This is a genomic window from Nocardia sp. SYP-A9097, assembly GCF_009649815.1.
In the GTDB taxonomy this organism is placed as follows: Bacteria; Actinomycetota; Actinomycetes; order Mycobacteriales; family Mycobacteriaceae; genus Nocardia.
The window spans coordinates 1-57671 of record NZ_WJIC01000001.1 but is presented as its reverse complement, the minus strand read 5'-3'; the positions used below and the strand labels follow the sequence as shown (position 1 = coordinate 57671).

Here is a 57671-nt window from a genome sequence, read left to right as displayed (position 1 = left end):
TACTGCTCAACCACTTCTGGTGGGGTTCGGTCTTCCTGCTGAATGTTCCGATCGCCGCGGTCGCCATTATTGCCGCGCTGGCGCTCATGCCGGAGTCGAAGGGCCCGTGGACCACGCCGGATCTGTCGGGCATGGTGCTGTCCATCGTCGGCACCACCGCGCTGGTCTGGACCATTATCGAATTCCCGGCCAAGGGCATCGAGGGTGTCTGGCCGTCACTGATCCTGGCCGTGATCGGCTTCTCCGCCTTCATTATTCGTGAGCTGAAGGCCGAGCACCCGATGGTGCCGATGCACCTGTTCCGCAATCGCGTCTTCACCGGTTCCAGCTTCTCCCTGGTGCTGGTGGTCTTCGCCAATGCCGGTCTGCTGCTGGTGCTTACGCAGTATCTACAGTTCGTGCTCGGCTACTCGCCGATCAAGACCGCGGTGGCCTTCACTCCGATGGCCCTGGCCGCGCTGGTCTGCCAGGGTGTCGGTGCCGGACTGGTCGGCAAGCTGGGCGTGCGCACCATGACCATCGGTGGCCTGCTGGTGCTGGCGGCCGGTACCGGGGTGCTCACCACGCTGACCGTCGACTCCGGTTTCTGGATGCCCGCCGTGGCCATGGCCTTGGTCGGTGGCGGCGCGGGTCTGGCCATGCCCGCCGCGATCGGTGCGCTCATGGGTGCGGTGCCGCCGGAGCAGGCCGGTGTCGGTTCGGCGCTGAACGACACGATTCAGCAGACCGGCGGCGCGCTGGGCGTGGCGATTCTCGGTGCGATCCTGGCGAATTCGTACACCGATGGCATGCCGGAGTCGGCTCCGGACACGGTCCGCGAGAATCTCGCCCCGGCCATCAACAGCGGTGACGCCACGATTGTCGCGGCGGCCCGGGAGGCGTTCACGAGCGCCATGTCCATCACCTTCACGGCGGGTGCGATCAGCGTGCTGGCCGCCTGTGTGGTCGCCTTCTTCCTGATGCGGGGCGCGAAAGCCGCAGCGCCGGAGAGTGTTCCGGCGCAGGATCTGGTCGAATCCCACTAGCCGGAACAAAGAACTCCGCCCCCGGTGCCAGTCCCGGGGGCGGAGTCCTTTTGCGAAGCAGCCGCTAGGGCAGCAGCTGCTCGATTCGGGTGGTGCAGAAGCCGGTGATATTCATCTCCGGCGGGAGTTGGATCCGATTCGCCATGCGCAGCAACGGAACCGACAGCAGTACGGCCGCCAGGATCTCGTTGTAGACCAGGTTGCGCACCTGCATTCCGGTGCGCTTCTCGTAGTAGGCGATGGTCTCCTCGCGGGTCGGCGTACCGGGCAGCGGGTCGTGGCCTTCGAAGGTGGAGCTGGCCCAGTCCATGAACAGCATCCAGGCCAGATCCGCCTCGTGGTCCCCGAGGTACGCGATCTCCCAGTCGAGCACGCCGGTGACTCGGAAGTCCTCGTCGTACAGGATGTTCGACATACGCGAGTCACCCCAGCAGAGGGTGAGATGCTCGGGTTCGTAGAGGTTGTCCCGCAGGTACGTGATGGCCTTGGCGTAGGTCTCCGGAAGGTCGCCTTCGGTTGCCCAGCGCAAGGTCGCGTCCAGGTAGTTGACGACCTGTTCCACCGGCTGATCGCCATGTTTCGGCAGCGCCAGGAAGTCCAGATTCAGTGCCCGCCAATCCAACTGGTGGATATCGGCGATGGTGTCGATACACCCCCACCACATGCGGGCGCGCTGCTCGGGCGTGGCCTCGAAATAGGTGCCCGTGACGTGATATGACGGATAGTCGCCGGGCGCGGTGCCCGGCAGTCTGCTCATCACGAAGTACGGGCTGCCCAGTTGCTCGTCCGTCCGGTCCAGCCAGATCGGGGTCGCCACCGGAAGATCGGTGGTGGCCAGCCGCTGCATGACCAGCACCTGCCGCAGCAGGTCGTAGTCCGGGAACAGTGACATCTCCGGTGGCCGCCGGAAAACCAGTGGCAGCGTACCGCTTTCGTCCTCGAGCTCGAAAAGGTATGTCTCGGTGGCGAAACCGCGTTCGGTGCGATTGAAGCTACGGACCTGGGCGGCGCCGGATACCGGGAAGTTCTGGTGTAGATGCGGTTCCAGGGCCGCTGCCAGCCGCTCTGCGGGCAGTCGTTCGGTGCTCAAGCTCAGTACCCCTCGTACCCGTACTTTTCATTGCGGCCCATGAAGACCATTTCGACCAGGCCGTAGCCGACCTTGCCCTCGGTCTCGATGCGGCAGAAGGTCTCGCTCAGCATGCTGACCTGCTTGAGGTCGGCGGTGTCGGTGAGGTCGGCGACGAAGCTGTCGCTCCACTCCTCGCCCTTCCAGACGCCCGAGGAGTAGCCGCGGTAGTTGTCGTAGCCGGCCAGGCCGGGCCAGAAGTCACCGACCGGGGTGATGGTGAATTCGCGGGTCTTGCCCGCCGCGTCGACGATGCTGAAGGTGCCGCCGCTGACAATCCGGAAGTCGTCGCGGAAGGTCAGTTCGTGGCTCGCGTCGCGCACCGGCTGCGGTGAGGCGTCCGAGCCGAGCGGGGGCAGTACGTTGCCCTCGAAGTGCCAGCGGTGGCCATCGGGGGTCTCGCGCTGCGCGAAATGCACCAGCTCGTCATCGAATTGGAAGATGCCCATGTAGTAGAGGACGCCGTCCGGGATCTCGCCGGGCTGCAGGATGCCGCCGCCCTCGTTGATCGCGCCGCCGCCACCGCCGTGCCGGGTGCCCCAGGAGTGGTCGCGCCCGAACCACCAGTTCGAGGGATCGATCTCGATGCGCTCGCCCTCGACCTCCAGGAATCCGGAGACGATTCCGTTCTGGTAGAACCGCCGAGCATCCTCGCGCACGCGGCCGCGGGTGCGGAAGAACGCGGGCTCCTGCTCGTAAGCCGCGAACTGCCCGTCGAGTTCGAGCTGCAGCTTGATGCCGTGCTCATTGTCGACGAGGGTCGCGCGCACCTTCTTCAGGGGCTCGATGATCTCGTAGGTGAACGGCCCGACCGTCCAGGAGCCGAGGCCGTCGTAGCGGGTGTCGATCTGCCGCGACATGCGGATGGTGTGTGCCTTGTCGCCGATGGTGATCATGGCGTAGGCGTCGATGAGGTTGCGGTTGGGGTACCGCGCCATACCGGTCATCACGCTGACCCGCTTGGTCTTGTCGAAGCCGTACATCACCACGCGCTCGGTCCAGCGCAGGTCACTCTGCTGGACGTGGTCGAAAGTGGTCGGCAGCTGGTGGCAGAGCAGTTCGTCCTGGGGCGTCAACATCGACGAGTACCTCTCATTGGAATGTGGCCGCGGCCACACAATTCGAATACGAGGCACAGCGTATTTGAAACACGTTCTAGATGTAACCTCAAACCCGGAAATTTTTTCGAGAAGTTTTGGGAGGACCCGGTGAGCGCACCCCAGCCGATACGCTCCGGCCCGGGACGTCCCCGCGATCCGCAGCTGGATGAACAGCTATTGACCGCGACGCAGGAATTGCTGGTCAGCGATGGGTACCAGGCCACCACCATTGCCGCGGTGGCGCGTCGCGCGGGTGTGGTCACCACCTCTATCTACCGCCGCTGGTCCAGTAAGCGGGCGCTGGTGGAAGACGCGATCTTCGCTCTGGACGAGTTCGCGCACCCCGAGCCGAGTGGTGATCTGCGGGCGGATCTGCTGGCCTGGACTCGCCTGTTCCTGGCCGCATCGGCCCATCCGGCGGCCCGCTCGGCCATTCCCGGTCTGCTCTCGGAGTATCACGACGACCACGACAGCTACCGCCGCCTGCTGGACCGCGGCGAGCTCCCGACCCGCGAGGTGCTCCGGGAGCTGTTGACCGGTGCGGCGGAATTGGGCCAGGCCGCACCGGACTGCGATGCCGACGCCGTCTTCGAACTATTGCGCGGTGCGACGCTCTTCCGGGCTCTCACCCACGGCACCGATGACGCTGACGTCTTCTGCGCCCAGATCGCCGATGCCCTGGTGGCGGTGGCAGCGACTCCGGCCGGTCAGCGTATGAGGCCGAACCAGTAGATCGCGCAAGCCAGTAAAAAGACGATCACTGTTTCCATCGTCGGATCCAATCTCCTTGGCGCACTTGCCTCAACGATACCCGTGAACAAGATCACCGGGCGCAACCCGCGTATTACAGGAATTCGCCGATCCGGCCCCTGGGGCACGACCCGACACCCCTCGTGGACGGGTCGTGCCCCAGCGCTCCCCCGGCCGGGTGCGACGCCGGGCGGACCCGGCGTCGTAGACAACGATGTGTCGCGGCCCTTGGCACGGCCTTAAGAAGATCTTGCAGCTCCGTCGAAACGCCGTAGACCAGCAGACACGCCGGTCAAAAGGACTAAATTCGGCCAATCCGGCGCGCCTGGTCGGCGCTGCGCGAGTCGCCCGCACTATGGCTGCTGTCAAGTTGCGGAACTCTCAGGAGGCGCATGTGAAGTTGTGGCGATCCCGCTGGTGCCGGGCGGCGGTGCTGCCCACGCTGGTGGGTGCTACCGCGGTGGCCGGGCCACTTGCCAGGGCCGATATCACCGAACTACCGCTGATCATCGATGTCAGCACCCCCGCCGCCGGACAGTGCGACGGTGCGCTACACGGCACCACGGCCGTGTACTTCCCGCCGGGCGTACCCGCGCACGCCGATGTGGAGTGGCGCATTCTCGGTGGCGGACAACCGATTCGCACCGGCATCACCCCGGTCAACAATGATGTGATGACGGTCGGATTCGATATCCGCCAGGATGAGCTACCCGCCGACGGCCGACTACGGGTGGACGCCCGCGCCAGAGTCCCCGGCGGCGAGGTCGGCGGCTACGGCAAGCCGTGGAATCTGCGGGTGAGCCGCGAATGCAGCCCGCTGCATGTGGTTTCGGCGGGCGACTCGGTCACCTGGGGGCAGGGTCTGGACCTGGATCGCACCTTCGCCGATCTCACCGCGGAGACCCTCGGCACGCAGACCGGCCGCACCGCCCGGCTACACGACTACTCGGTCTCCGGCGCGGCGCTGGACGCGCCCGGCCTGCACACCGCCGCGGACGATACGAACTGCCCGGTCGACGCCGGTACCGCCGACGAATCCGGCACCGACGAACTCCCCGATGTGTTCTGCCAACTGGACCGGGCCGGAGCCGAAGCCCGCGCCGGCGGTTACCCGGTGGACCTGGTGCTCCTGGACGGCTGCATCAACGACCTGGATCCGCTGTACGGCATTCCGGTCGGCGTCACCCCCGGCACCAAGGATCTGACCGCCGCGGTCACCCGCGAATGCGGGGGCGTCGGAGCGGACGCGGTGAATCCGGCCGCGCATGTGCCCTACTTCAGCGGCGCGAAACTCGGCTACGGCGGGCGGGGTATGCAGGCCGCCATCGAGAAGGCGCACGCCCTGCCCGGTAAGCCGAAGGTGTTGGTATCCAACTACTTCCACGGCCGGGACACACCCGGCACTCCGGAGGGTCTGCGCGCCCGATGGTCCGAGTTCATCCGGGTCTCGGCCGAAACGTTCCGGCAGGCGGCGGACCGGGCCAATACCGCTGCGGGCGAGGTGTACGCGGTCGCCGCCGACGGTCTGGTCGGTCAGGACGGTGGTGGGCACGGTCCGTGGATGAATCCCCTGGGCGATGAGGAGATTTCACTGCGCCTACTGGCCTGTCCGCATATCGAAGCGCCACCGCAGTGCCGGACCACGGTCGGCGGGCACGCGGACGTGGATGGTGCGCGCGAGTACGCCAAGACCTTCCTGCTGAATCCGGCCGTGCGCGAATGGTTCGGCGGCGGTGGGCCTTTGGACAATGGGTTCACCGTGTCACACACCGCCGGTCCCACCGGAACGATGGTGGACTTCGACGGAGAACCGGCGGGCGGCGCGATTCGCCAGTACGACTGGTACTTCGGCGATGGCGCGCACGCGGTCACGACCGGTCCGGTGGTGTCGCACGAGTACCGGGATCCGGGGCCGAATCTGCCGCGGCTGGTGGTCACCGATATGACCGGGCGGCGGTCCATGTACGAATTGGAGGAACCGATCGTCATCGGCTGACCGCCGGCACCGCCCTGCGTGCGGCATCAGTCATGCAGGGCGGCAGCCAATTCCGCGATGGCCGAATCGGCCACCGTATACCCGGGAAAGTAGCAGCACACGCGGGAAATGCTGTCCCCGTAGCGATCCCGGATCTGTCGCGCGCAGTCGGCGGGCGTCCCGCTCACGGTCAGCGCATCCACCATCGGATCATCGATCAGCCCGGTCATCTCCTGCCACCGCCCCTGCTTGGACAGCAGATTGAGCTCCGGTTGCAGCTCCGCCCAGCCTTCGACCTCCAGCACCGGGCGATAGGACGGCGTCGAACCGTAGAACGCCAGCAGCGCGCGCACCGCCTGCCGTGCCTCGGCGATCTCGCGCTCCGAATTACCCATGGCCACAATGGCTTCGGCAATGATCTCGAACGGCCGATCCGATCCGGCCAGCCCCTTGTCGACGGCGGGCAGCGTCCGCTCGCGGAAGTGCCGCTCGGTATTGAACGGCATGACCAGCAGCCCGTCCGCCACCCGCGCCGCCATCTCGGTCATGCGCGGTCCGAGCGCGCCGACCAGGACCGGGGGCGCGCCGAAGGGGTTCGGTCCCGGATCGAAATTCGGTGGCATCAGCGTGTGCTGCCAGAACTCCCCGCGGTAGTCCAGCCGGGCGCCGGTCTGCCACGCGCGCAGGATCTCCCGTACCGCGGTGACGGTATCGGCCATCCGCTCCACCGGCCGGGACCAGGTGCTGCCGTACCGTTTTTCGATATGCGGCCGGATCTGTGATCCCAGTCCGAGCCGAAATCGCCCGCCGGACAACGATTGCAGGTCATAGGCGGCATGCGCCAGGTGAATCGGGCTGCGCGGGAACGCGATAGCGACATTGGTCATGACGCCGATTCCGGTCCCCGCCGCCAGGAAGAGCGGCGCGAACACATCATTCGCCCCCTCGAAGGTGAACACTCCGTCCACCCCCAGCGCGCGCAATTCACCGGCCCGAGAAGCGGATTCGCCGAGCGGGGCGTTGAGCCACACATCCAGCGGCAGCGGTGCCATAGCTTCCTCTCGATAGCAGAACTCCGCCCCGGGCACTGATGATTCAGGCCCGGGGCGGAGGGTGGTCACCGAAGGTAGTGTTCCGGCGACCGGCGGTCACGGAGCCGTAAGGGAAGTGACAGCACTCCGAAACCGCCGTCTGGATCGGCGTTTACACGTCGATGAACTCGGCGCACTTCTCGCCGATCAGGTAGCTCGGCGCATTGGTATTGCCGCCGGTGATGCTGGGCATGATCGAGGCATCGGCCACGCGCAGGCCCTCGATGCCGTGCACCTTCAGCGTCGGGTCGACCACGGCGCGCTCGTCCACGCCCATGCGGCAGGTGCCGACCGGGTGGTAGATGGAGTGCACGCGGTTGGGGAGTTCGCGGCGCAGCGCGGACTCGTCGGCCCATTCGTTGCCGGGGAAGAAGTTCTCCTCGATGTCGCCGGCAATGCTCTTGTGCGCCATCACTTCCCGGATCATCTTGATGCTCTCGACCAGGAATTCGGTATCCCACGGATCGGTCAGGTAGCCCGGGTCGATGAGCGGCGCGGCGAACGGGTCGTTGGAGGCCAGGCGCAGTTCGCCGCGGCTCTTCGGGTAGATGAGGCTGGGCATGACGGTGAACGCGGCGCGCCGGTCCACCATGTGCATCTTGTCCTCGTCCTGGTTGGGAGTCGGGTAGCTCCACGGCAGGGTGTGGATCTGCAGGTCCGGGTGGTCGCCCTCGGCGAACTTGGTCTTGACGAAGCCGGCCGCCTCGAAGACGGTGCGGCCCATCCAGGAGCTGCCCGGGTTCCGCATCTCGCGCATCATGCCGCGCGCGAAGTAGGTCGGAATGCCGCGGTGCAGGGCCTTCTTGGAGACGAAGGTCATCGGCACGAACAGGTGGTCGTGCAGGTTCTGGCCGACCGCCAGGTCCGCGTGCACGGTGATGCCGTGCTCGCGCAGCTGCGCGGCCGGGCCGATGCCCGAGAGCATCAGGATCTGCGCGGAGCCCATGACGCCACCGGAGACGATGACCTCCTTGGCGGCCTTGATGATGCGGCGCCCGCCGGACTTGTCGGCGACCTCGACGCCGGTGGCCCGGCCGTTCTCGATCACGACGCGGGTGACGTGCACGCCGGTCTGCACGATCAGCCCGGAGTCCGGACGGTTGGTGATGAAGGCGCGAGAAGAGCTGTACCGCAGGCCGTTTCGCACGCTCTGCTGGAAGATCGAGATGCCTTCCTGTGACTCACCGTTGTAGTCGTCGATGACCGGCGTGCCGAGGGTCTCGGAGGCGGCGGTCATCCACTCCTTGGCGATCGGGGTCAGCTGGCTCTGGCGGGTCACCTCGACCGGGCCGCCCGCGCCGCGCACATCGCTGGCGCCGCCTTCCCAGTTCTCCAGTCGCTTGTAGGCGGGCAGCACATCCTCGTAGGACCAGCCGGTATTACCCTCGGCGGCCCAGGAGTCGAAGTTGGCCTTGTTGCCGCGCACGTAGAGCATGCCGTTGATGGAGCTGGAACCGCCGAGCACCTTGCCGCGGGTCATGGGGATCTTGCGATCGTTGGCGTGCTTCTGCGGAACGGAGTACTGGCTCCAGGTGACGCGGTGCTTCAGCGGCGGCATGGTGTGGACCATGGTGATCATGCCGGGGCTGGTGACCAGTCGGCTGTTGTCCTTGCGGCCGGCCTCGAGCAGGATCACGCTGGCGCCGCGCTCGGCCAGGCGGCCCGCGACCACCGCGCCGGCGCTACCAGCGCCCACAACGACGTAATCGGCCTCGGTTGCGGAGTCCCCGGAGCGCGGAGAAGCGGTCATTTCTTCGTTACCTCATCCTTGAGTGTGCCTGCGGTCACTGTAGAACAAGTTCTAGTCTGCGCACAGAGTGGACATGATGTCCAGCCACAAGGTCGACTTCAGGGGGCTGGGCGCTGCTCCATCGGGCGCAACCGATCTGTTCTAGAGATGCTTCCGGTTTGCTGGCTCAACCCGGTTGTCGGTGTGGACGAAACTCGGTTCGCCGCACCCTTCCACGTGGTTCAATCGATGTGAAACACGTTTCAGTTTCGCGATCATAGCGGCAATATGCGCGAGGAGGAACAGTGTCTGTTCCGTCGCTACCGGCAGGCTTCGATTTCACCGATCCGGCCCTGTGGGCCGATCACAGTCCAGCCCAGGAGTTCGCCGCGCTCCGGCGCACCGCACCGGTCTGGTGGAATGCGCAAACACCCGAACAGGCGGCACCGTTCACCGACGCGGGTTTCTGGGCGATCACCCGATACGAGGATGTCAAGGAGATATCCCGGAGACCGGACATCTGGTCCTCGAATGAAAAAGGCTCCATCATTCGGATGCCTGCGGATTCGCTACCGGAACAGTTGGAACTGTCACGCAGTGCGCTGCTGATCAATATGGATCCGCCGAAACACACCAAGATTCGGCGCATCGTCTCGCAGGGCTTCACCCCACGCGCGGTGGAGGGGCTGCGCAAGGCACTCACCGAACGCGCCGCCGCCATTGTCGCCGAGGCAAAGGCAAGCGGCGGTGGCGATTTCGTCGAACAGGTGGCGTGCGAACTTCCGCTGCAGGCCATCGCCGAACTGCTCGGGGTACCGCAGAACGATCGGCACAAGCTCTTCACCTGGTCCAATCAGCTGCTGAACTTCGATGACCCGGAGTTCGCCGGGGCCAATATGACCGCCAATGCCGAACTGCTCGGCTACGCCTACAACCTGGCCGAACAGCGCCGCGCCTGCCCCGCCGACGATATCGTCACCAAACTGGTGACCGCCGATATCGACGGGGAGGCGCTGGGTTCGGACGAATTCGGATTCTTCGTCATCCTGCTGTCGGTGGCGGGCAATGAAACCACCCGCAATGCGATTACGCACGGGATGAAGGCGTTCGTCGACAATCCGGAGCAGTGGGCACTGTATCGGGCACAGCGCCCCCGCACCGCCCCCGATGAGATCGTGCGCTGGGCCACCCCGGTCACCTCATTCCAGCGAACGGCGTTGTGCGACACCGAAATCGGCGGGCAGGCGGTCCGCGCGGGCGATCGGGTGGGACTGTTCTACAGTTCGGCGAACTTCGACGAGGACGTGTTCGACAAGCCGTTCGAGTTCAACGTCCTGCGCGATCCGAATCCGCATGTCGGTTTCGGCGGTACCGGTGCGCACTTCTGTGTCGGTGCGAATCTGGCGCGGCTGGAGATCGACCTCATGTTCAATGCCATCGCCGATGTCATGCCGGATCTCACCGAGGTCGCGCCGCCGCAGCGATTGCGCGCGGGCTGGATCAACGGCATCAAGCATTGGCAGGTCCACTACGGGTGAACCGGCCGCTCCGGCGAACCCGTTCTATATTCGTGGACGTGACCTCACTTCGCGAAATTCCATTGCAGACCCTGACCGATAAGCCCACCACCCTGGCCGAACTGGCCGGGGACAAGGTGGTGCTGCTGGTCAACGTCGCCTCCAAATGCGGCCTCACCCCCCAGTACACCGGCCTGGTCGAGCTGCAGCAGACCTACGGTCCGCGCGGCTTCAGTGTGATCGGCGCACCCTGCAACCAGTTCATGGGCCAGGAGCCCGGCACCTCCGAGGAGATCGCCGAATTCTGTTCCACCACTTACGGAGTCGACTTCCCGCTGCTGGAGAAGCTGGAGGTGAACGGCGAGGGCGCGCACCCGCTTTTCCGGGAGCTGACCCAGGTTGCCGATGCCGACGGCACCGCCGGTGACGTGCAGTGGAACTTCGAGAAGTTCCTCATCGGCCGCGACGGCACCGTGCTCGCGCGAATCCGCCCGCGCACCGAGCCCACCGATCCGTCGGTCGTCTCCGCCATCGAGGGCGCGCTCTAGCGGCGTCGCCGATACCGCACCGCGCAGGGCTGCTCCAGCTGCACGACCATCTTCGAATGGTCGTTGCGGTAGCTGTCCGAAGGCTGGGCGAGCTCGAACTCCCAGTCGCGCAACAGGATCGAGAAGATCGCCTTCAACTGCATGAGGGCGAAGGCGGCGCCGACGCAGCGATGACGTCCGGCGCCGAACGGGATCCAGGTCCAGCGATTGAGCAGATCCTCCTGGTTCGGGTCGATATAGCGGCCCGGGTCGAAGGTGTCGGGATTCGGGAAGTCCGCCGGAATCCGGTTGGAGACAGCGGGTGTCGCCGCCACCAGATCCCCCGGCGCGATGCGATGACCGCAGACCTCGAACTCCTCGCGCGCCACCCGCATGAGAATGATCAGTGGCGGATGCATGCGCAGCACCTCTTTGAGCACCGCCTCCAACCGCGGAATCTGCCGCAGCGCATGGAAACTCACATCCGCGCCGTCCGCGAAGAGCTCATCCAGTTCGGCGACGACACCGGCCAGTACGGCCGGATTCCGCAGCAATTCGATAATCGTCCAGGCCGCGGTCCCCGAAGTCGTATGGTGCCCCGCGAACATCATCGAAATGAAGATCCCGGTAATCTCACTCGCCGAGAACCGCGGCCGCCCGTGCTCGTCCGGCACCGATACCAGGACATCGAGCATGTCCCGATCTTCTTTGCCCACAGGCGGATTCGCGAGCCGCCCCGCCATGATGTGCCGCACCAGCTTCACCAGTTGCTGCCGCGCCTCATCGCGGCGGCGGAAACTCTCGATCGGCGCGTTCGGATCGACGTAGCAGTAGGCGTCGGTGCCCTGCTCCAGTTCGTGATAGAGATGCGCGAACCGCTCATCGAGCTCCTCGCGGAACTTGGTGCCGATGAGACAGGCCGAAGACGTATAAATGGTGAGTTCGGCAAAGAATTCGAGCAGATCGATCTCGCCCGCATCACCCCAGGACGCCAGCATCCGATCCACTTCACGGGCGATCGTGGTGGCGTGCCCGCGCATCTGATCCCCGCGCAACGCGGTGTTGTGCAGCATCTCCTTGCGCCGCTCCGGCGGTGCGTCGAAGACCACGCCCTCACCGAAGATCGGCTTCATGAACGGGTAGGCGGCGGCCTGATCCAGCTCCTCATCACCCGCCCGGAAGAAGAACTCATTGGCCTGCGCGCCGGACAGCAGGATGACATCCCGCGTGGCCAGCCGGAATGCCCCGATATCACCGCATTCGGCGCGCACCCGCGCCATCAGCGCAATGGGGTCGGTCCGGAACTCCTCGAGATGGCCGTGCTCATGCTCGCCGCCCGAGACCTGTCGTGGCTTGACCAAGGTCATCGGAAATACCTCCCGCAGTGGAGTAGACACCTGTCTGGACGGTACTACGGGAGCGATTGCACAGCAAGGATTTTCAATTACCGGAGCGCGCGCAGCGCGGATTTCTCCAACAGGTCCGCAATTTCCGCATACGAGGCATAACCCATACCCGCGCGCAGCAATGCGCCCGCATACAACATTTCCAGGGTGTCCACGACTTCCGGATCGGCATCCGCGCCCAGCGCGTCGATCAGCCGCTGCCGAATCTCCGCCCCGATCCGCAACCGCAGATGCGCCACATCGGGATCGGTACCCAGCAGCGCGCTCGTCACCGCACCCGCCAGCGCCGGCTCATCGGCCATCAGCATGGCGATCTGCCGCAGGGCCGCGACGACCCGCACCGTACTGTCGGCATCCTCCAGCTGCGGTAGGGGAGTGGACGCCAGTCGCCGCCAGAACATCTCCGCGACCAGGTGTTCCTTGGAGGAGAAGTAGGTGTACGCGGTAGCCGTACCGACCCCCGCCGAGGCGGCGACCATGCGCACGGTGAGGCCCGCGAAACCCTCCCGCGAGAGCACCTCCATCGCCGCCCGGGTGAGCCGGTCGACGGTCTCGGCCTGCTTCTCGGTGAGACGGCGGCGGGTGGCCTCCAGGCTCACCACGGGGCGGTCGGAGAGAGAATCAGACACGTGTCCGGATGCTACTATGGGCCAGCTCTCCGGGCAACTCGCCGATACGTAATCCGTATCAATGCGCGCACCCCAGAAAGGTTTTCGTATGACACGGGCTGACATTTCCCCCGACGCCGTTGAATTATTCGCATTGGCCGAACAAATCACCGGATTCATGCCGCCGGAAGAGGGCCGCGCACTCTATGAAGCCGCCCGCACGTACGCGGGTGACGGGACCATCCTGGAAATAGGCACTTACTGCGGTAAGTCCGCCATCTACCTGGGTGCGGCCGCTCGTGAAACCGGCGCGACCGTGTTCACCGTCGACCATCACGGCGGCTCGGAGGAGCATCAGCCGGGCTGGGAGTATCACGACACCAGTTTGGTGGATCCCGAGACCGGTGTCTTCGACACGGTTACCGCGTTCCGGCGCAACATCATTCGCGCGGGACTGGCCGAGACGGTGATCGGCATTATCGGGTCTTCCGTTGCCGCGGCACGGATTTGGCGGACGCCGCTCCGGCTGCTGTTCATCGACGGGGGCCACACCGAAGAGGCCGCACAGCGGGATTACGACAATTGGGCGCATTGGGTGGCGGGTGGCGGGCTGCTGGCGATTCACGATGTGTTTCCCGATCCCGCGGATGGTGGGCAGGCGCCTTACAACATCTACCGGCGAGCCCTGGACTCCGGGAAGTTTCGTGAGCTGTCGGTCACCGGGTCGCTTCGGATTCTGCAGCGGAATGCCGCCTGTAACTAGCGAAACTTGTTGATTGCCAAGAGTTTACGCGGCGTGTCTCTGCTGGGGTGATCGCGTGTCTCTGGCGGGGCGAATGGAATCGAATGCATGAGCGAAATCGCTGTTGAGGAGCTTACCAGCTATGAGCTGGTGGAGCGACTCGCGGCGGTGCACTCGGTGATTGCTGCGAACCAGGCTGAGGAAGCCGCGCTGATGACGCAGCTGTATCGGTTGCGGCGGGCGCAGCAGCTCGAGCTCGGGGTGCGTGCCGTGTACGCGGGGGAGGACGCCGCTACGGAGATCGGTGTGGCGCTGAAGGTTTCGCAGCGGCATGCGGACGGGGTGATCGCGCTCGGGCTGTCGCTCGAGGCTCGGCTGCCGAATACGCGGGAAGCGTTTGCCGACGGTCGCATCGATCTGATGCGTGCTCGTGCCATTCACGAAGTACTCAACAATGCTTCGGATGAGCTTGTCGCCCTTGTCGAACCGCGTATCGCGGACTACGCCGAGAACGCCGAACCGCGCCGGGTGAAGCGCACCCTGCGCCGCTGGCTGCTCGAGCTCGACCCGGCCGGTCAAACCACGCGCCGCAAGGCCGCCGAGGCCGACCGCTACGTGAATGTGCAGGCCGCTGATGACGGCACCGCGATTCTCGACGGCGTTCTCCCGGCCAAAGGCGCACAAACCCTCTACGAGCGCCTGCGCGAAATGGCGAACACCCAGTGCTGCACCAACGACCCGCGCGATACCAACCAGCGCCGTGCCGACGCCCTTATCGCCCTCGCCGACGGCTCCGGCCGCCTCGCCTGCCAGTGCGGCCGCGACACCTGTCCGCGCGCTGGTGACGAGCCGCCCGCTCCGGCTCGCAAAGCCCTTGTCCAGGTTGGTGTCTCGGCGGAAACCCTCGCCGGACTCCAGGACAACCCCGCCCTCCTCGCGGCCTTCGGCGCGATCGACCCCGAACTGGCTCGCCAGATCGCCCGTTGCGCCAACTTCGATGTCATTCCCGCCGAGGTCGACGGAATCGACCGTGTGCGTGCAACGGCCACCGGCCGGAACACCGCCGAAAAGGGCAGCGACGCTGGAACCGAGGCGGAGACGCGGTACCGGCCGGGCGCCCGGCTGGCCGGGCGGGTGCGCGCACTCGACGGAGTGTGCCGTGCACCCGGATGCACCGTCCCCGCAATGGCCACCGACCTCGACCATCAGGACCGCTTCGATCACGGTGACCCCGAAAATGGCGGTCGCACTACGGAATCCAATCTCGGATGCCGATGCCGCCGACATCACCGGCTCAAGACCCTCGCCGACAATGGGGCGAACGGTTGGAAGGTGGTCCACCACGGGGATCGCCGTGTGGAATGGCGCTCGCCCACGGGTGGATCCATCACGACTTCCCCCGAAGGTGCGAAGTTTCTCTTCCCTCGTATCCCGGTGCCGCCGGTCACCGCGGGCGGGGTGCCTGACCCCGAACCCGTTGAGCCACTGATCAATCCCGGGCGTGCGGTCAATGAGCTCACCGAGCTGGTGCATGTCTACTGCGCGCCTTCGCAACGGCGGCGGAAGCCCGTGCGAGTGAGTGCCCCGGTCGTTCCCGACTATGGGGAGCAGGCGCCGTTCTAGACGGTATTGCTCGGCCCTGGACCCGGCATGTACCCGGGGCCTTCGTAGCTGAATACCCTGCGGGACATAACGTTCCAGCGGGGTTCGGAAGATGGCCACGATTATTCGGAGTGGTTACTTCGCCTGCCGTACCCGACTTTCGCCCCCCTTTTTTGGCGCGAATACTCGCGCCCCAGCCTGGCTGGCTGGCCGTGGTACCGATCTCGAGCAAAGACAAAACCCCCAAACCCCCCATCCTTGAGGTCATCACACCCCGTGCCTAATCAGCACACCCCGTGTACGGGGTGTGCGGGTACTACGCGGGGTGTGATGAGTCGATAAGGGTGTGCGCCGCCCCTCCGAGACCCTTCACCTTGCCCGTATTGTCCACTTCGGGTCGGTGGTTCTTCTTGTCCTGGCGTCTTTGGTCTTGGTTCTGTCCGTGTTGTCTTTTCGTCTTTTGCTTTTTGTCGTTGTGGTTCTGAAGGTTCCCACGGCCAGCCGACCAGGCTGGAACGTGAGAGCGCGGCACCCAACTGGGGGACCTAAAGCCGGGTACGGCACATGAGGTTCCCACTCCGAAAAATCGTGGCCATCCTCCGAACCCCGCTGGAACCGAAGGTAGTCCGCCCGAGCCTGCTACGAAGGCCCCGGATACAAGCCCGCAGCACACTCACAGCAGCAGCCGCTATTCCGAACACCAGGGAGAAGATCGCGGAAGATGCCATTCCCCGGCGTACTCCGACTGAGAGCATCAGCCGCAAGAAGCATGGCACCCCCAGTCCAGGTGGTCCGCTCTTCGGGCCACCGCTTGCCATCGGTGAATACCAGCCCGGTCCAATACGACCCATCCGGATCCCGAAGATGCTGCATATTGATGAACAGCTGACGCGCCCGCCGCTGGTCCCCGAGAGCATCCAGCGCGAGCACCAGTTCGCAGGTCTCCGCGCCGGTCACCCAGGGCTGATCGGAGACACACCGGATGCCGAGGGTCGGGATCACGAAATCCGGCCAGCGGGAGGTGATCCGGTCGTAGCCCCGGCGCCCCCGGATCGCACCACCGAGGATCGGGTAGTACCAGTCCATCGAGTAGCGGCTCTTGTCCAGAAACGCTTCCGGGTGATCGCGCAGCGCATGACCGAGTCGCAGCGCCGCAACCTCCCAGGAGGGTTGCGGGTCATCCATCTGCTCCGCCAGCGCCAGCGCACACCGCAGGCTGTGGAAAATGCTGGAGCAGCCGGTGAGCAGTGCCTCGCCCGAAGAGCCCTCCGCGCCGAGCGACCAGTGGATCTCGCCGAATCGCCCCTGTTGCAGGGAGAGTACGAAGTCCGTGGCGGCGCGAACTGTCGGCCACATCTCCCGGGCGAACTCGGAATCGCCTGTGCTGGTGAGGAAGTGCAGCATCCCCGTCGCGATGTACGCGCAGAAGTTGGTATCGCTGTCCGCGTTCTCGATGACCCCGGCACGGAACTGCATGGGCCAGGACCCGTCACTCCGCTGAGTCTTCGCCGACCAGCGGTAGGCATCGCGCGCCTGATCCCACAGTCCGCCGACCGTCAACGCCATGGCGTTCTCGATGTGATCCCACGGGTCGGTGTGCCCGCCGGTGAACCATGGCAGCGCACCATCGGATTCCTGTGTCGCCGCGATGGTTTCGGCCGTCAGCCGACAGTCGCGGGCCGACAGTACCCCCGGTACCGCAGGTAGCTCAGCGGTGGGCACTGCGGACCGCCGGTTTGGCGAAGTACAGTGCCACGCTCTTCCCGATGATCGGGTCCAGGAACCGCTCCGTCGCGCGGGTCAGTTGCGGTGCGGACATCATGTCCCACACCAGCATTCGGTGATACGCCGACACCGCCGGATGCTTCTCGTTGCCGACCCCGACCGCGCACTTCAACCACCAATACGGCGAGTGCAGCGCATGTGCGTGTGCCCTGTGGATAAATCTCAAACCCCGCGCCGTGACCTTGTCGCGCAGTTCGTCGGCCCGATAGATGCGAACATGTCCGCCCTCATTGGCGTGGTATTCGTCGGACAGTGCCCAGCAGATGCGTTCGGGCAGCCAGCGCGGCACCGTAACCGCCAGTGCGCCACCGGGTTTGACGACTCGCGCCAGTTCGGCGATGGCCGCGTCGTCCTGTGGAATGTGTTCCAGGATCTCCGAGGCGATCACCACATCGAATTCGCCGTCCCCGTACGGCAGGTCGAGGGCGTCGCCGCGTACCGTCTCGGCCTTGGCGTACTCGGGTGCCTCGCCCGCCTCCGCCATGGCCTTGAACATGACATCCACATCGGCGAGGTCGCTGCCGTTCTGGTCGAAGGCGACGATATCCGCGCCGCGTCGATATGCCTCGAAGGAATGCCGTCCGGCCCCGCACCCCACATCGATGACGCGGGTGCCCGGGCCGATGCCCAGGCGGTCGAAGTCGACGGTCAGCATGTGTGCGCCTCCTGGCGGATCGGGGTGATGACCGGACGGGAGCCGTGCCGGGTTATGGTTTGTTCGTAGATGGAGACCGTTTGTGCGGCAACGGCTTCCCAGCTGAAGACGGTGAGCGCCCGCGCCCGCCCCGCCGCACCCATATCGCGCAGCCGTTGCGGGGAGTCGAGCAGTTCGCCCAATACTCGGGTCAGTTCCGCCACATTGCCGGGCTCGACCAGTTCCGCGCAGTCGCCGACCACCTCGGGCAGCGCTCCGGCGCGACTGGCGACCAGGGGTGTGCCACTGGCCATCGCTTCGACGGCGGGCAGCGAAAACCCTTCGTACAGTGAGGGTATACAGGCGATCTCCGCGGAGGCCAGCACCCGTGCGAGTTCGTCGTCATCGAGTCCGCTGACAGCGGTGACGATATCCGCGATGCCGAGTTCGGCGATCAGCTTCTCGGTAGGGCCTTCCGGCTCCAGCTTGGCGACCAGGCGCAGTTCCAGGTCATGCGTAACCCGCAGCCGAGCAACAGCATTCAGCAGATGCGCGATGCCCTTCAATGGTTTGTCGGCGCTGGCCACGGCGACGATGCGGCCGCGCACGCGAGGTTCGTCGCGCGGCCGGAACAGTCCGGTGTCGACGCCGAGTGGCACGGTGCGGATCTGCTCGGCTTTCACGCCGAAGTCGCTGACGATGTCCGTCGCCGACGAGGACGATACGGTGATCAGCTCCGGGAGCTGCCGTGCGACCTTCTGCTGCATCCCCAGGAACCCATACCACCTGCGCAGGAATGGTTTTCGCCGCCAGTTCGCCGCCGCGAGATCGACTTCCCGATCCCGGGTGATCGGATGGTGGATGGTCGCCACCAGCGGCAGGCGCCGGGCGATTTCCAGCAATCCGTAGCCGAGGCATTGATTGTCGTGCACCACATCGAATTCCGCCGCCCGCGCTTCCAGCATGCGGGCGACCCGCATGCTGAATGTCCGTGGTTCCGGGAATCCCGCCGTCCACATGGTCGCGACTTCCAGCACGTCGATCCCGTCCCGGATCTCACGCAATCCCGGTGTGCGGAAAGGATCTTCGTCCCGGTACAGGTCCAGGCTCGGTACCTCGGTGAGCCGCACCCGAGGATCCAGGTGTTCCGGGTACGGCTGCCCGGAGAACACCTCGACCTCATGTCCCAGTTCCGCCAGTCCCCGGCTGAGGTAGCGGACATACACCCCTTGGCCTCCGCAGTGGGTTTTGCTGCGGTAGGACAGCAGGGCAATGCGCACGTCTCGGCCTTTCGTCGGGGCGCAACGAAATGTACTGGGGGAGTGTTAATTTCAGAAGTCGGACGGAACCGCTAGCAGCGGACCAGGCCGAGCGGCTCCAGTTTGCCCGCCAACCGCTCCAGATACGCGAGCACATCGGCCTCCGGCTTGTCCGGCATGCCGTAGAGCACATCGGTGACACCGGCCTCGGCCCACCGTGCCAGCTTGTCCGCATCGGGCTTGAAGTCCAGCGCCACCACGCGCGGCGCACCCTCGCGCCCGGCCTCGGCCCAGCACTTCATGAGCAGTGCGGTGGCGGCGGAGACATCGGTCTCGGTGGGTGTGGTGATCCACCCGTCACCCGAGCGCGCGATCCATTTGAAGGTCTTCTCGGTGCCGCCCGCGCCGATCAGCAGCGGCACATGCGCCTGCACCGGTTTGGGCCACGCCCAACTCGGCCCGAAGGAGACGAAGTCGCCGGAGTAGCTGGCTTCTTCCTGCGTCCACAGCGCCCGCATGGCCTCGATGTACTCGCGCAGCACCGTCCGCCGTTTATTGCCTGGCACCCCGTGATCGCTGAGTTCGTCTGTGTTCCAACCGAATCCGGCACCCAGCGTCACGCGGCCACCGGAGAGATGATCCAGGGTCGCGATGGTCTTGGCGAGGGTGATCGGATCACTCTCGGTGGGCAGCGCCACCGCGGTGGACAATTCGATCTTCGAGGTGACCGCAGCGATGGTCCCGAGCGTCACCCACGGATCCAATGTCCGGGTGTACCGGTCATCGGGCAGTTCGGCGGTACCGGTGCCGGGATGCGCCGCCTCCCGCTTGATCGGGATATGCGTGTGCTCCGGCACGAAGAACGACTGAAAGCCTTGCTCCTCAGCGGCTTTCGCGGCGACGGCGGGACGGATGCCGCGGTCGCTGGTAAATTGGACGATTCCGAATCGCATATGCGGCAAGCCCTCTCAGTTTCCCTTGGCGGCGGATACACCCGCGCGCCGTCCGAAGAAGCTGCCGTCACCGAGCGAGCAGCCCGACGCGTACCCGCCCGCACAGATACCCGAGCTCACCCGGCCCGCCGCGTACAGTCCCGCGATGGGTTCGCCGGAGACATGCAGCACCCGCGAATCCAGATCGGTGCGCAGTCCGCCGAGGGTGAATCCGCCGGTGTACCCGCGCAGGTCGTACGCGCCCAGCGGGCTGCCGATCGGCTTCACCCACTCCGGCTTCTTGTGCAGGAACGGGTCTTCGCCGTTCTCGGCATGCTTGTTGTACAGGTCGATGGTGGCCTTCAAAGTATCTGCGGGGAGCCCCATATCGCTCTCCAGCTCCTCGACGGTCTCGGCCACCCAGGTCGGTGCGATCCGCAGCATGGACATGGAGGAGATCGTTTCGAAGGCCGCCTCGATGGCCTGCTCGTCGATGATCAGGTACGCCTTGTTCTCCTGATCCTGCAGCACCGCCTGACCCATCCGCCCCGGATAGGTGTCCTCGGTGATGAACCGCTGGCCGCGCCCGTTCACCAGAATGCCGCGCACCACCACCTGCGGGTCCGCGACCAGCGCGACCTCGGTGGCATCCATATGCGCCACATCCGCGCCCAGTGCCTGTGCCACCCGGATACCGATGCCGTCATGCTCTTCGACGGTCGCGGCGGGCCGCCCGTAGATCTTGGGCGCGTACTGCTCCACCATCTGATGGTTGTAGGCGAAGCTGCCGGTGGCGAGCACCACGCCGCGTTCGGCGCGCACCAGCACCTCCTTGCCGTAGCGCTTGGCGACGACGCCGACGACGCGATCGTTCTCGTCGACCACCAGGCGCTGCAGGCGGACGTCGTATTCCTTTCGGACACCGAGCTGTTCGGCCTGTTCGACGAGCGGCTTCATCAGCATGTAGCCGCCGCCCTTCTCACCCAGCTTCTTCTCGGTCATCTGCGGCAGATGTCCGCGCGGGGCCGGCGGAATGGTGGCATTGAACGGTGCGGAGTTCTCGCCGCCGGAGTACATCAGGCCCTGGTCGGCGGGCGGCTCATAGCCGGGCTCACCCCAGAACTCCTCCTTGAACGGCACGCCATTGGCGACCAGCCAGTCGAAGTGTTCGACGCTGCCCTGGCAGTAGTCGTGGATCTTGGCCTTGTCCACGCCGGGGCCGAGGGCGGCGGTGAGGAACGCCTCCATATGTTCGGGGGTGTCCTCGAAGCCGAGCTTGCGCTGCAGGGCCGTACCGCCTCCGAGGTAGATGAATCCACCGGACAGGGCGGCCGCGCCACCCCAGCCGCCGGTGCGTTCCAGCACCAGCACATCGGCTCCGGTATTCGCCGCCTCGATGGCGGCGCACACCCCGGCAATGCCGTATCCGACGACGACCACATCGGCCTGCAGATCCCAGGAGGTCACCTCACCGGAGCGGAGCGGTCGGACGGTTGCGGTATCGGCCATGGTTCTCGAATTCCTAACTGGTGGAAGGGGATTACTTCTTGTTCTGCTTGACGGCTTTACCCACAATGCCGTCAAGAGTCGTGCCCGCGGGCCAGCCCACGTAGTGACACAGGAACAGTGCGATCTCGTGCAACTGCTCCTCGTCGAGTTCTTCATTGCGCAACGCGGCGCCGACCTGGATCTCGGCGATATCGAACAGGCCCTGCGCCGTGACCGCGCCCAGCAGCAGCATCCGCCGGTCGCGGATGGAAAGCCCTGGGCGCGACCAGATATCGGCGAAGAGATGATCGGCCGTGACGCCGAAGTGGGTGCCCGGACCGTCCTGGAATTCCCAGCCGTACACCTCGCTCATCTTCTTCAACCCGCGCTGCCGGCGTTCATCGGTCATGGTCACCACTGCTCCTTTGCGATCGGTCCGCGTCCTACCCCGAGTCCGTCGCCGAGCCCGCCGAGCGCTTGATCGGCGAGGGGCAGTTCGACGCCGAGCCTGCGGCCCAGGTCCAGGGCGAGCGCGAGATCCTTCTCGCCGAGATCGCGGACATGGGTGAGAATCGGCAGCCAGAAATCGCCCTCGGCCACCGGAGAAGTGCTGTCACGCAACATGATCGCCCCGGGTCCGCCGGTATACGAGTCGGAGTGCCGGACCACCTTGCCGAGTTCGGTGATATCCAGTCCGGCGGCCTCGGCCAGGCGCTGTGCCTCGGCAGCGGCGGTGAAGGAGATGAAGTGAAGTAGGTTGCGCGCCAGCTTCATTCGGGTGCCCGCACCGACCTCGCCCGCGTGCACGATGAGCGAGGCGAAGCTGGCGAACGGGGCGCGGACGGTATCGAAGGCCGCCTCGCTACCGCCGACCATGACCGCCAGCGCGCCCTTGTGCGCGGCCGGTGCGCCGCCGCTGATGGGGGCGTCCACGAATTCGACTCCGCGCTCGGCACATTCGGCCGCCAGTTCGATCGCCGTGGTATCGGCGATGGTGGAGTGCACGGCTATGACGGTGCCCGGCTTCGCGGTCTGGAGAATGCCGTCGGGCCCGGAGACGACCGAGCGCACCTGTGCGTCATCGAGTACGACCACCGAGACCACATCGGACTGTTCCGCGACCTCGGCCGCCGTGGCCGCCGCCTTCGCGCCGCCCTCGGTGAAGGGCGTCAACGCATCCGGTCGCATATCGCAAACCACCAGCCCGCCCGGCCATTCGAGCAGGCGCTCGGCCATGGGTGCGCCCATATTGCCCAGGCCGATGAAACCGACTGTCTCACTCATGACGTGCTCCTTCAGCATCCGGTCGCAATGAGTTTGGTCTCGAGGTACTCCTCGAATCCGGCAATGCCCATTTCCCGTCCGATGCCGGATTGCTTATAGCCGCCGAAGGGCGCGTCGGCGGAGTACCAGACGCCACCGTTCACGCTCAGGGTGCCGGTGCGCACGCCATTGACGACGGTGCGAATGCGTTCGGGGTCGGTGCCCCACACCGAGCCGGAGAGTCCATAGGGGGAGTCGTTGGCCAGGCGGACCGCGTCATCATCGCCGTCATGCGCGATGAGCGTCAGCACCGGGCCGAAGATCTCCTCCTGCGCGACGGTCGACGAATTCGGCAGGCCCGCAATAAGAGTGGGTTCGATGAAATAGCCGGGCAGGTCGGGACGGTTGCCGCCGATGACGGTGCCGCCCTCGGCGCGGGCGCTGTCGAGATAGCGTTCCACGCGCGCCCGCTGCTGTTCGGAAATCAGTGGGCCGCAAACGGTTCCGGGCTTGTCGGGGTCACCCGCCTTGATGCCGCCCAGTGTGCGCTTCGCGATCTCGGCTGCCTCGTCGTACTTTTCGCGCGGTACCAGCAGCCGAGTGCTGATCGCACAGCCCTGTCCCGCATGCACGGTGACGCCGAACGCCGCATAGCTCACCGCTGCCTTCAGGTCCGCGTCATCGAGCACGATGAACGCCGATTTGCCGCCGAGCTCCAGGAAGACCTTCTTCAGAGACTCCGCGGCAGCGGCCATTACGGCACGACCGGTCCGGGTCGATCCGGTGAACGAGATCATGTCCACTCGCGGATCGGTGACCAACCGCGCGCCCAAGCCGTGGTCATCGGAGGTGACGATATTGACCACGCCGGCCGGAATATCGGTCTCCTCGGCAATGATCCGGCCGACCGCCGCAGCGCACCAGGGGGTGTCGGGGGCGGGCTTGAGCACCACCGTGGTGCCCGCCGCCAGCGCCGGGCCGAGCTTGGCGAAATTGATCTGGTGCGGGAAGTTCCACGGGGTGATCGCGCCGACCACGCCGATGGGTTCGCGCCGGAGTCGCCGGCTGCTCTTGATACCCATCGGGGAGGCGATACCGAGATCCGTTTCCCAGTCATAGCTTTCGGCCAGGTCGGCGAAGTAGCCGAGATCGCCGACGGGGCCTTCGAGTTGGGGTCCGCCGGTGAGCATGCGGGGCGCGCCCACCTCGGCGATGGTGATTTCGCGAAGGTCTTCGATGTGGTCGCGCAGGGCGTCGCGGAGTTGGCGCAGGCACCGCGCGCGGAATGCCGGATCGCGTGACCAGTCGGTGCTGTCGAAGGCGGTGCGCGCTGCGGTGACGGCCGCGTCCATATCTGTTTCGTCGGCGTTCGCCGCGTAGCCGATTTGCTCGCCGGTCGCGGGGTTGATGTTGCTGAAAGGGTTCCCTCGGCCGGCCATCAGCTTGCCGCCGATCAGCAATTGGGAACCGCTGTCCGGTATGAGATTGCTCAGGCTCAACGGTGGCTCCCATGGTGTCCGGACACGTGTACGGACTATAAGTTCGGAGCTCGGAAACGCGCAAGAACATGTTTCAGTTTGAGAGACTCTTTCCCATGGCGAATTTCCGAATTCGTTGTCAGCTCGCCGCCGCGCCAGTAACGTGCAGACACATGTCCAGCCAGTTGTCTGCCCCCTCGCTCGAGCCGCTGCTGTTCGACCCGTACGACTACGCCATGCACGAGGATCCGTACCCCGTGTACCAGCGACTGCGCGCAGAAGCGCCGATCTATCACCACCCCGGGCCGGATTTCTGGGCCCTGTCCCGGCACGCGGATGTGGCCGCCGGATTCCGCGACAATGTGAAGCTCTCCAGTGCCAATGGCGTCTCGCTGGACCCGGCCGCCTGGGGACCGCACGCGCACAACACCATGTCCTTCCTGGCCATGGATGATCCGCGGCATCTGCGCCTGCGCAAGCTGGTGTATCAGGGCTTCACCCCGCGCCGGGTCAACGAGATGGGCGACCGGATTCGCGAGATCACGCTGCGGCATCTCGAACCGGCCTTGGCCGCGCGCAGTTTCGACTGGATCGACGAGGTGGCGGGCAAGCTGCCCATGGACGTCATCTCCGAACTGCTCGGCGTACCCGCGGCCGATCGCACCGAATTACGCAGGCTGGCAGACCTTTTAGTGCATCGCGAACAGGGTGTGCTGGATGTGCCGGTGCCCGCCATGGAGGCGGCGGTGCGGCTGTTCGAGTACTACAACGAGATGGTCGCGGCCCGGCATCAGCGGCGTACCGACGATCTGACCTCGGCCCTGCTCGATGCCGAGGCCGACGGGGATCGGCTCACCGATGCCGAGATCATCGGGTTCATGTTCCTCATGGTGGTCGCCGGGAACGAGACGACCACAAAACTGCTCGGCAATGCCCTGTACTGGGCCGGGGTGAATCCCGAGCAGTACGCCAAGGTCGCCGCGCAGCCCGATCTGGTCGGCGACTGGGTGGAGGAGACGCTGCGCTACGACGCGTCCACTCAGATCCTGGCGCGCACCGCCGCGGTCGACCTGGAGTACTACGGGCAGACGATTCCGCAGGGTTCGAAGGTGCTGCTGCTCATCGGCTCCGCCAATCGCGATACGACGGTCTTCCACGATCCCGACCGCTATGACATCGAACGCGCCGACAAGAGCGGGCTGATCAGCTTCGGCCGCGGCGTGCACTTCTGCCTCGGCGCGCATCTGGCGCGACTGGAGGCCGGAATCGTATTGCGGGAGTTCACCGATCGCGTGCGGTCCTACAACTTGGAACCCGGCAGTGAGCGCGTGCATTCGGTGAATGTCCGGGGTTTCGCGAAACTGCCTGTGACAGTGGAGGTTCGGTAATGCCGCGGTTCGCACCACATCCGGAGCGGCGGCCGGTGCTGATCGCCGGGGCGTCCTCGGGCATCGGGGCCGCCACAGCCGTCGCATTGGCCGAACTCGGATATCCGGTGGCGCTGGGCGCACGGCGGGTGGAGATCTGCGAGACGCTCGCCGAGAAGATCCGGGCCGACGGGGGCGAGGCGTTCGCCGGTCGCCTCGATGTCACCGATACCGGCTCGGTCGACGAATTCGTGACGGCGGCCGAAAAGGCGCTCGGGCCAATGGAAATCGTGGTGTCCGGGGCGGGGGATATCGAGTTCGCGCCGAGCTGGCAGATGGATCCGGAGGTGTTCGAGGCGCAGGTCCGGGTGCATCTGGTGGGTGCGCAGCGGCTCGCGCACCGGGTGATTCCCGGGATGATCGAGCGGCGGCGCGGGGATTTCGTCGTCATCGGGTCGGACTGTGCCGATCGGCCACGGCCGGGGGTGGGCGCGTACAACGGCGCGAAGATGGGCGTGGAAGCCCTTGCGCGGCAACTGCGGATGGAGTTGGAGGGCACCGGGGTGCGCTCCTCCATTGTGCGGCCGGGGCAGACGCTCACCGGGATGGGGATGACCGCCGCGCCCGAGGTGGTCGGGCCGATGCTCGAGGAGTGGGTGAAGTGGGGGTTCGCCCGGCACCCGCACTTCTTGAAGGCATCCGATATCGCGGCCGCGATCGTCGCCGTTGTTTCCATGCGACGCGGTGCGCATCTGGTCCTCGTCGAGGTGCAACCCGAAGCGCCCCTGACCACATCGGGAGAGTGAATCTTGCGGCTCGTCGTCGATCTCGACCTCTGCCAGGGGCATGCCGTCTGCCAGGACGAAGCTCCCGCGCTTTTCCTCGTTCCCAAACAGGGACAGGTCGAAATACTCCGCGCCGACCCCGGCGACGAGCTGGATGCGGCCCGCGCGGCCGTGCGCTACTGCCCCACCCAGGCGCTCTCGCTCCGTGACGAATAAAGGAACCACCATGGCCTGGTCCCGCGACGAAATCGACGACATGATCACCCGCTGGGTGCGGGAGAACCAGCGCTGCGAAGCGCTCGGCGACTGGAAACCCCTGGCCGACTTCTACACCCCGGACGCCAGCTACGGCTGGAACTACGGGCCCACCCAGGAATTCATGGCCGTCGGACGCGATGAGATCCGCGATATCGCGCTCGGCCAGGAGATGTTCGGACTCGAAGGCTGGACGTATCCGTATCAGGAATTCGTGGTCGACGAACGCAGCGGCAGCGTCATCGGCTTCTGGAAACAGATCAATGAGAAGAGCCGGGCCGACGGGCGACCGTACAGTCCGGAGGGGATCGGCGGCAGCTGGTTCCGGTACGCGGGCGATTTCCAATGGTCGTGGCAGCGGGACTTCTTCGACTTCGGCAATGTCACAGCGCTTTTCGTGGAAATGATCTCCGATGGCGCGCTCTCGGCGGGGATGCGGAAACGGATCGAGCGATCGGTATCGGGGGAGCCGCTGAAAGGCTGGTATCCGGTCGGGCAGGGACCGGCCGCACTGTGGTGAACAGTCGATACGATGCGCTGTCCCGGGCCGAGCTGGCCATCCTGGTGCCCGAGCTGCTGCTGTGCGGGCATCTCATCGACCGCTCCGGAATGGCCCATGCCATAGGCGCTTTCGGGCGCGCGGGCATGACCGGAGTGGCCATCGACGAATGGCGTTGGGCCAGCCCGGTTTACACCCGGCGCATGCGCTCGGCGCTCGGTATCACCGGGGACGGCGTGGACGCCATATTCAAGGGCTTCCAGCTCGATATCGGTGCGCCACCCCAGTTCATGGACTTCCGATATCGCGTACACGATCACGACCACGGCGAATTCCACCTCGACCACTGCGGCGCGCTCGCCGATGTGGAGCCGATGGGGGAGGAGTACGTGGTCGGCATGTGCCATCACATCGAAGACCCCACCTTCGATGCGACGGCGCTGGCGACGAATCCGTATGCGCGGGTACGGCCGGTGCATCGACCGCCTCGGGTGCCCGCGGGGCGGACGCCGGTGTGCGCGTGGACGGTGACCATCGATCGGACGGTGCCGCCACCCGAACCGGCCGCCGATGCCGATGCGCTGGCTGGAACCCACGCGGCGACAGTGGAATTGGGGGCCATCGCTACCGAAGAGGGCGGGCAGCACGACTATTCGGGTCCGCTGGTGAACGATCTGCGGTTCGGGGATTTCTCGCGATCGGCGCTGATCCGGATCGCCGACGAGGTGTGTCTGCAACAGCATCTGCTGACGCTCGGATTCCGGCGGGCCGTCGCCGAACGCTCGGATTCGGCTGCGGCGCTGGATATCGTGCGCAAACAGTTCACCGGCATCGCGGGGCTGACCTCCGAACGGCTACGCAATGCGCTCGGCCTTGGGGATGGCACGGCGGCCCTGGCGCAGGTGCTGCGGTTGCATCCGGCATTGAATCCCGCGGCGTACGTGGGCTGTTCGGTATCGGAGGGCAATCAAACGGTGGAACTGCGGCTCGAACGGGACTGCGGTGCAGTAGCCGACGGAGCTTGGGCGGCACTGATCGATGCCTCCCATCTGGAAGCGTTGAATGCGCTTGTGCGCGGGGTGAATCCGAGATTCGACGTGAGTCCGCGGTCCGCTTCCAGCGAAGCGCTGGCCGTCGAAATCGGCTTGGCCCCCGAGCCTTTCCGGGAATCGTCCGAGGTCGCCATCACCCGATTCAGCACCGGGGCCGCGTTCTCCTTCGCGGACCGGACCCCTGGCCTCCCGCTCACCATTCTGTAGAAAGCGAAAGCCCATGGCCCGCAACTTCGCCGACCTCTACGAACACGCCGCCGACGCCGTACCCGACCGGCTCGCAGTCATCGAGGGCGAGCGGCGGCGCACCTTCGCCGAACTCGACGCGCGGGCCAATCGGCTGGCGCACCACCTCGCCAATGCCGGGGCCCGGCCGGGCACGCATATCGGTTTCCACCTGCACAACGGCATCGAAACCCTGGAAACCCTGCTGGGCTGCTTCAAGATTCGCGCGGTTCCCGTCAATATCAACTATCGGTATCAGGCCGAGGAACTGCGGTACGTCTACGACAACGCCGACCTGGAAATGGTTGTGCACCATCGGTGTTACGCGCCGCTGCTCGAGGCGGTGCGGGGGCAGCTGCCCAAGCTGCGGCACAGTCTGGTGGTCGAGGACGATCGGGGCGGGGATCTCCCCACGCGCTCGACGCCCTTCGAGTGGGCACTCGAGAATTGTTCTCCTGCCCGGGAATTCGCCGAGCGCAGTGCCGATGACCTGTTCATCATGTACACCGGCGGCACCACCGGACTGCCCAAGGGCGTCATGTGGCGGCAGGAGGATATGTGGCGGGTACTCGGCGGTGGCATCGACTTCTATACCGGCGAACCGGTCGCCGACGAATATCAGCAGTCCCGGGCGGGTGCGGCCCAGGAACGGCCCATGCGCTGGTTCATACTGCCGCCGCTGATCCATGCCGCCGCCATGATGCCGACCTTCGTGGCGCTGTGGTCCGGGAACACCGTCCTGTTCGAACCCCGCTTCGATCCGGCGCGCGTCTGGCGGACCGTGGCACGGGAACGGCCGAATGTCCTGGTCATTACCGGTGATGCCCTGGCCCGGCCGCTCATCGACGCCTACCGGGCGGCCCCCGTCGACGCCTCCTCGGTTCTCTCCATCGGCTCCGGCGCGGCACAGCTCACCCAGTCGGTGAAGAACGAACTGCTGGAACTGTTTCCGGGCACCCTGGTCACCGAATCTATCGGATCATCCGAAACCGGTTTCGGCGGAATCGGTTTCGCGCAGCGGGATGACGACCCGGGGCGCGGGCCGCGGGTCAATACCGGGCGCGGTGTGGTGGTGGTCGACGATGACGGGCATCCGGTCGCGCCGGGCTCGGAGGGCTGGCTGGCCAAGACCGGCAATGTGCCGATCGGCTACTACAAGGATCCGGTCAAGACCGACAGGCTGTTCCGCACCGTCGACGGGCGGCGCATGGTCATAACCGATGACCGGGCGCGGGTCGAGGCGGACGGGGCCGTCACGCTCATCGGGCGCGGGAACATGGTGATCAATACCGGGGGCGAGAAGGTCTTTCCCGAAGAGGTCGAGGCCGTGGTCAAGGCGCATGAGAGCGTGTACGACGCGGTGGTCATCGGGATTCCGCACGAGCGTTGGGGGCAGTTGGTCGGCGCTGTGGTCTCGAGTGTCGCCGGCGTGGATTTCCCCGACCTCGAACGCCATGTGCGGGCGCACCTGGCCGGATACAAACTGCCCCGCCGGATCTGGGTGGTGGATACCGTCGCGCGTACGCCCAGTGGCAAACCCGACTACCGCTGGGCCGCAGCCCGGGCGGCCGCCGCCGCACCCGATCACGAGGTGCGATAACCGTCCGTTCTTCGGGATACCTTGGCTGAATCAATGGCGAACGTCACAGGAACCTGTTCTAATTCTGGCATGGCAGAGGCGCACACCGTGCTCGGTGAACAAGTTCGTATGCCGGTCGAGATCAGGCATGCCGATGCGAGCTCCGCGCTCTTCTTCGCGGATACCGCGGCCGCGCGCGAACTGCTCGCACCGGCCGGGCTGGAACCGGTCACCGTACTCGGCCGGGCGATTCTCTCGCTCGCCTTCGTGCGATACGTCGACGGGGATCTCGGGCCGTATCACGAATTCGCATTCTCGCTCATGGCGAAACAGCCGGGGCGCAAGGACAGCACGGGGGCCTATATCCACTGGCTGCCGGTGAATCAAAGCTTCACTCTCGAAGCGGGGCAATCGATTTGGGGATTCCCCAAGTTGATGGCCGATATCGATATCACGCCGGTGCGTGGCGGACAACGCTGTGAAGTACGGGTGGATGAGCAGCTCGTCATCGCGCTGCGGGTGCTCGATGGTGTGCCCATGCCGAGCGGAGCGGGCGGGACATCCATCGATGCGTACACCTCCAAGAACGGTGTGCTCCGGCGTACCCCGTGGGTGATGAATCCCAGCCGGGTCCGCGGCATGCCGGGCGGGGTGCGCGTCGAACTGGGCGACCATCCCATCTCGGAGCAACTGCGCGCCCTCGGCCTGCCCAGACGCGCGCTGTTCGCCAGCCGGATCGGCTCGCTCGCAATGACTTTCGAAGACGCCACCAGCGTCCTGCAGACCAAGGAGATCCGATGACCCAGATCGCACTCGTCACCGGAGCCGCCAGCGGCATGGGCCGAATCGTCGCAATGCGGCTCGCCGCCGCCGGCTGGAGGGTCGCCGCCGTCGACCTCAATCCCGGCGGGCTCGCCGAGACCGCCCAGCGCTCGCCCAATATGACCACCTACACCTGCGATGTCTCCGACCCCGAGCAGGTGCGCGCGGTCGTGGAGAAGGTACGCGGCGAACTCGGCACCATCGACCGGCTGGTGCACGCCGCCGGCATGTGCCACGTGCACGCCTCCGCGCTGAATCATGATGTGGCGCAGATCAAGAAGATGATGGATGTCAATTACATCGGCACCATCAACCTGTGCCAGGCAGTCATTCCGGCCATGAAACAGGCGGGCACCGGCACCGTGGTGCTGTTCGCCTCCGTAGCGGGCTGGCTGCCCTCACCCGGTATGGCCGGATACTCGGCATCCAAGTTCGCGGTCGTCGGATTCATCGACAGCCTCGCGTACGAACTGCAGGGCAGCGGCGTCCGACTGCTCGGACTCTGCCCGCCCATGGTTGAGACCGCCTTCCTGGACAAGGTGCGCGAAGAGAACGAATCGGTACTCGGCGGCGCGGGCGGGATGAGCCCCGAAGATGTTGTCGACGCGCTCGAAAAGGCGCTGTCCAAGTCGAAGACTCCGCTGTTCGTCTTCCCCGGCGAGGCCCGCCTCGCCTACCTCATGCGGCGATTCCTGCCCGGCGTCTCGCGCCGGATAGTGGCACGCATGATCAAGCCGACGGATTAACCGTCGCGCGGAAACCGGCTCGTGCTCCGACCGGTGACCGCATCGGGCGCTGGGCAATCGGGGCTCTGCGATTGCCCAGCCCCACCCCTTCACCGGCAATCGGCCGGCGAATAATCGCTGGCCCGGATGCCGTGCGCGCGAGAAAATGAGCCCTTCTGCTCGGACACCATTCGAGGGAGGGGACGGATGAGTTCACGCGCACCCGCGTTGCAGCTCGTACTTCGTTACTACGGACGAGAATTGGCTCGGCGCAAACTATTGACGCTGGGTGGCATGCTGGGGCCCGCCCTCGGCACCATCTGCCAGAACTACATCGCGCCACTGTTGGTCGCGGTGCTCATCGGGCGGGTCGCCGCCAGCGGGGACTCCGGGGTGTCCACGCTCGGACCGCTGGTCGTGGCCTTCGCGGGCGTGATCCTGCTCTCGGAAGTGCTGTGGCGCATCGGAATCCACTGCCTCAACCGGCTCGATGCCTACGGTATCGAGAGCCTGTACATCATCGCCATGGACGAACTGCTGGCCAAGGACGCGGCGTTCTTCCACAACAACTTCGCCGGATCGCTCACCAAACGATCGCTGAGCTTCGCGAGCCGTTTCGAACAGTTCGTCGACACCTTCGCCTTCGAGATCTTCGCCGCCGTGGTGCCACTCGGCTTCGCGGCGGTGGTGCTGTGGCGGTACGACCCCATGCTGGTGGTCGCGCTCATCGGGCTGATCCTGTTCACCGCCTTGATCATCACCCCGCTGATCCAGCGGCGGCAGGCGCTCGTCGACGAGCGCGAGGCCGCTATCGCGCTGGTCTCCGGGCATGTGGCAGACAGTCTGGCCAATATGCAGGTGGTGCGGGCCTTCGCCGCCGAACGGCAGGAGGCCGCCGAGCATCGGCGACGGGTCATCGATCAGCGGCGAAAGTCCTTGCGCTCCTGGGACTATGCCAACCTGCGGATCGACACCGTGGTGACACCGCTGGTCGCCGTCACCAATGTCGCCGGACTGCTCATCGTGCTCGGACTCGGTGGCGGGCACGCCTCGGTCACCGCGATCATGGTGGCATTCACCTACTACTGGAACGCCACCGGGATCATGTTCCGGTTCAACCAGATCTATCGGCGCTTGGAGAGCACGCTCACCGAGGCGGCACAATTCACCGAACTGCTGCTGAAGGAGCCCACCGTGGTGGATGTGGCGGAACCGGAAGCGTTGCAGCCCAAGGGATCCGATGTGCGATTCGACCGGGTGCACTTCGCGCACGGGGGAGCCGCACCACTGTTCACCGGATTGGATCTGCACGTGCCGAGCGGGTCCAAACTCGGGCTCGTCGGGCGTTCCGGCGGCGGTAAGACCACCCTCACCCAGCTGCTGCTACGCCTGATGGATGTCGACGAAGGCGTGATACGCATCGGCGGACAGGATATTTCGAAGCTGAAGCAGAGCGATCTACGCAGTCTGCTCGCCTATGTGCCACAGGATCCGGCCATGTTCCACCGCACCCTGCGGGAGAACATTCGCTTCGCCCGGCCCGAGGCCACCGACGAGGAGATCCAGCGCGCCGCCAAGGCCGCACACGTCACCGAATTCGCCGACGCACTACCGCAGGGCATGGAAACGCTGCTCGGTGAGCGCGGCGTGAAACTCTCCGGCGGACAACGGCAACGAGTCGCGCTCGCCCGCGCCATACTGCGGGACGCGCCCATCCTATTGCTGGACGAAGCCACCAGCGCCCTCGACTCCGAGAGCGAAAAGCTTGTGCAGCAAGCACTCTGGGAGTTGATGGCGGGGCGTACGGCGCTGGTGGTCGCACACCGGCTGAGCACCGTCGCCGGTATGGACCGGCTGGTGGTACTTGATCACGGGCGGATCGTCGAGTCCGGCACCCATGAGCAGCTACTGCGCGCGGAAGGAACGTACGCGCAGCTGTGGCGGCATCAATCGGGTGGCTTCCTCGGCGACGAATTGATCGCGGGCTGAGCCCTCCGTCATCCCGGCGCGCTTCTTGGCCGGGATCCACTGCACCGGTGTGGATCCCGGCCAAAAGCATGCCGGGATGACGTGGGGACTACTTGCCCCGGAAGTTCGGCTTGCGCTTCTCCGCGAACGCGCGCGGGCCCTCTTTCGCGTCCTCGCTGCGGAAGACCGGCAGGCCGACCTTCGCATCGATCTTCCACGCCTCGTCCTCGTGCATGCCCTCGGTATCGCGCATGACCTTCAGAATCGCCTGAACCGCGAGCGGCCCATTGTTATTGATCAGCTCGGCGATCTCCAGCGCCTTGTCCAGCGCGGTCCCGTCCGGCACCACATGGCCGATCAGGCCGAACTTCAGCGCCTCGGCGGCGGTAATGTGCCGACCGGTCAGCAGCAGCTCCGCGGCGACGGTGTACGGGATCTGGCGGGGCAGCCGCACGGCCGAACCGCCCATCGGGAACAGGCTCCACTTCGCCTCGGAGACACCGAATTTGGCGCTCTCACCGGCGACACGGATATCGGTGCCCTGCAGGATCTCGGTACCGCCCGCGATGGCCGGGCCCTCGACGGCCGCGATGAGCGGCTTGATGAGCCGGAAACCCTTGAGCAGACCCGGCATCCGGGTCGGATCGAAGGCGCTGCCCTCGGTCATACCGTCACTCGGGTTACGCTTGGACATGGCCTTGAGGTCCGCGCCCGCGCAGAACGCGCCACCCGCACCGGTGAGGATGCACGAGCGGATCTCGGGATCGCTGTTCACCCGCTCCCACGCCTCGGTCATGATGCTCAGCATCTCGCCGGTCAACGCGTTCTTGGCGTTCGGGCGGTTCATGGTGACGATCAGCGTGCCGCCACGCTTCTCCACGAGAGCATGAGGCTCGGTATTGCTACTTGTTTCAGCAGTTGCTGTCGTCATCGCCGACCTTTCTTTCCGCAGATTCCGGGACGAAACTACCCCGCGCCGTTGTCTTGAACAATAACGTGTTCTAGTTTGGATCATGGTGACCGCCGTCACGGGCGGCAAGGTATGGGAGAGACGACGCCATGAGTGCAACGAGTACGCAGAGCAAGCTGCCGCCCCGGGTTACGGAATCCTTGATCAACCGGCTCACCGGCATGGTGACCGCGGGCAAGGCGGGCGAGACCCGCGAACCCTGCGAAATGATCGAGGTCTACACCGGCGACGTGGTCGGCCAGCTGCCGCAGTCCTCGCCCGAAGACGTCCTGAAAGCCGTCGAGATCGCCCGCGCCGCCCAGGTCGAGTGGGCCGCCCGACCGCTCAAGCAGCGCCTCGAGGTCTTCGAGCGTGCGCATGAGCTCATCCTCACCGAGATCGAGACCATTGCCGACCTGATCCAGATCGGTTGCGGTAAGGCTCGTCGCATGGCCATCGAAGAAGCCTGCGACACACCGATGGTCATCGCGCACTACCTCAAGACCGCGGAGAAGACGCTGCGCTCCAAGAAGCGCAGCGGGCCGATGCCGGTCATCACCAGCTCCACCGAGGAGCACCGGCCCAAGGGTGTCGTCGCGGTCATCGCACCGTGGAACTTCCCCTTCGCCATTTCGATGTCCGACTCCACCCCGGCGCTGATGGCGGGCAACGGTCTGGTGTTGAAGCCGGACAACAAGACCGCGCTGTGCACCCTGTTCGGCATCGAACTGCTGCACAAGGCGGGCCTGCCGCGCGGACTCGTCCAGGTCGTGTGTGGTGTCGGTCCGGATGTCGGCCCGACGCTCATCGACAATGTCGACTTCGTCATGTTCACCGGCTCCACCAACACCGGCCGCACCATCGGTGAGCAGGCCGGCCGCAACCTCATCGGCTGCTCGCTCGAACTCGGCGGCAAGAACCCGATGATCGTCCTGGACGACGTCAACCTCGACGAATGCATCCCCAGCGCCAGCTTCGCCGTCTTCGGCAATACCGGCCAGGCGTGCATGCACATCGAGCGCATCTACGTACAGGAGCGCATCTACGACGAGTTCGTGCGCCGATTCGTCGCCGCCGCAGAGGAATTGGGCGGCAAGGCCGGAGCAACCTACGACTTCGACCCCGAAATGGGCTCACTCGTCTCGGTCGACCACATGAAGCGCGTCGCCGCCCACGTCGACGAGGCCCGCGAGAAGGGCGCGACTGTCCTCACCGGCGGCAAGCCCCGCCCCGACATCGGCCCCGCCTTCTACGAGCCCACCGTCCTCACCGGCGTCACCACGGACATGGAACACGCCACCAAGGAGACCTTCGGCCCCGTCGTCTCCATCTACAAGTTCGGCACCGACGAAGAGGCCATCCGCCTCGCCAACGACACCGACTACGGCCTCAACGCCAGCGTCTGGGCCGGCGACTTCGCCCGCGCCGGCCGCATCGCCGACAAGATCGAAGCCGGCGCCATCAACATCAACGACGGCTTCGTCACCACCTACGCCGCCAAAGGCACCCCCTCCGGCGGCGTCAAGAGCTCCGGCGTCGGCACCCGCCACGGCGCCGCAGGCATCCTGAAGTACACCGACACCATCAATGTCGGCGTGCAGAAGAAGCAGATCCTGGCCGCTCGCTCGGGCATGCCCTACGAGAAGCAACTCAAGTCGACGCTCATGACCCTGCGCCTCATGAAGAAGCTCCACCTGGGCTGAGCACCCTGAAATAGCTTGCACGCCAACGATCCCCAGCCCTACTCGGCTGGGGATCGTTGTGCATTCACGACCGCTCGGCACACCGGCCGGCCCCACCACCGAAGCCGCCGCCATTTCTCCATGTACTCCGTTGTGGCGCGGTACGATTCGGCGCAGCGACACCAGCGACGGATGGCCGGTGAGACGAATGCTTCGGGACCTTCACAGACCATCGACGAAGACCCTGGTTGTCGGCGGTGGGCCGGTTGCCGCGCTGATTGTCGCCACCTTGGCGCACGGCGAGGGAACCACAGACTGGATAACCGGGCAGAGATGGGAACCCCCACCGCGGCGATCTCCGTTCAGCGTGGAGAACATTCCGGATCCGGTTGAAATAGTGATGCCGGGGGATCCCGACGCCAGGACCGCGCACACCTTGAAGTCACGTGAGTATGAGGCCCTCATAATCGCCCAGCCACCCTGGGTAGCCCGTAACACCATTATTGATTGTGAGATAGCCGAGATTCGACCACCTTGCGTCCTGGTGTCGGCGAACGGGTTCTGGCCGGGTGCCTATGATATTCCAGGCCGCAGCATCGGTTCAATCAGTGTTACGTGCGCGGTCGGGAATATCGATGATCGCCTGGTGTATTCGCCGCGGACGTCGGGTTATATTGTGGGTCCGAGTAGTGCTTATGTCGAATATTTCTCGAAGTGTGCACAAAATTCCGGTCTCGCTTGTGAAATTGTTGGCGACTGCAGGACGGCCGCGTACTCGAAGTGCCTGGTGAATATCCCACTTACGCTTCAGTACGGCCTGTCGGACTGTGGCGAATCGCAGCTGATATCGAACCCGGATGTGGTTTTCCGCGAAGCACTGCAGATAGTTGAATTCACGGGTTTGATGAAATCTTTAGATGTTGAAATCGGTCCCACTCCGGGGTTTGATTCAATAGGGTTGATTCAAGCCTCGCGTCGGGTCGCCGATATTCCGGACGATCCGGTCGCGATGGATAATCTGCGCGGTATTCTGCGGAACTGGCGGCAGGGTCGGAATCCTGCATTGGGTGTGAAGATCCGGCGGGAGCGCGGCCGTACTGCTGTAGAGGAAATCGAGTGGGTATGGGGTCGAATATTGACACGCGCTCGAACTGTGGGAGCATCGCTACCCGTTACTGAATCGCTGTACGCGCGCGTTCTATCCGACTCCAGTGGAGGCGCCAGGTGAACTACTTGATTGTCGGACTCGGCCGCCGCGGAGCACTGCACCTCGAATGCATCGAAGAATCCAGAAAATCGCAGACAGTGTTCACCTTCGACACCCGTGAATCAATCATGGAAGTCGGTGCAGACTACCGTATGGCGCTATCCAAGCAAATAGATTCCATATTGAAATGGAAACGGCCGCTGCGACTCGCTGTAATCGCCACACCCCCGGTCAGTCATATGTCTATTCTTTCGCTGTTGTTGGGCTTGAATTGCCGGGTAATAGTGGAGAAGCCGATAGTTTCATGTGCTGCGGAGGTGTCGGCGCTGGAGCGGCTGTCGCGGTCGGAGCGCGAAAGGGTTTTCGTCGGATATTCCGAGCGCTTCAACCCGGTTGTGGCAGCGGCTCGCGCGCGCATTTGCGCGACTGTGCGTGCCGGTGGGGTACAGCGCCTGAAATTCGATCGTGGGCGCCCGGAGAGTCGGCTTGGATACCCCGCGGAACCGTGCCTGGAGTTGATGGTTCACGATCTCGATTTCGTGCTGAATCGTGTATTTCCGAAATCGCCGACGGATGGACTCGTATCCTGTCACTCGGAACGCTTGTGCACGGTCAGTGGATTAATCGACGGCATCCACGTCGTCTTAAAAAGTCGGTGGACAGAGGGTGGGTCCATTTCGACCGCGGTGGTCGATGATATGAAAGGACGTATTGAGGTGGACCTGTCATCGGGTGGCGATATCGGCCGCATGCTCGCCCTGAAGAACCAGTTGGACATTGTCGAATCCACATCGGCATCGGCCGATGTGGCCGGTGAGATCCGAGTTCTGCGGGTGCTGCTCGATGGCCGGTAGCATCAGCGGCAGCAGATTCGTTCCGCGCTGGCTGCGGTTCCCCGTCAACTATCTGCGGATTCTGGCAATACTCTTCGGCATCGTGTTGGTTTTCATTACCGCGTACTGGATTCTGGGCCGCTCGGGTGGAAACCTCTTGGCTACGAATGTTTTCTTCGCAGCTCTCGGCGCATTCCTGGGTGTTATCTGGCCGGCGGTACGCCGGGCGATAATCAGAGCGAGAAGTCCGGTCGAAGTTGGGGAGTATCTGGTATTCGCCGGACAAAAATTTCCTTTCAAGGTTATCGACGGGCCGACGCTGTATCAGCCACAGGACCTCGTTTTGAACGTAACCGGGAACCTTGAACTTCCTGCCACACTGCAGCGGGCGAAGAACCATATGGCCGAACGTATGCGTAGCTATCGGGGAAGCCAGGTTCTTTTTGATGGGGATTGCTATCTGGCGGTGGGCCAACCCATGGTCCGGCGGAGTTGGGAGAATATTCGCGAACGCCCCACCGTGGTCGTCGATCTCAAGAAGACATCCTACTTTGTACGCGTCCTCTGCCGCGGGGCCCTCGCGCGCTCGATCGAAGAACATATCGCCATGGACTGGCCGACGGATATTCCCTCACTGCATGATCTGCGGCGCAGCATCATAACGCTGTCGGATGGCTTTTCCCCATTTTTGCATCCGGGTGCTGGAATAAATCTCTGCTTGGTCGCATATGACCGCATGGGGCGGCCTTGGACGCTTGTGCAGAAGCGGGGGACCGGTATTGCCGAGAACACCGGCGTATGGGCGACCTCGATACACGAGTCATTCTCATCGGACGATTTCACGGCGGACGACACGATCGATCCTTTTCTCACCGCAGCGCGCGGCGCCCGGGAAGAACTCGGCATTTCGCTGACCAAGATTCAATACTTCGTGGTCGGTATAGATGAGGGTTCCCTGCCCGGTGATCAGGTCTCGCGTTCCGGTGGCTTGGAACTGATCGGCTACGCGGAGACGAGCCTGCCCGCAGAGCGGCTGGAGGACACCAGATTCCGCGGCAGGGACAAGTTCGAGGCCGAAGAGCTGATCGCCACTCAGCTGAGCGTGGAGGCCATCCTGAAGGTCCTGCAGAGCTCTCCGCCGGAGCGCTGGTTCCCGCCCGCCCTGCTGGCCGTTCTGGAGACTCTGGAGCGGTTTCGCCCCGGTTCCTGGCACCGACTCGCCGCAGCCCTCGATTCCACTCACTGAGCAGGTTTCAGACAGCAGAAAGGCCCCGACCGAAGTCAGGGCCTTTCTTGTGTCTCAACCAACACGTCGGGGTGACAGGATTTGAACCTGCGACCTCTTCGTCCCGAACGAAGCGCGCTACCAAGCTGCGCCACACCCCGTGATGTGAACGTGGAGTAGCTTAACCGATGGGTGGCGTTGATGGTAAATCGGGTGGTCAGGCGGGGTAAATGGGGGGAATTTCCGGGGCTAGAGGGGGCGGATGCTGGCCAGGATTTTCTTGGCCAGGCCGGGGTCTACGGAACCGGTTACGCCGGTGTCGGCGGCGATGGTGAAGACGAAGGCGCCGTTGTCGCCGGGGAAGGCGAAGGTGTAGATCGAGAAGGTGGTGGCGCAACCGACGGACGGGGGCGGGGCGTTGCCCTTGGTTTCCTGGTAGATGCCCTGTAGTTGGCCGTTGGTATTGGCGAAGGTTTCGGTCGCGCCGGGGGTGGAGCCGGTGGCGGTGGACCAGCCGATCTTGGCCATGCGGGTGGAGATATCGGTGGCCGCCTTGGCGGGGTCCGTCTCGTTGGACTGGCTCAGAAAGACGTTGGTGCGCACGTAATTCGGGCAATAGTCGAGGCCGTCCTGCGCCAGGCCCGCGATGGGGACCGAATCGCCGCCGCCGTCGAAACTGCTCTGGCCGGTGCGATCCAGCCTCCACTCCTTCGGAATGTCATATGCCGCACCGTTATCCGGGATCGTCACCACCTGATAGCCGGGGATGACGGCGGCCGGGGTGGACACCTTCGTCGACGTGGCGGTCTTGGGGGAGGTGGTGGGCTGCGAACCCGACGGGGTGGTGGTGAGGGCGCTGATGAGCGACGGCGTCGTATTCGAGTGTGCCGAAGGCTCATTCGAGCCGCGGTTCACCAGGACGACGGTGACGACCACGCCGATGATCGCGAGGACGAGCACGCCGATACCGGCGAACAACCAGCCCTTGCGATTACCGCCGCCGGACGGTGGCTGGGGGCCGTAACCGGGCGGTGGACCGTAGCCGGGCGGCGGCGTCTGATACGGCGTAGGGCCGGACTGGTACGGGGACTGCTGATACGGCTGATTGGGCGCACTCTGATACGGCTGCCCCGGATAGGGCTGCCCCGCCGGGAACGGCGTGGTCGGCTGCGGATATCCCTGGTGAATCGTCGGATCCGACTGCCCCACACCGTAATTCGGTGCGGGCTGCTGCGGATGCGCCGCCGCCGACTGCCAGGGCGAATCCTGGCTCGGCACCCCCTGCCACCAGTCCGGATCCGGACCTCGGGTCGTCGGATCCTCGTTCGGTTCATTACCACTGGCCACGGCACACCCCTGACTGACGACTACATACCGCGTTGTATATCGCGGCGGACGCCTATCGCGCGACAGCCTCCGAAGTGGTGCGCCCGCGACCCGATTCGGCGACCGGCTGCTTCGGCGGCGCGCCGACGAGCGTCACCAGCGTGGCCTCCGGACGACAGCAGAACCGGTACGGCGCCCACGGCGAAGTACCCAGCCCGGCCGAGACATGCAGTTTGGTGTGCGCGCCCCACTGCGAGGGACCCTTCACCCGCGCCCGGTCGATACCGCAATTGGTAACCAGCGCACCGAAACCCGGGATACACAGCTGCCCGCCATGGGTATGCCCCGCCATGATCAGGTCGTAACCGTCACCCGCGAAACGATCCAGCACCCGCGGCTCCGGCGAATGCGTGAGCCCGATACTCAAGTCCGCCAGCGGATTCGGCGCACCCGCCACGGTGTCGTAGCGATCCCGCTGCAGATGCGGGTCATCCACGCCCGCGGTCGAGATCTTCACCCCGGCGACCTCGATATCGCGGCGCACATGCGTCAGATCCAGCCAGCCCCGCTCGGTGAACGCGGCCCGCAGATCCTGCCACGGCAGCGGATCACCGAAAACCCGCTTGTGATCCTTCTTGAAGTACTTCAGCGGATTCTTCGGCACCGGCGCGAAATAGTCGTTCGACCCGAACACGAAAATGCCGGGACGCGCCAGCAACCCGCCCAGCGCCTGCACCACCGCGGGCACCGACTTCATATGCGAGAGATTGTCACCGGTGTTCACCACCAGATCCGGTTCCAGGCGATCCAGCTCCCGCAGCCACGCCTGCTTCAACTGCTGACCGGGCATCATGTGCAGGTCGGAGATGTGCAAGACACGTAGCGAGGGTTTACCCGGGGCCAGCACCGGCAGTGTTGCCTCACGCAGGGTGAAGGCATTGCGCTCGATCAGCGTGGCGTATCCGACTCCGGCGACGGCGGCCCCCGCGGCTCCCAGAGCGGTACGGCGAAGGGTGGCGGTCGAGATTACGGGCATTTGCCCAGAATAGGCGACCCGTTGAAAATGCGTCGAGCCTCGCGGGTGATGGGCGGTACCGTGGCGGCCATGTCGGAACTCAAATCGAAGCTGCGCGCGGATCTCACCACCGCAATGAAGGCCAAGGACACGCTGCGCCTCAATACGGTGCGCATGCTGCTCGCCGCCGTGCAGACCGCCGAGGTCGCCGGCACCCAGGCCAAGGAACTCAGCGACGCCGAGGTCATCGCCGTCCTGTCCAAGGAAGCGAAGAAGCGCAACGAGGCCGCCGTCGTCTACGAACAGGCCGGGCGCGGAGAACTCGCCGCCACCGAGCGCGCCGAAGAGCAGATCATCGACGAATACCTGCCGACCCCGCTCACCGACGCCGAGGTGGCCGATATCGCCGACACCGCCATTGCCGATGTCGCCGAGCAGCTGGGGGAGCGCCCGGGCATGCGGCAGATGGGTCAGGTCATGAAGATCGCCACCGCCCTGGCGGCCGGGCGTGCCGACGGCACCCGCGTGTCGGCGGCGGTCAAAGCGCGGCTCTGAGCGCTGCGCACCAGGTTTCGTGGCCCCGCACCGACACCGGTGCGGGGCCACGTGCGTTTTGTGGTCGGTGAACGACCGTGGCCCCTCGCCAATCGGCAAGGGGCCACGCTCAGTTCGTCACTCGAATCCCGTTATCGCGGAATCGGGATGGGGATCGGGATGGGTGGCAGCTGCGGCAGCCCCGGTATCTGAATGCCCGGGACCGTCGGCTGCGGGGCATTCGACGCCGGCAGTGGATGCTGGGTGCCGTCGCTCACGTAGATCGTGATCACCGAGCCCGGAATCGCCGAACCATCCGGCGAGATGCTCATGACCGTCCCCTTGTTCGCACCGGGAGCCGAGGTCACCGACACCTGGAAGCCCGCGGCGATCAGACTCGCGGTCGCCTCGGACTGGTTCTGGCCGATCACATCCGGAATCTGCGAATTGTTCGAACCGCGCACGTACTTGTCGTCCAGCGGTGGTAGGCCCAGCGGCGGGAACTTGCCGAGCACATTCTTCATCGCGCCCAGCCACGTCCGTGCCGGTTCATTACCGCCGAACAGATTGCCGCTGCCGCAGTTGCGCAGCGGATACGAGCAGATCTCGCCCGGAGTCGGGCTGTCGCCGTAGATGTACGCCGAGCCCGCGAACGAGTTGCTGAACGCCAGGAAGGCCGAGGAGCGGTGCGTCTCGGTGGTTCCGGTCTTGGCGGACAGCGGGAAGTTCCAGCCCACCGATCCGGCCGCACCCGCACCGGTACCGGACACCACGTCCTTGCCGAGCGCGTTGGCGAGGGTATTCGCCAGCCCGGGATCGACCACCTGCTCACACGCCTGCTGTGTGAGCGGCACCGTCTTACCGCTGCGATCCACCACCTCCTTGATCGGAGTGGGCGGGCACCAGCGACCGCTGGAGGCCAGCGTCGCGGCCACATTCGACAGTTCGAGGGCGTTCACGCCGACCGGGCCGAGGGTGAACGAGCCGAGGTTCTGATCCTTGACCATGTCGGCCAGGCTCTGATTGCCATGCCCGGAGGTGCCCGGCTGCGCGTACGAGCGCATACCCAGGCGCACCGCCATATCCACGGTCGGGGTGACGCCCACGGCCTGAATCAGCTTGACGAAGGCCGTATTCGGCGAGGTCGCGAGGGCCTCGGTCACCGACATGGGCGACTTGTACGCGCCCGCGTTCTTGACGCAGTACGTCTCGGCCGGGCAGCCCGGCGTGCCACTGTTACCCATGCCCTTGGCGGAGAAGTTCGCGGGCACGTCCAGCTGAGCGTTGATGCCCAGCCCCTTCTCCATCGCGGCGGCCGTGGTGAAGATCTTGAAAATCGAGCCCGCGCCATCGCCGACCAGCGAATACGGCTGCGGCTGCACGGTTTGATGCGCATTACCGTCCAGCCCGTAGGTGCGGCTGGACGCCATCGCCAGCAGCGGATGCGAATCCTGGCCGGGGGCAATGACATTCATGACCGAGGCAATATCGTCCAGATTCGGATCCGCGTTCGCGGTGACCGACGCCTTGGTCGAGTTCTGCACATCCGGATCGAGGGTGGTACGAATCAGGTAGCCGCCCTTGTCGATCTGGTCGCGGCTGATGCCCGCGTTGGCCAGGTACTGCAGCGCGTAATCGCAGAAGAACCCGCGGTCATCGGCGGCGATACAGCCGCGCGGCAGGCCCTTGGGCTCGGGCAGCACGCCCAGCGGATCGGTCTTGGCCTTGCGGAATTCGTCGGCCCGGCTGGGGATATTGGCGATCAGCGTGTCCAGCACGGTGTTCCGGCGCTCCAGCACGCCCGCCGGGTTGGTGTACGGGTTCAGCTTGGAGCTGGACTGCACCATGCCGGCCAGCATGGCCGACTGCACGATGGTCAGATCCTTGGCGTCCACGCCGAAGTAGGTCTGCGCGGCGTCCTGGATGCCGTAGGACGAGTTGCCGAACGGCACCAGGTTCAGATAGCGGGTGAGGATCTCGTCCTTGGTGAGCTGCTTGTCCAGCGTCATCGCCATGCGGATCTCACGGATCTTGCGGGCGGGTGTGGTCTCGGTGGCGGCGCGGCGTTCGGCGTCGGTCTTGGCCACCACCAGCAGCAGGTAGTTCTTCACATACTGCTGGTCGATGGTCGAACCACCCTGCTGCACTTCGCCGCCGCTGGTGTTGGTCAGGAAGGCCCGGAAGGTGCCTTGCCAGTCCACGCCACCGTGTTCGGCGAAGCGTTTGTCCTCCACGGACACGAGCGAGAGCTTCATGTCGTTGGAGATCTTGTCGCTGGGGACTTCGAATCGCCGCTGCTCGTACAGCCATGCGAACGGCTGCCCGTTCGCGTCGACCATGGTCGACACCGCCGGGACCGCGCCCTCCACCAATTCGGCGGAGACGTTGTCTACGGCGTCGGCGGCTCGGTTCGAGATATAGCCGAAGCCGCCGGCGAGTGGAAACAGCAGCCCGGCGAGGAGAACGGCGGCCAGGACACAGCTGCCGGCCAGTCTCGCGAGCGTTCGTGTGATCGGCACGACCCATAGCCTAATTGCCCTTTCCGGCGCTCGGCGTCCGCCCGGGCAAGGGTGTCCATTCGTCGCAATCATGCCGACTGCCCGGTTTTAGGCAACGAATGCATGGACGGACGTACCAGAAAATCTCAGGACGGTCTTGCGCTGGCCGTGCACCACTATCTAGATTGAGAACCCAGTGTGATAGAGCTAACACTCAAAGTGGAATGTGGTGCAGTTCGCAGTGGGGTTGGGTATCTGCGCGCTGCACACGCGATTCTGGAGCGCCGTGACCCGGTGTTCGGACTGCAAAGGGGCACTTAAATGCACATGACTACCCCGATAGCTCGATTGGACGTGGAGCAGGCCGAAGCGAGGATCGCCTGGGTCTCCCAGGCGCGATGCAAGGAAGTGGATCCCGACCAGTTGTTCGTGCGAGGCGCGGCGCAGCGCAAAGCGGCAACCATCTGCCGGCACTGCCCGGTCCTGATGGAGTGCGGGGCCGATGCCCTGGACAACCGCGTCGAGTTCGGTGTGTGGGGCGGCATGACCGAGCGGCAGCGCCGTGCGCTGCTCAAGCAGCATCCCGAGGTGACATCCTGGGCCGATTTCTTCCGGGTCCAGCGCACGCAGAAAGTAGCCATGTAACCCCTATCCCCCATAAGCAGAGTGGACCGAGCCCGCAGCTGCGGGCTCGGTCCATTTCCGGGGTAGGAACGGGCAGAACAGGCAAATCCTCCAGCGCGATTCAGGGGGGTTGCGTACTTACGCCAACTGCGGCGCAAATGCGTCAGGCGGACCTGTGGGCCCCCGCCTCGGCCAGCTGCGCACCGACCGCGCGCAACGCCTCGACATCGGCGACCTCGAACGGCAGTGCCGTCACCGCCGCGATCGGCACGCTCGGGTGCGCGCCGGTGAATCGGTGCAGCAGATGCTGTTCCCGCTTCGCGGTCACCGCCCGCTGCGCGTGAATCCGCAGTACGGCAGCGGCCAGCGCGGCCGGGGTCTCGGATTCGCCGTTCACCGATGCCTCGGGTACCAGCTTGTCGGCGGCCACCTGCGCCTGCTCGGCCGAGAGCGAACTCAGCACCGGATGCGTGCGATTGAGCACCAGACCGGCCAGGGGCATCTTGTCGGTGGAGAGCCGGTCCACGAAGAACGACGCCTCACGCAGGGCATCGGGTTCGGCCGCCGCCACCACGATGAAGTGCGTGCCGGGCCGGGACAGCATGGCGTAGGTGCGATCCGCGCGATCCTGGAAACCGCCGAACATGGATTCGAGGGACTGCAGGAATACCGAGGCGTCCTTGAGCAGCTGTCCGCCGACGATCGTGGACACACCGCGCAGCGCCAGGCTCATCGCGCCGGCCACCAGCTTGCCCACGCCCCGGCCCGGCGCCATGATCACGCGAATCATCTTGCCGTTCAAAAAATTGCCGAGTCGCTTGGGCGCGTCGAGGAAATCCAGGGCGTTCCGCGAGGGCGGCGTATCGACCACGATGAGGTCCCACTCGCGCTTGCTCGCCAGCTGGCCGAGCTTCTCCATGGCCATGTATTCGGAGGTGCCACCGAAGGACGAGGCCACCGTCTGATAGATCGGATTGGCGAAGATCTGCTCCGCCTTGTCCGGGCTGGTGTGCTCGAGCACCATGTCATCGAAGGTGCGGCGCATATTCAGCATCATGGCGAAGAGCTCGCCCTTGACGCCGGCGTCCAATTCGACCTTCTGCGGGGTGTTTCCGAGATCGCTCACCCCGAGCGACTGCGCCAGCCGGCGCGCCGGATCGATGGTCAGCACCACGACCTTGCGGCCCGCCTCGGCGGCGCGCAGCGCGATGGCCGCGGCGGTGGTGGTCTTGCCGACGCCACCCGACCCGCAGCACACCACGATGCGGGCGGTCGGATCGGCGATCATCTTCGAAATGTCCAGGGGGACGGTATCGGCCGGAACGATCATGGTCAGCGAACTCCCTGCGCGCTCAAAACTTCGGCCAGCTCGTACAGCCCACCCAGATCCATGCCGTCGGCCAGTGCGGGCAGGTAGAGCCGCGAGATATCGACCTGCGCCAGGTCGGCGGCGTTCTCGTCCTGCGCGTGCAGGCGGGCGGAGTGCTCCAGGGTTTCGGCGACCAGACCCTGGAAGTCGTTCTCGGACAAGGTGATTCCCGCTTCGGCGAGTCCGGTGCGCAACGCCTCGGTGTCGAATTCGCCGGCGGCGGCCTTCTCTCGCAGGGCGCGCGGGAGGTAGCTCCCATCGGCGCGGTTCACGATGACCGTGCCGATATTCAGATCATTGGCGGTGAGTTCGGCGACCGCGTCCGCGGTCTCCTGCACCGGCAGCGCCTCCAGCAGCGTGACCAGATGAATCATGGTCTGCGGCGAGTGCAGCAGCTTCGAAACACCCTCGGCCTGAGAGGCGATCGGCCCACCGCCCGCGATCTCGGCCATGGCCTGGGTGACATCCAGGAAGCCGGCGATCCGCCCGGTAGGCGGTGCGTCGATGACTATTTCGTCATAGGCCGGTTTACCCGCCTTGTCGACGCGCACCGCGCACTCTTTGATCTTGCCGGTGAGAATGACGTCCCGCAGACCGGGCGCGATGGTGGTGACGAACTCGATGGCACCCACGCGGCGCATGGCGCGGCCGGCGAATCCCAGGTTGTAGAACATGTCGAGGTACTCGAGGAAGGCGTGCTCCACATCGAGCGCCAGAGCCAGTACCTCACCCCCGCCGTCGGCGGTGGCGATGCGAGTCTCGGTGGGCGGCAACGGCGGCAGATCGAAGAGCTGCGCGATGGATTGTCTGCCCTCGACCTCGACCAGCAGTACGCGGCGGCCCCCCGCCGCGAGTGCCAGTGCCAATGCGGCCGCGACCGTGGATTTCCCGGTGCCGCCCTTTCCGGATACGTAATGCAGGCGGGCCTTGTCCGCCCGCTCCGGCCAACCTGCTTCGACCCCCGGCTCAACCGAAACGGGCACTGCTATCGGTACTCCCACGCTCGCGAGCCTATAACTCGTTCCTGGTTCGTGCCCAGAGGAGACACCGACTGTCTGATACACCACTCTGGAAATTTGGTTTTCCCGAGAGCGACTGCCCAAATGTTCGCGGCCGTCCCGCTTCTGGACTGAGTGGAGCGGGGGAGCGAAGTGGGACAGGGGGGCGCGAACACGCCCGGAGCGGAGCGCAGGGCAGAATGCACAGCATGAGTGAAGTGACCGCGTGGGAGTACGCAACCGTGCCGCTGTTGACGCACGCCACCAAGGCAATCCTCGACCAGTGGGGCTCCGACGGCTGGGAGCTCGTCTCGGTGCTGCCCGGCCCGACCGGTGAGCAGCACGTCGCCTACCTGAAGCGACCCAAGAACTGATGGCCGCCGCCACCGCCTGGGCGGAGAACCTGGAGAAGCTGGGGCTCACACTGCCCCCCGTGGCCGCGCCCGTGGCCGCGTACATTCCGGCGATTCGGACCGGCAATCTGGTCTACACCTCCGGTCAGCTGCCGTTCGTCGACGGGCAACTCGCCGCGACCGGCAAGGTCGGCGCGGAGGTCTCCACCGAGCAGGCCGCCGCGGCGGCGCAACTGTGCGCGCTCAATGCCCTTGCCGCCGTGCATGATCTGGTCGGACTCGACAATGTGGTGCGCATCGTGAAGGTCGTCGGCTTCGTCGCCTCCGCACCCGGATACAACGATCAGCCGGTCGTCATCAACGGCGCATCGAACTTCCTCGGCGAGGTCTTCGGTGATGCGGGCGTGCACGCGCGCTCCGCCGTCGGCGTCTCCGAACTGCCGAAGAACACTCCGGTAGAGGTCGAACTCATCGCCGAAGTTCGCTGACGCCTTCCTTTTTCGAGGAAGAGGTGGGGTGTGGTGAGTTCAACCCTGGACCCGCCACCCTCCCTGAGTTAGGACAGAAGCATGACCCTCACTCATCCCGCGTATGAGCAACGGCGGCAAGTGACTCCGTCCGCCGCCGTCGTGCTGGCGGACAATCCCAGCGGAATGACCTTGCAGGGCACCAATACCTGGCTGCTGCGCGCGCCGGGAAGCACGGAGTACGTGCTGGTGGACCCGGGGCCCAAGGATCGCAAGCACACCGAGGCACTGGTGCGCGAGACCGGCGGGAAGATCGCGCTCACGCTCGTCACCCATCACCATCTCGATCACACCGGCGGAATCGATCGCCTGGTCAAGGCCACCGGAACTCCGGTGCGCGCCAATGATTCCCAATTCCTGCACGGCTCCACCGCGGTGCTCGCCGACGGTGAGGTCATCGAGGCGGCGGGGCTGCGGATCACCGTGCTCGGCACGCCGGGGCATACCGAGGATTCGGTGAGCTTCCTGGTGGACGGGCCGGACGACGGGGACGCGGCACTGTTGACCGGCGACACCGTATTGGGTACCGGCACAACGGTGCTCGAATCACGCGACGGTGCACTCGCCGATTACCTGGAGTCGCTGCGGCGGCTGGCCGAGGCCGCGCCCGGCCGGGTGCTGCTGCCCGCGCACGGGCCGGATCATCCGGATGCCTTGCCGGTCATCGATTTCTACATCAAGCATCGCGAGGAGCGGCTGAACCAGGTTCGGGCGGCGCTGGCCGAGCTGGGGCCCGATGCCAAGGCGCTGCAAATCGTGGCCAAGGTGTACGCGGATGTGGACAAGCGGCTGTGGCCCGCCGCGCACAGTTCGGTCAATGCGCAGTTGGCGTATATCCGCGCGCAGGGTTAGCAAACACGTGGGGCCGGTCGCCAGCTCTGGTTGGCGACCGGTCCCCACGTATGAACTTTTGCTACCGGGCTCGTCTTGCCAGGCGCTCCGAGTCGGAGATGAGCACGCTCTTGCCCTCGAGTCGAAGCCAACCGCGATGCGCGAAGTCGGCCAGGGCCTTGTTCACGGTTTCGCGAGAAGCGCCGACCAGCTGGGCGATCTCCTCCTGGGTCAGGTCGTGGGTCACGCGCAGCGCGCCCGCTTCCTGGGTGCCGAAACGCTGTGCGAGCTGCAGCAGCGCCTTGGCGACACGACCGGGCACATCGGTGAAGATGAGGTCGGCCAGATTGTTGTTGGTGCGGCGCAGACGACGGGCAAGCACCCGCAGCAACTGCTCGGCGATCTCGGGGCGCTGATCGATCCATGCCTTGAGGGCGTCCCGATCCATGGTGACCGCGCGAACCTCGGTGACGGTGGTGGCCGTCGAGGTACGCGGACCCGGATCGAAGATCGACAGCTCGCCGAACATATCCGACGGGCCCATGATCGTCAGCAAGTTCTCGCGACCATCGGGTGAGCGGCGGCCGATCTTCACCTTGCCGGAGGTGATGATGTACAGCCGGTCACCGGGTTCGCCCTCGTTGAAGATGACGTGGCCGCGCGGAAAGTCCACGGGCTGAAGTTGTTTGGCGAGAGCCGCCACCGCGGTGGGCTCGACGCCTTGGAAGATGCCTGCTCTGGCGAGGGCCTCGTCCACGAATGTGCTCCTTATGGGAAATGGCTCTGTCCTGGACCGAAGCATTCGGCCGACAGTGCAGTCTACTTTGCAATACGCCCGGGTAGTGATAGACACCACGCGGCAGGGTCATTCTCCGACACGCAGAGTCCGATTACACGACACGCACCGTCGATCTCGCGACACGCAAAGTTCAACTCTAGCGACACGCCGTCAAGCCCATACAGGAAGATCGGAAACCGCCACTGACGGGCCGAATACCGGCGAAACGGTCAGCCGCGGGTACAAGCGGCTCAGCTCGCCTGCGCCACATCCAGGCCCTTGGCCGCTGGCCGGGCGCGCCGCGGACGTGCCGCGGCAGCGGGCAAACCCAGTTTCGTGAGGTCACTGACCTCGGCATTGGTGGCTCGATCCAGATACTGCTGAACCTCCGGATCCGGCTCGAGCAGCTTGCGAAGCCGGTTCTCGACACGTTCCATCACCAATGCGAACAGCATCAGCGCTATCGGAAACAGCACCACAGCGAGTCCTTGCATAGGGAGGAGTAAACACGGCGAAGGTCTCAGATGGAACACGGCGGGTACTCGGCCCGGTTGATGGGGCTTGCCGGTTCCGTAAGGTGGACGCGTGCGTGCCTCCCCACCCAGTCAGGTGACCTCTGCCCCTGGCGCAGTTGCGCCCACCGGCGGAAAAGCGAAGTCGCGCGCCAACGAGACGCACACCGGTCTCGTGCGCCGCGCTCGCCGGATGAATCGCACACTGGCGCTGGCCTTCCCCGGCGCGCACTGCGAACTCGACTTCACCACGCCACTCGAATTGGCCGTGGCCACAATCCTTTCCGCGCAGTGCACCGATGTCCGGGTGAACCTGACCACGCCCACGCTGTTCACCAAATACCGCAGCGCCCGCGATTACGCCGAGGCGAATCGCACCGAGCTGGAGGAGTACATCCGGCCCACCGGCTTCTACCGCAATAAGACGAATTCGCTGATGGGACTGGGGCAGGCGCTGGTCGAACACTATGACGGCGAGCTGCCGCACACGCTGAAGCAGCTGGTCGAATTGCCGGGCATCGGCCGCAAGACCGCGAATGTCATCCTCGGCAATGCCTTCGGTGTGCCCGGAATCACCGTCGATACGCATTTCGGCCGCCTGGTCCGGCGGTGGCAGTGGACCGACGAAGAGGATCCGGTGAAGGTCGAGCACATTGTCGGTGACCTCATCGAACGCAAAGACTGGACCATGCTCTCGCATCGGGTGATCTTCCACGGCCGCCGCGTCTGCCACGCTCGCAAACCCGCCTGTGGCGCCTGCGTTTTGGCGAAGGACTGCCCGTCGTACGGCGTCGGGCCGACCGATCCGGCCACCGCCGCAGCCCTGGTCAAAGGTCCGGAGACCGAGCATCTGCTCGAAATGGTGGGCCTGTGAGTTCTGCGGCTCCGCCCGAAAGCCCCGCTCGCCCACGGCCGCTCGACGCCGTGGGCGCATCTGACCGGACCGGGACTCGGCCGCCCGAATCGCTCCCGGGCTCCAGCGCCGACACGGTCATCGGCCGCGATCCGGTCCGCCCTTCCCGCGGCCCCGCGGTGATTCGTCGTACGCCGGTCCGGAATTCGTTCGGCCGCATCCGTTCTCGGCGGTGCGGCGGGTTTGTCGCGATCTGCGTCGCGCTCGTGCTGGCTATCGCGTCGTGTTCCAGCTCCGGCGATAGCGCGAGTAGTGGCTCGCCGGTGTCGGGGGGTGCGAAGCCGGTGTCCGCTGCTGAGCGGGCGCGGGCCGGGCTCGCGGACTGCTCTACTCCTTCGGGGGCAGCGGTGGGGGACAGTCCATTGCGCGGACTCACGCTCGAATGTCTCGCCGACGGCCGGTCGATGGATCTGACCGCCGCGCTCGCGGGCAAGCCCGCGCTATTGAATCTCTGGGCGTACTGGTGTGGGCCGTGTGCGGAGGAATTGCCGCTGCTGCAACAGTTCTCGGACCGCGCGTCCGAGTCGATCACCGTGCTCACGGTGCACAGTGATCCGGCGACCGCGAAGGGGTTGTCCCGGCTGACCGGGCTCGGTATCCATCTGCCCGGGGTGGCCGACCCGGATACCAAGGTGCGCAATGCCGTCGGCGCTCCGGCGGTGCTGCCGATCTCGGTGTTGTTGCGTGCGGACGGCACCGTGGCGAAACTCGTTGTGCGCCCGTTCAAGAGCGTCGACGATATTTCCGACACCGTCGCCGCCGAGTTGGGGGTGCGGGCGTGAGCGCCGGTGCTGTGGTTGAGCTGGGAGTGCAGGCATGAGACTAGAGGTGCCTACGGGCTCCATTCCGGAGTGGCTGCGCTCGGTGGCCGAACATGATCCGGCCGATCCGACCGGGATGAATCCGGTATTGCGGCGCTTCGCCTCCGCGGCCGTGCGGTCCCGTGAGGCCGCGGTGCTGGTGCTGTTCAGCGGCTCCGAGACCGGCGATCCGCAGGCGCTCGGCGGCCTACCGGGCGACGCCGATGTACTGCTGACCCAGCGCGCGGCGACCATGCGCACACACAGTGGGCAGGTGGCGTTTCCGGGCGGCGGGGTGGAGCCCGGCGACGACGGACCCATCGGCACCGCACTGCGCGAGGCGCGGGAGGAGACCGGATTGGATCCGCTCGGCGTGGAGCCGATCGCGGTGCTGCCCAAGATCTTCGTACCGCCGTCGCGGTTCGATGTGACACCGGTGGTCGCCTACTGGCGTACCCCCGGCGAGGTCGGTGTGGTGAGTGAGCACGAGGCGTCCCGGGTGGTCCGGGTGCCGATCGCGGACCTCGTCGACCCGGCCAACAGATTCGTGGTGCGGCATCCGCTCGGCTATATGGGTCCGGCGTTCGCGGTGGACGGCATGCTGGTGTGGGGCTTCACCGGGGGAGTGCTCGCCGGACTATTGGCGGTATCCGGGTGGGAATTGGAATGGGACCATCACGATGTGCGTGATCTGCAGGCCTCACTGGCCGCGGTAGGGATGACGTTATGAGCTCTTCGGCCTGGCTCGACCTCGGGATCCTGATTCTGGCGCTGCTCGCGGCCACCTCCGGGTGGCGGCAGGGCGCGGTCGCCTCGGCACTGGCCTTCCTAGGTGTGGTGCTCGGTGCGGTCGCGGGCATTCTCATCGCCCCGCACATTCTGATTCACCTGAGCGAGGGCCGTTCTCGGGTGCTGGTCGGCGTGCTGCTGATCGTGGCCCTGGTGATTGTCGGCGAGGTCGCGGGCATGGTGCTGGGCCGGGCCGCGCGTAGCGGTATGCGCGATCCGTTCACCCGCAGTGTGGACAGTGTGGTCGGCGCGGGCCTGCAGATGGCGGCCGTGCTCGCCACCGCGTGGTTGCTGGCGCTGCCCCTGGCGAACTCGTCGCAGCCGGGAATCGCGGCCGCGGTCAAGAACTCTCAGGTGCTGGTGAATGTGGACCATGTCGCGCCGGACTGGCTGCGACGGGTGCCGAACGAATTCTCCAACCTGCTCAATACCTCCGGGCTGCCGGATGTGATCGGACCGTTCGGGCGGGTGCCGATCGCCGCCGTGGAGCCGCCGGATGCCAGCGTGCTGCAATTGCCGGTGGCGCAATCGCTGCAATCGAGCGTGCTGCGAATTCGCGGTATCGCGCCCAGTTGTCAACGGCAGCTGGAGGGTTCGGGCTTCGTCGTCGCACCCGAGCGCATCATGACCAATGCGCACGTGGTCGCCGGTACCAGCACGGTCAGTGTGGATACCGCGCGCGGGTCGATGGAGGCGCACGTGGTGTTGTTCGACTCGTCCAAGGACGTCGCGATCTTGGCGGTGCCCGGGTTGAACGCGCCGGTGATTCCGCTGGCTCCGTCCGCCGCCAACTCCGGTGAGTCGGCGATCGTGCTCGGTTATCCGGGCGGTGGTCGCTACACCGCGAGTGCCGCGCGGGTGCGCGAGACCCTGGATCTCAAGGGCCCCAACATCTATCGCGACAATAATGTGCAGCGCGAGGTGTACACGGTGCGCGGGCAGGTGCGCGCGGGTAACTCGGGTGGTCCGCTGGTCGACACGGACGGAAATATCCTCGGCGTGGTCTTCGGCGCTGCCGTCACCGACGACGACACGGGGTATGTGCTGACCCTGGACGAGGTGCGGCCGGAAGTGAATGAGGCAGCGAGCGTTTCGACCCAGGTGGGCACCGGCACCTGCGTGCTCAGCTAGTCTCCGTCATCCCGGCGCGCTTTTGGCCGGGATGACGGATGAGCGTCAAGCCAGTAGCTTGGCCAGCTCCGCGGTGACGGCGGCCGGATTCTCCTGGTGCGCATAGTGTCCCGCGTCCGGGATGGCCACCACGCGGCGTTGCGGTGAGAGCTCCTGGCCCCGGCGAATGGTGCTCGCCAGGATGTAGCGGTCGCGGTCGCCGTAGAGGGACAGCACCGGGATGCCGATCGGTTCGCGCATGGTCTCCATGAAACGCGCACCGTCCGGCCGCCATTGGCTGCGGAAGGCCCAGCGCTGGTACTCCAGCGCACAGTGCGCCGCGCCCGGAATCCGGATCGCGGTGCGCATGCGCTGTACCGTGTCCGCGAAATCGGCTGTGCCGGACCAGTGTTCGCCCGCGCGCTGGCGCAGCAGGCGTTCGATCTCGGCCCCGTCATCGGTGGTGAGCAGGTTCTCCGGATAGCGGGGGAGCTGATAGCGCAGGAAATTGGGCAGCCACGCCGAGCGCTGCTTACCGTCGCGCAGGATGGAGCTCTTGAGCGCCGCCGGATGCGGTGAGCTGACCAGTCCGATGGCGCGCACCACGCGGGGTTGCAGTACCGCCGTCGCCCAGCACACCAGTCCGCCCTCGGCGTGGCCGACGAGCGTGGCCTCGGTGTGCCCGAGCGCGCGAATCAGTCCGGCGATATCACCGGCGAGGGTCCAGCCGTCATATCCGCGCGGGGGTTTGTCGCTGTCGCCGTAGCCGCGCAGGTCCACCGCGACGGCCCGGTAACCGCGCTCGGCCAGCGCGGTCAGCTGATGCCGCCACGACCACCAGAAATCACCGAAGCCGTGCAGCAGCACCACCAATGGCGTGTCCGGGTCGGCGAAGACCACGCCGCCCGCGGGCATGGCCTCTACGACATGGAAGCGAATGCCGTTGGCATGCACATCCCGATGGGTCCACGGTCCGTCGTAGCGGACTGCGGACGGATCCGGGGGCGAAATCGACGACACGCCGAGGGAGCGTAATCGAAGGTCTACAGCCGCGGCTTGCCGAGACCGGCTGTCGCGTCCTCGGAATGCTCACTCGCGGCGCCGAAACCGCTGGGCAGCAGCGTCTTCGCCTCCTTGAGCGATTCGATGGTCTTCTCCGGCGCGCGCAGCCTGCGCACCTTGAGATAGCCCAGCAGCGCCAGCGCCGCGGTGGCCACGATCATCAGCAGGAAGACGATGAGGAACGCCAGCCAGCGGTACACCCACACGTCCAGCAGTTCGGCGAGGAAGAAGAAAAAGAAGAAGGAGCTGAACAGCAGGACGGTCAGCGCGCCGATGAAGAAGACACTGCCCTGCAGGCCCTTCTTGACCTCACCGGTCACCTCGGCCTTGGCGAGCGCCACCTCGGCGCGCACCAGCGTCGACATCTGCTCGGTCGCGTCGCGGACCAGTGTGCCGATGGTCGCCGACTCGTGCGTATCGACATCGGACAGCGGAATCGAGGTGATGGTGCGGGTGCGATTCCCGTCTCGCCCGTTACCGCCCTGTGTGAAGCTCAATTGCTCGACCCTTCTCCATATCCCGGACTGCCCGGTGCGCTCTCACTCTTGTCCCTGCAGTGCCCGCTCGTCACGGCGTGCCTGGTGGGCACGGCCACGACGCAACAGTAGCGCCGAACCCGCCAGGGAAGCCGCCAAAGACGTCAGCAACACCGCTGCTTTCGCCAGTTCGACTTCGGAGCCGTCGCCGACGCCATCCAGTGCGAGTTCTGCCACCAAGAGGCTAACGGTGAAGCCGATCGCGCCTAGTACCGACAGGGCGAACATGTCCCGATAACCGAGATCGTCCGGTCGCTGCGCGATGCCCAGACGCACCGCGACCCAAGAGAATCCGAAGATGCCGACCGTTTTCCCGACCAGCAGGCCGACGATGATGGCCAGCGAGATCCGGTTGGTGAACAGCTCCGAGAAGACTTTGGAATCCAGTTTCACGCCGGAGGCGAAGAGCGCGAACAGCGGTACACAGATGGCCGCGGAGATGGGCTGGAAGAAGTGCTCCAGTTTGGCCGCGGGTACACAGTGCTCGTCTTCGTCGGCGTCCGGGCGCACTCGGGTGAGCAGTCCTAGCGCCACACCCGCCAGGGTCGGATGGATGCCCGCCTCGTGCAGTGAGTACCAGGCGAGCAGTGCCAGCGGGACATAGAGGAACGGCGTGCCGATCCGCTTCCACTGTCCGAGCGCCCACACCGCACAGCACACAATGGCGAGCAGCAGCCACAGCATTTTCAGTGTGGTGGTGAACAGCACCGCGATCAGGATGATGGCGATCAGATCGTCGACCACCGCCAGGCTCAGCAGGAACACCCGCGCGCCCGCCGGAATGCGGGAGCCGGTGAGCGCGAGCACGGCCAGCGCGAAGGCGATATCGGTGGCGACCGGGACGGCCCAGCCGCGATCCATCCCCTCCACACCCCAGCCGATACCGATGGCTATCGCGGCGGGCACGATTACACCGCCGATGGCGGCCAGAATCGGCAGGGTCGCACGCTTCGGGTCGGCGAGTTCGCCGACCACCAGTTCGCGTTTGAGTTCCAGGCCCGCGACGAAGAAGAAGATGGCGAGCAGACCGTCCTTGGTCCAGTCCGCGAGGGTCAGATTCAAATGCAGCGCGGGAATGTCGAGGTGGGTGTCGATCATCGTCGTGTAGCTCGCGCCCCACGCGGAGTTCACCCACAGCACCGCGGCCGCGGCCGCGATGAGAAGCAGTGCGCCACCGAAGGTTTCGGTCCGTAGATAGCGGGCGAGTTCGGAGCGCATCTGGGCAATCAAGGGTGCACCTTTCCGGGGCAGTACGGTCGACTGAACCAGCGGCGTGCGACGTCCACCAGGTGCGGTCGGCGCATACCGCATGCCGACCAGACTTCCCGGCACACCTTACGCAATTCTAACGGTCGAATTCCGGCATATCGGCAGGGGCACGCCGCCCGACCTGCGGGCGAAGGTGCTAATACGCGACCGCGCACCCGCGTGCGCGGAGTAATAGGTGCGCGGAAACGAACGGCCCCCGGGACCGATGGGTCGCGGGGGCCGAAGCTGTCGGTCGAACGCGCTCTACGACTTGCCGGCGCGAATGGCCTCGAAGACGTTGGGATCCACCAGGGTTGAGGTGTCACCCAGTTCGCGGCCCTCGGCCACATCGCGCAGCAGGCGGCGCATGATCTTGCCCGAACGGGTCTTGGGCAGCTCGGGCACCACGTGGATCTCACGCGGGCGCGCGATCGGGGAGATCTCGCGGGAGACCTCGGCCTTGAGCTCCGCCACCAGATCAGCGCCGGTGTCCTTGGCTTCGGCGGTCAGGATTACGAAGGCGACAATGCCCTGGCCGGTGGTCTCATCCGAGGCGCCGACCACGGCCGCCTCGGCGACACCGGAGTGACCGACGAGCGCGGACTCGACCTCGGCGGTGGAGATGCGGTGGCCCG

At 65.5% G+C, this 57671-nt stretch carries 54 protein-coding genes, 1 tRNA gene and 1 pseudogene (1 of these 56 running past the window's edge); 29 read left to right on the top strand and 27 right to left on the bottom strand.

All coding sequences use genetic code 11. From position 1 onward, the window contains the following. Positions 1–1025: the 3' portion of an MFS transporter gene (locus tag GFY24_RS00280; protein WP_153802929.1), read on the top strand. 505 nt of this gene lie to the left of the window's left edge; the window shows 1025 of its 1530 coding nt (coding positions 506–1530); the start codon falls outside the window, past its left edge; it ends in the stop codon at positions 1023–1025. A gap of 64 nt (positions 1026–1089) precedes the next feature. Here GFY24_RS00280 and GFY24_RS00275 read toward each other — a convergent pair whose 3' ends face one another. Continuing rightward, positions 1090–2115 carry a phosphotransferase family protein gene (locus GFY24_RS00275; RefSeq protein ID WP_228565881.1) on the bottom strand — a complete coding sequence of 342 codons (1026 nt, stop codon included), beginning with the start codon at positions 2113–2115 and terminating at the stop codon, positions 1090–1092. Positions 2116–2117: 2 nt separating this feature from the next. After that, positions 2118–3233, bottom strand: a complete 1116-nt coding sequence (locus GFY24_RS00270; protein ID WP_153802928.1) for a hypothetical protein — start codon at positions 3231–3233, stop codon at positions 2118–2120. A gap of 129 nt (positions 3234–3362) precedes the next feature. On the opposite strand from GFY24_RS00270, the gene GFY24_RS00265 reads away from it, so the two are divergent. Next, entirely contained in the window at positions 3363–3986 is a 624-nt protein-coding gene (locus GFY24_RS00265; protein WP_309230236.1) for a TetR/AcrR family transcriptional regulator, read from the top strand. Between the two features lie 412 nt (positions 3987–4398). Beyond that, entirely contained in the window at positions 4399–6000 is a 1602-nt protein-coding gene (locus GFY24_RS00260; RefSeq protein WP_194852700.1) for a PKD domain-containing protein, read from the top strand. Between the two features lie 26 nt (positions 6001–6026). On the opposite strand, the gene GFY24_RS00255 is transcribed toward GFY24_RS00260, so the two are convergent. Further along, positions 6027–7031, bottom strand: coding sequence for a TIGR03617 family F420-dependent LLM class oxidoreductase (locus GFY24_RS00255; protein WP_153802925.1), 1005 nt, complete (start codon positions 7029–7031; stop codon positions 6027–6029). 151 nt (positions 7032–7182) lie between these two features. Next, entirely contained in the window at positions 7183–8820 is a 1638-nt protein-coding gene (locus GFY24_RS00250; protein WP_153802924.1) for a GMC family oxidoreductase, read from the bottom strand. A gap of 284 nt (positions 8821–9104) precedes the next feature. Here GFY24_RS00250 and GFY24_RS00245 point away from each other — a divergent pair, with 284 nt between their 5' ends. Further along, positions 9105–10337 carry a cytochrome P450 gene (locus tag GFY24_RS00245; RefSeq protein ID WP_309230235.1) on the top strand — a complete coding sequence of 411 codons (1233 nt, stop codon included), beginning with the start codon at positions 9105–9107 and terminating at the stop codon, positions 10335–10337. Between the two features lie 62 nt (positions 10338–10399). Continuing rightward, a complete protein-coding gene (locus tag GFY24_RS00240; protein WP_153803440.1) occupies positions 10400–10864 on the top strand; it encodes a glutathione peroxidase in 465 nt (154 codons plus the stop codon). Here the strand turns inward: GFY24_RS00240 and GFY24_RS00235 are convergent. Together GFY24_RS00235 and GFY24_RS00230 are read right to left on the bottom strand one after the other, a co-directional pair. Further along, positions 10861–12210, bottom strand: coding sequence for a cytochrome P450 (locus GFY24_RS00235; RefSeq protein WP_153802923.1), 1350 nt, complete (start codon positions 12208–12210; stop codon positions 10861–10863). The genes GFY24_RS00240 and GFY24_RS00235 overlap by 4 nt on opposite strands. A gap of 77 nt (positions 12211–12287) precedes the next feature. Next, a complete protein-coding gene (locus GFY24_RS00230; protein WP_309230406.1) occupies positions 12288–12848 on the bottom strand; it encodes a helix-turn-helix domain-containing protein in 561 nt (186 codons plus the stop codon). A 118-nt stretch (positions 12849–12966) separates the two neighbouring features. On the opposite strand from GFY24_RS00230, the gene GFY24_RS00225 reads away from it, so the two are divergent. Both GFY24_RS00225 and GFY24_RS00220 read left to right on the top strand, forming a co-directional pair. Beyond that, positions 12967–13620 carry a class I SAM-dependent methyltransferase gene (locus GFY24_RS00225; RefSeq protein WP_153802921.1) on the top strand — a complete coding sequence of 218 codons (654 nt, stop codon included), beginning with the start codon at positions 12967–12969 and terminating at the stop codon, positions 13618–13620. 87 nt (positions 13621–13707) lie between these two features. Further along, positions 13708–15222, top strand: a complete 1515-nt coding sequence (locus GFY24_RS00220) for an HNH endonuclease signature motif containing protein (protein WP_153802920.1) — start codon at positions 13708–13710, stop codon at positions 15220–15222. Between the two features lie 618 nt (positions 15223–15840). On the opposite strand, the gene GFY24_RS00215 is transcribed toward GFY24_RS00220, so the two are convergent. The 8 genes from GFY24_RS00215 to GFY24_RS00180 form a co-directional block, all read right to left on the bottom strand. After that, positions 15841–16923: a prenyltransferase gene (locus GFY24_RS00215; RefSeq protein WP_309230233.1), complete on the bottom strand. Its 1083-nt coding sequence runs from the start codon at positions 16921–16923 to the stop codon at positions 15841–15843. Further along, entirely contained in the window at positions 16910–17641 is a 732-nt protein-coding gene (locus tag GFY24_RS00210) for a class I SAM-dependent methyltransferase (protein ID WP_153802919.1), read from the bottom strand. The genes GFY24_RS00215 and GFY24_RS00210 overlap by 14 nt, the downstream gene beginning before the upstream one ends. Next, entirely contained in the window at positions 17635–18900 is a 1266-nt protein-coding gene (locus GFY24_RS00205) for a glycosyltransferase family 4 protein (protein ID WP_309230232.1), read from the bottom strand. Before GFY24_RS00205 ends, GFY24_RS00210 begins: the two co-directional genes overlap by 7 nt. A 71-nt stretch (positions 18901–18971) precedes the next feature. Further along, positions 18972–19832, bottom strand: a complete 861-nt coding sequence (locus GFY24_RS00200; RefSeq protein WP_153802918.1) for an LLM class F420-dependent oxidoreductase — start codon at positions 19830–19832, stop codon at positions 18972–18974. Positions 19833–19847: 15 nt separating this feature from the next. Next, positions 19848–21320: an FAD-dependent oxidoreductase gene (locus tag GFY24_RS00195; RefSeq protein WP_153802917.1), complete on the bottom strand. Its 1473-nt coding sequence runs from the start codon at positions 21318–21320 to the stop codon at positions 19848–19850. A gap of 31 nt (positions 21321–21351) precedes the next feature. Further along, positions 21352–21708 carry a carboxymuconolactone decarboxylase family protein gene (locus GFY24_RS00190; protein ID WP_153803437.1) on the bottom strand — a complete coding sequence of 119 codons (357 nt, stop codon included), beginning with the start codon at positions 21706–21708 and terminating at the stop codon, positions 21352–21354. Between the two features lie 2 nt (positions 21709–21710). Further along, entirely contained in the window at positions 21711–22583 is an 873-nt protein-coding gene (locus GFY24_RS00185) for an NAD(P)-dependent oxidoreductase (protein WP_153802916.1), read from the bottom strand. A gap of 11 nt (positions 22584–22594) precedes the next feature. Then, complete coding sequence (locus GFY24_RS00180) at positions 22595–24055, bottom strand: aldehyde dehydrogenase (protein WP_153803436.1); 1461 nt, start codon at positions 24053–24055, stop codon at positions 22595–22597. Positions 24056–24213: 158 nt separating this feature from the next. Between GFY24_RS00180 and GFY24_RS00175 the strand changes: the two genes are divergently transcribed. The 9 genes from GFY24_RS00175 (at position 24214) to GFY24_RS00135 (ending at position 33338) form a co-directional block, all read left to right on the top strand. Next, complete coding sequence (locus tag GFY24_RS00175; protein WP_194852699.1) at positions 24214–25428, top strand: cytochrome P450; 1215 nt, start codon at positions 24214–24216, stop codon at positions 25426–25428. Next, the gene (locus GFY24_RS00170; protein ID WP_153802915.1) at positions 25428–26213 is read left to right on the top strand and encodes an SDR family oxidoreductase; all 786 of its coding nucleotides are present in this window, start codon (positions 25428–25430) and stop codon (positions 26211–26213) included. Before GFY24_RS00175 ends, GFY24_RS00170 begins: the two co-directional genes overlap by 1 nt. A 3-nt stretch (positions 26214–26216) precedes the next feature. After that, positions 26217–26408 carry a ferredoxin gene (locus GFY24_RS00165; protein WP_153802914.1) on the top strand — a complete coding sequence of 64 codons (192 nt, stop codon included), beginning with the start codon at positions 26217–26219 and terminating at the stop codon, positions 26406–26408. A 10-nt stretch (positions 26409–26418) separates the two neighbouring features. Then, positions 26419–26967: a nuclear transport factor 2 family protein gene (locus tag GFY24_RS00160; RefSeq protein WP_153803434.1), complete on the top strand. Its 549-nt coding sequence runs from the start codon at positions 26419–26421 to the stop codon at positions 26965–26967. Further along, a complete protein-coding gene (locus GFY24_RS00155; RefSeq protein ID WP_309230231.1) occupies positions 26964–28205 on the top strand; it encodes a hypothetical protein in 1242 nt (413 codons plus the stop codon). Before GFY24_RS00160 ends, GFY24_RS00155 begins: the two co-directional genes overlap by 4 nt. A 13-nt stretch (positions 28206–28218) precedes the next feature. Then, entirely contained in the window at positions 28219–29823 is a 1605-nt protein-coding gene (locus GFY24_RS00150) for an acyl-CoA synthetase (protein WP_153802913.1), read from the top strand. 69 nt (positions 29824–29892) lie between these two features. Continuing rightward, positions 29893–30603 (top strand): acetoacetate decarboxylase family protein, encoded by a 711-nt coding sequence (locus tag GFY24_RS00145; protein WP_153802912.1) that lies wholly within the window; start codon positions 29893–29895, stop codon positions 30601–30603. Next, the gene (locus GFY24_RS00140; RefSeq protein ID WP_153802911.1) at positions 30600–31370 is read left to right on the top strand and encodes an SDR family oxidoreductase; all 771 of its coding nucleotides are present in this window, start codon (positions 30600–30602) and stop codon (positions 31368–31370) included. The genes GFY24_RS00145 and GFY24_RS00140 overlap by 4 nt, the downstream gene beginning before the upstream one ends. Before the next feature lie 186 nt (positions 31371–31556). Further along, the gene (locus GFY24_RS00135; RefSeq protein WP_153802910.1) at positions 31557–33338 is read left to right on the top strand and encodes an ABC transporter ATP-binding protein; all 1782 of its coding nucleotides are present in this window, start codon (positions 31557–31559) and stop codon (positions 33336–33338) included. A gap of 88 nt (positions 33339–33426) precedes the next feature. Here GFY24_RS00135 and GFY24_RS00130 read toward each other — a convergent pair whose 3' ends face one another. Further along, positions 33427–34248 carry a crotonase/enoyl-CoA hydratase family protein gene (locus tag GFY24_RS00130; RefSeq protein ID WP_153802909.1) on the bottom strand — a complete coding sequence of 274 codons (822 nt, stop codon included), beginning with the start codon at positions 34246–34248 and terminating at the stop codon, positions 33427–33429. 128 nt (positions 34249–34376) lie between these two features. On the opposite strand from GFY24_RS00130, the gene GFY24_RS00125 reads away from it, so the two are divergent. From GFY24_RS00125 to GFY24_RS00110, 4 genes are all read left to right on the top strand, one after another. Beyond that, positions 34377–35969 (top strand): succinic semialdehyde dehydrogenase, encoded by a 1593-nt coding sequence (locus tag GFY24_RS00125; RefSeq protein WP_153802908.1) that lies wholly within the window; start codon positions 34377–34379, stop codon positions 35967–35969. A 346-nt stretch (positions 35970–36315) separates the two neighbouring features. After that, the gene (locus GFY24_RS00120; RefSeq protein ID WP_153802907.1) at positions 36316–37176 is read left to right on the top strand and encodes a hypothetical protein; all 861 of its coding nucleotides are present in this window, start codon (positions 36316–36318) and stop codon (positions 37174–37176) included. Next, positions 37173–38009, top strand: coding sequence for a Gfo/Idh/MocA family oxidoreductase (locus GFY24_RS00115; RefSeq protein ID WP_153802906.1), 837 nt, complete (start codon positions 37173–37175; stop codon positions 38007–38009). The genes GFY24_RS00120 and GFY24_RS00115 overlap by 4 nt, the downstream gene beginning before the upstream one ends. Beyond that, entirely contained in the window at positions 37999–39234 is a 1236-nt protein-coding gene (locus GFY24_RS00110) for a hypothetical protein (protein WP_153802905.1), read from the top strand. The genes GFY24_RS00115 and GFY24_RS00110 overlap by 11 nt, the downstream gene beginning before the upstream one ends. A 66-nt stretch (positions 39235–39300) precedes the next feature. Here the strand turns inward: GFY24_RS00110 and GFY24_RS00105 are convergent. The 3 genes from GFY24_RS00105 to GFY24_RS00095 form a co-directional block, all read right to left on the bottom strand. Then, positions 39301–39374 (bottom strand) — tRNA-Pro (locus GFY24_RS00105). Positions 39375–39462: 88 nt separating this feature from the next. Beyond that, positions 39463–40560 (bottom strand): hypothetical protein, encoded by a 1098-nt coding sequence (locus GFY24_RS00100; RefSeq protein ID WP_153802904.1) that lies wholly within the window; start codon positions 40558–40560, stop codon positions 39463–39465. Between the two features lie 52 nt (positions 40561–40612). Beyond that, entirely contained in the window at positions 40613–41575 is a 963-nt protein-coding gene (locus GFY24_RS00095; protein WP_153802903.1) for a metallophosphoesterase, read from the bottom strand. A 69-nt stretch (positions 41576–41644) separates the two neighbouring features. Between GFY24_RS00095 and GFY24_RS00090 the strand changes: the two genes are divergently transcribed. Continuing rightward, a complete protein-coding gene (locus tag GFY24_RS00090; protein WP_153802902.1) occupies positions 41645–42109 on the top strand; it encodes a GatB/YqeY domain-containing protein in 465 nt (154 codons plus the stop codon). A 131-nt stretch (positions 42110–42240) separates the two neighbouring features. Here the strand turns inward: GFY24_RS00090 and GFY24_RS00085 are convergent, their stop codons facing one another. Beyond that, complete coding sequence (locus GFY24_RS00085; protein ID WP_309230230.1) at positions 42241–44607, bottom strand: transglycosylase domain-containing protein; 2367 nt, start codon at positions 44605–44607, stop codon at positions 42241–42243. A gap of 300 nt (positions 44608–44907) precedes the next feature. Between GFY24_RS00085 and GFY24_RS00080 the strand changes: the two genes are divergently transcribed. Next, positions 44908–45231: a WhiB family transcriptional regulator gene (locus tag GFY24_RS00080; RefSeq protein WP_067569470.1), complete on the top strand. Its 324-nt coding sequence runs from the start codon at positions 44908–44910 to the stop codon at positions 45229–45231. A 142-nt stretch (positions 45232–45373) separates the two neighbouring features. Here the strand turns inward: GFY24_RS00080 and GFY24_RS00075 are convergent, their stop codons facing one another. Together GFY24_RS00075 and GFY24_RS00070 are read right to left on the bottom strand one after the other, a co-directional pair. After that, on the bottom strand, positions 45374–46540 hold the full coding sequence (locus tag GFY24_RS00075; RefSeq protein ID WP_153802900.1) for an ArsA family ATPase: 1167 nt from the start codon (positions 46538–46540) through the stop codon (positions 45374–45376). A gap of 2 nt (positions 46541–46542) precedes the next feature. Continuing rightward, a complete protein-coding gene (locus tag GFY24_RS00070) occupies positions 46543–47562 on the bottom strand; it encodes an ArsA-related P-loop ATPase (protein WP_309230229.1) in 1020 nt (339 codons plus the stop codon). A 224-nt stretch (positions 47563–47786) separates the two neighbouring features. On the opposite strand from GFY24_RS00070, the gene GFY24_RS00065 reads away from it, so the two are divergent. The 3 genes from GFY24_RS00065 to GFY24_RS00055 all read left to right on the top strand — a co-directional run bounded on the left by GFY24_RS00065 (position 47787) and on the right by GFY24_RS00055 (position 49309). After that, positions 47787–47951 carry a DUF4177 domain-containing protein gene (locus GFY24_RS00065; protein ID WP_153802898.1) on the top strand — a complete coding sequence of 55 codons (165 nt, stop codon included), beginning with the start codon at positions 47787–47789 and terminating at the stop codon, positions 47949–47951. Beyond that, positions 47951–48418: a RidA family protein gene (locus tag GFY24_RS00060; protein WP_153802897.1), complete on the top strand. Its 468-nt coding sequence runs from the start codon at positions 47951–47953 to the stop codon at positions 48416–48418. Before GFY24_RS00065 ends, GFY24_RS00060 begins: the two co-directional genes overlap by 1 nt. Positions 48419–48499: 81 nt before the next feature. Then, the gene (locus GFY24_RS00055) at positions 48500–49309 is read left to right on the top strand and encodes an MBL fold metallo-hydrolase (protein WP_153802896.1); all 810 of its coding nucleotides are present in this window, start codon (positions 48500–48502) and stop codon (positions 49307–49309) included. Positions 49310–49370: 61 nt separating this feature from the next. Here the strand turns inward: GFY24_RS00055 and GFY24_RS00050 are convergent, their stop codons facing one another. Then, entirely contained in the window at positions 49371–50045 is a 675-nt protein-coding gene (locus GFY24_RS00050; RefSeq protein ID WP_019044571.1) for a Crp/Fnr family transcriptional regulator, read from the bottom strand. Between the two features lie 272 nt (positions 50046–50317). After that, positions 50318–50560 carry a hypothetical protein gene (locus tag GFY24_RS00045; RefSeq protein ID WP_153802894.1) on the bottom strand — a complete coding sequence of 81 codons (243 nt, stop codon included), beginning with the start codon at positions 50558–50560 and terminating at the stop codon, positions 50318–50320. A gap of 115 nt (positions 50561–50675) precedes the next feature. Here GFY24_RS00045 and nth point away from each other — a divergent pair, with 115 nt between their 5' ends. The 4 genes from nth (at position 50676) to GFY24_RS00025 (ending at position 54211) form a co-directional block, all read left to right on the top strand. After that, positions 50676–51452 (top strand): endonuclease III, encoded by a 777-nt coding sequence (gene nth / locus GFY24_RS00040; protein ID WP_309230405.1) that lies wholly within the window; start codon positions 50676–50678, stop codon positions 51450–51452. Between the two features lie 323 nt (positions 51453–51775). Further along, the gene (locus GFY24_RS41545; RefSeq protein WP_375335979.1) at positions 51776–52273 is read left to right on the top strand and encodes a TlpA family protein disulfide reductase; all 498 of its coding nucleotides are present in this window, start codon (positions 51776–51778) and stop codon (positions 52271–52273) included. Between the two features lie 34 nt (positions 52274–52307). After that, positions 52308–53021: a CoA pyrophosphatase gene (locus GFY24_RS00030; protein ID WP_153802892.1), complete on the top strand. Its 714-nt coding sequence runs from the start codon at positions 52308–52310 to the stop codon at positions 53019–53021. Beyond that, complete coding sequence (locus GFY24_RS00025; RefSeq protein ID WP_153802891.1) at positions 53018–54211, top strand: MarP family serine protease; 1194 nt, start codon at positions 53018–53020, stop codon at positions 54209–54211. The genes GFY24_RS00030 and GFY24_RS00025 overlap by 4 nt, the downstream gene beginning before the upstream one ends. A 45-nt stretch (positions 54212–54256) precedes the next feature. Here the strand turns inward: GFY24_RS00025 and GFY24_RS00020 are convergent, their stop codons facing one another. The 4 genes and pseudogenes from GFY24_RS00020 to GFY24_RS00005 form a co-directional block, all read right to left on the bottom strand. Then, entirely contained in the window at positions 54257–55201 is a 945-nt protein-coding gene (locus tag GFY24_RS00020; RefSeq protein ID WP_375335990.1) for an alpha/beta fold hydrolase, read from the bottom strand. Positions 55202–55233: 32 nt separating this feature from the next. Continuing rightward, positions 55234–55749 carry a phage holin family protein gene (locus tag GFY24_RS00015; protein ID WP_153802890.1) on the bottom strand — a complete coding sequence of 172 codons (516 nt, stop codon included), beginning with the start codon at positions 55747–55749 and terminating at the stop codon, positions 55234–55236. A 42-nt stretch (positions 55750–55791) separates the two neighbouring features. Next, the gene (gene nhaA, locus GFY24_RS00010) at positions 55792–57018 is read right to left on the bottom strand and encodes a Na+/H+ antiporter NhaA (protein ID WP_375335978.1); all 1227 of its coding nucleotides are present in this window, start codon (positions 57016–57018) and stop codon (positions 55792–55794) included. 282 nt (positions 57019–57300) lie between these two features. Further along, positions 57301–57671, bottom strand: a pseudogene (locus tag GFY24_RS00005) (acetyl-coenzyme A synthetase); the annotation flags it as partial.

Coding starts and splice junctions, on each gene's coding strand:
- GFY24_RS00270 (WP_153802928.1), bottom strand. CDS start 3,233: ATGTTGACGCCCCAGGACGAACTGCTCTGCCACCAGCTGCCGACCACT.
- GFY24_RS00255 (WP_153802925.1), bottom strand. CDS start 7,031: ATGGCACCGCTGCCGCTGGATGTGTGGCTCAACGCCCCGCTCGGCGAA.
- GFY24_RS00250 (WP_153802924.1), bottom strand. CDS start 8,820: ATGACCGCTTCTCCGCGCTCCGGGGACTCCGCAACCGAGGCCGATTAC.
- GFY24_RS00235 (WP_153802923.1), bottom strand. CDS start 12,210: ATGACCTTGGTCAAGCCACGACAGGTCTCGGGCGGCGAGCATGAGCAC.
- GFY24_RS00225 (WP_153802921.1), top strand. CDS start 12,967: ATGACACGGGCTGACATTTCCCCCGACGCCGTTGAATTATTCGCATTG.
- GFY24_RS00220 (WP_153802920.1), top strand. CDS start 13,708: ATGAGCGAAATCGCTGTTGAGGAGCTTACCAGCTATGAGCTGGTGGAG.
- GFY24_RS00210 (WP_153802919.1), bottom strand. CDS start 17,641: ATGCTGACCGTCGACTTCGACCGCCTGGGCATCGGCCCGGGCACCCGC.
- GFY24_RS00200 (WP_153802918.1), bottom strand. CDS start 19,832: ATGCGATTCGGAATCGTCCAATTTACCAGCGACCGCGGCATCCGTCCC.
- GFY24_RS00195 (WP_153802917.1), bottom strand. CDS start 21,320: ATGGCCGATACCGCAACCGTCCGACCGCTCCGCTCCGGTGAGGTGACC.
- GFY24_RS00190 (WP_153803437.1), bottom strand. CDS start 21,708: ATGACCGATGAACGCCGGCAGCGCGGGTTGAAGAAGATGAGCGAGGTG.
- GFY24_RS00185 (WP_153802916.1), bottom strand. CDS start 22,583: ATGAGTGAGACAGTCGGTTTCATCGGCCTGGGCAATATGGGCGCACCC.
- GFY24_RS00175 (WP_194852699.1), top strand. CDS start 24,214: ATGTCCAGCCAGTTGTCTGCCCCCTCGCTCGAGCCGCTGCTGTTCGAC.
- GFY24_RS00170 (WP_153802915.1), top strand. CDS start 25,428: ATGCCGCGGTTCGCACCACATCCGGAGCGGCGGCCGGTGCTGATCGCC.
- GFY24_RS00160 (WP_153803434.1), top strand. CDS start 26,419: ATGGCCTGGTCCCGCGACGAAATCGACGACATGATCACCCGCTGGGTG.
- GFY24_RS00150 (WP_153802913.1), top strand. CDS start 28,219: ATGGCCCGCAACTTCGCCGACCTCTACGAACACGCCGCCGACGCCGTA.
- GFY24_RS00145 (WP_153802912.1), top strand. CDS start 29,893: ATGGCAGAGGCGCACACCGTGCTCGGTGAACAAGTTCGTATGCCGGTC.
- GFY24_RS00140 (WP_153802911.1), top strand. CDS start 30,600: ATGACCCAGATCGCACTCGTCACCGGAGCCGCCAGCGGCATGGGCCGA.
- GFY24_RS00135 (WP_153802910.1), top strand. CDS start 31,557: ATGAGTTCACGCGCACCCGCGTTGCAGCTCGTACTTCGTTACTACGGA.
- GFY24_RS00130 (WP_153802909.1), bottom strand. CDS start 34,248: ATGACGACAGCAACTGCTGAAACAAGTAGCAATACCGAGCCTCATGCT.
- GFY24_RS00125 (WP_153802908.1), top strand. CDS start 34,377: ATGAGTGCAACGAGTACGCAGAGCAAGCTGCCGCCCCGGGTTACGGAA.
- GFY24_RS00110 (WP_153802905.1), top strand. CDS start 37,999: ATGGCCGGTAGCATCAGCGGCAGCAGATTCGTTCCGCGCTGGCTGCGG.
- GFY24_RS00095 (WP_153802903.1), bottom strand. CDS start 41,575: ATGCCCGTAATCTCGACCGCCACCCTTCGCCGTACCGCTCTGGGAGCC.
- GFY24_RS00090 (WP_153802902.1), top strand. CDS start 41,645: ATGTCGGAACTCAAATCGAAGCTGCGCGCGGATCTCACCACCGCAATG.
- GFY24_RS00080 (WP_067569470.1), top strand. CDS start 44,908: ATGCACATGACTACCCCGATAGCTCGATTGGACGTGGAGCAGGCCGAA.
- GFY24_RS00075 (WP_153802900.1), bottom strand. CDS start 46,540: ATGATCGTTCCGGCCGATACCGTCCCCCTGGACATTTCGAAGATGATC.
- GFY24_RS00065 (WP_153802898.1), top strand. CDS start 47,787: ATGAGTGAAGTGACCGCGTGGGAGTACGCAACCGTGCCGCTGTTGACG.
- GFY24_RS00060 (WP_153802897.1), top strand. CDS start 47,951: ATGGCCGCCGCCACCGCCTGGGCGGAGAACCTGGAGAAGCTGGGGCTC.
- GFY24_RS00055 (WP_153802896.1), top strand. CDS start 48,500: ATGACCCTCACTCATCCCGCGTATGAGCAACGGCGGCAAGTGACTCCG.
- GFY24_RS00045 (WP_153802894.1), bottom strand. CDS start 50,560: ATGCAAGGACTCGCTGTGGTGCTGTTTCCGATAGCGCTGATGCTGTTC.
- GFY24_RS00030 (WP_153802892.1), top strand. CDS start 52,308: ATGAGACTAGAGGTGCCTACGGGCTCCATTCCGGAGTGGCTGCGCTCG.
- GFY24_RS00025 (WP_153802891.1), top strand. CDS start 53,018: ATGAGCTCTTCGGCCTGGCTCGACCTCGGGATCCTGATTCTGGCGCTG.